Source organism: Amycolatopsis saalfeldensis, assembly GCF_900110575.1.
GTDB lineage: Bacteria > Actinomycetota > Actinomycetes > Mycobacteriales > Pseudonocardiaceae > Amycolatopsis > Amycolatopsis saalfeldensis.
In genome coordinates, this window is record NZ_FOEF01000024.1 from 1 (window position 1) to 54,371 (window position 54,371).

The following is a 54,371-nucleotide window of genomic DNA, read 5'->3' on the forward strand; positions in this document are numbered from 1 at the left end:
GGGCGGTGGTGCAGCTGGTGACCGGGGTCGGGCCGGGGGACGCACTTGTTAGGGCGCGGGTGGCTGATGGGGTCAGCCGGGCGGTGCTGCGGCTGTCCACCGGGGACGTAGTCGCTGGGGTGCGGGTGGTGCTCCGGCGGCCACTGGGGTCAGCCGGGGCCGGGGTCCTGCCCGCCCATCAAGGCCAGACCAAAGAGCGCCGCACCTGCCGAGGCCGAGTGGTCTTGCCCCGTTCCACGGCCGGCCCGAGCGCCGCCCCCACCGGTTCACGCCGGGCCCAGCCGGTCCCGCAGGAATTCGATGCCCGCCGTCGTCATCGCCGCGCGGGTGCGGTGGCCGTAGACGTGGCCGGTGTCCTCGAGCCAGGCGAACTCGGCGTCCGCGCCTGCCTGCCAGTAGGCCGCGACCAGTGCCTCGCTCTGGGCGATCGGGACGCCGTCGTCGCCGGTGCCGTGGGCGACCAGGAGCGGGGCGGCGGCCGCGGTCACGTGGGTGAGCGGGCTGGCGGCCGCGGCCAGCGCCGGGTGGGCGGCGGGGGCGGCGCCCAGCAGCCAAGCGTGCGGGTCCTCACCGGTCCGGTGGAACGGCGAGCCCGGCGGTGGGGGCGGCAGGCGCGCGAAGTCCGACGGCGGGCTCCAGGCGACCGCGGCCTGCACGGCGCTGCTCGGGCCGGTGACGCCGACGTCGCCCTCCAGGTCCGGGCGGTCCCCGGTGACGGCGAGCATCACCGCCAGGTGCCCGCCGGCCGCGTGGCCCCACGCGCTGAACCGCCCCGGGTCGAGCGCCAGGGTGCCCGCGTGGTGACGGAGCCAGCGCACCGCCGCCTTCACGTCGTGCAGCTGCGCCGGGTACACGGCCTCCCGGCTGTGTCTGAAGTGGACTTTCGCGACGGCGAATCCCGCTTCCACCAGTCGTTCCCCGAGATACCGGCCGAGCGGGGCGTGCTTGGGCGAGCCGACCGCGAACGCGCCGCCGTGCACGAACGCGACCACCGGCCAGCCCGGGCCCGGCGGCGGTCCGGCGGGCACGGCGAGGTCCAGCAGCAGCGGCCGGTAGCCGAGCAGCGGGGCGACCTCGGCGTCGCGGTACAGCAGGGCGGAGCCGGCCGGCTCCGCCTCGGGCGGGGCGGTCTGGGGCAAAACGCGCATCACCGGGCCGAGTGTCACGGATCGGGCACCCGGCCGGTAGCCGTACCAGGAAGCGGGACGCGCCAACGGCTTCCCACCGGCCGGACCGGGTTCGCCCGCAGCGTGACCGACCGGATACGCTGAGCGGCGTGCCCGAGATCCACTCCTTCGCCGCACCGCGCGCGGCGAACCGGAAGATCAGCTGGGACCTCGTCCGCGCCGGCTGTGTGACGCTGGTGCTGATCTACCACGCGACGTACATGAGCGTGGTCGTCCACCCGGAGCTGGGCGCCCGGGGCTTCACCTTCCCGTACCAGGTCGGGGCGAGCCTGCTGCTGGTGATCTCGGCGTACTTCGCGTGTGTCACGATCGGGCGCGGGCCGCTGGGCCGGTACTGGTGGGGCCGCGTCGCGCGGCTGCTGCCGCCGTTCCTCGCCGCCGTGGTGGTGATCTACGCCGCGCTGCGGCTGCTCTCGCCGGCCGGCTGGTTCCGCCCGGAGTGGCGCGACCTGGTGGGCAACCTGCTCATGCTGTGGAACTGGAAGCCCGCGGACTTCCCGTTCGTCGACGGCTCGCACTGGACGATTCCGTTGCAGCTCATGGCTTTCACGGTCGCCGCGCTGCTATACCGGAGCCGCTGGGGGCACGGCGCGCGGCTGCGGGTGCTGCTGTGGCTGGCGCTGCTCGTGCCGCTCGCGCAGTGGCCGTGGCGGATCAGCGGCCCGCCCGAGTGGTACCGCACGGCGGCCGACGGGCTCGGCTTCCACCGCTGGCACCTGTTCGTCGCCGGCGTCGCGATCCGGCTGTGGTGCACCAAGCGGATCTCCACCGCGCACTTCCTCGCGCTCGAAGTGGTCTGCCTGGCCGCGCACGCCCTGCACAGCGCGGTCTGGACGCCGGGCGGGCTGGTCGTGGACTGGGGTTCGACGATCGGCGTCGGGATCGGTTTCGCCGTGGTGTCGCTGGTCGCGGCCGGGCCGGACTGGGACCGCGTGGTGCCGCCGTGGCTGCGGCGCCCGGTGCAGTGGTTCGCCGGGATCTCCTACGGCGTGTTCCTGATGCACCAGGCGATCGGCTACCTGGTCCTGCACTGGTTCTCCGCGCTGGGCGCGGGCACCGTCGTGCAGACCGCCGCGATGCTCGTCGCCGGCGTGCTGCTCGGCTGGGCGCTGACCCGGCTGGTGGAGCGGCCCGCATACCGTTTCCTGATGGCGGGCTACGACTCGTTGTCCGCCTTCCGCGCCCGGCGCCGCGCCGCCCCGGCGCCGGACGGCACCGAGGCATTGTCGAGCGTCGGGGCCGGCTCCGAGCACCGGTAGCGCCTACAGCGCGAAGGCGATCGACCGCAGGATCAGCGCCGCGAAGAACACCACGGTGAATGCGAGGTCGATCGCCACCCCGCCCGCGCGCACCGGCCGCAGCACCCGCCGCACCGGCGCGATCACCGGCTCGGTCGTGCGGTGGCTCAGCCGCCTGGCCTGCCCGAGCCAGGCCGGGCCGGTCGTCACCAGGCGCGTCCAGTCCAGCACCATCCGCACCACGAGCACCAGGATGAACAGGGTCAGGACGTACCCGACCAGCGTTCCGATCAGGCTCATCGCACACACTCCTCGAAGTTGCCGTTCATCAGGTCCAACGCGTGCACGGCCCCCGGAGTGTCCCGTTTGCCGGGCTTCTCAGCGACTTTTCAGCCGCGCGGTCCTTTACCGTGGGGGCATGGGTGAACGTCGCAGCGCAGCGTGGTTCGGGGCGTCGGGCCGGGCGGGGATGATCCACCGGTCCTGGATGCGTTCGCAGGGCTTCGGCCCGGACGTGTTCGACGGCCGTCCGGTGATCGGGATCGCGACCAGCGCTTCGGAGCTGGCGCCGTGCAATGCGCATCTCGGGCGGGTCGCCGAAGCCGTGAAGCGCGGGGTCTGGCAGGCGGGCGGCTTCCCGCTGGCCTTCCCGACGATGGCGACCGGGGAGACGCTCATGCGCCCCACCGCGATGCTCTACCGCAACCTGATGGCGATGGAGGTCGAGGAGCTGATCCGCGCCAACCCGCTCGACGGTGTCGTGCTGCTCTCGGGCTGCGACAAGACCACGCCGGCGATGCTGATGGGCGCGGCGAGCGTCGACCTGCCCGCGGTGATGGTGACCGGCGGCCCGATGCTCAACGGCAAGTACCGCGGGCAGGACGTCGGCTCCGGCACGCACGTGTGGAAGTTCGAGGAGGAGCTGAAGGCCGGGCGGATGACGGAGGAGGAGTGCTTCTTCGCCGAGGGCTGCATGGCGCGCTCCAACGGGCACTGCATGACGATGGGCACCGCGTCCACCATGGCCTGCCTGGCCGAGGCGCTGGGCATGCAGCTGCCGGGCTCGGCCACCTGGCCCGCGGTGGACGCGCGCCGCTTCGAGACCGGCCAGGACGCCGGACGGCGGATCGTCGCCATGGTCGAAGAAGAGCTGACGCCGTCGAAGATCCTGACCCGGGAGGCGTTCGAGAACGCGATCCGGGTCAACGCGGCGATCGGCGGCTCGACCAACGCGATCATCCACCTGCTGGCCATCGCCGGGCGGCTGGGCGTGCCGCTGGCCATGGCCGATTTCGACGAGCTGGGCCGGGTCGTGCCGACGCTGCTGGACCTGATGCCCTCGGGCCGGTTCCTGATGGAGGACTTCTGTTACGCGGGCGGTCTGCCCGTGGTCATGCGGCAGCTCTCCGAAGCCGGGCTGCTCCACGACGGCGCGCTCACCGTGACCGGGAAACCCTTGGCGGACAACGTTTCCGGGGCCGAGTGCTGGAACAGCGAGGTGATCACGGCGGTGCGCGAGCCGTTCCAGCCCGCCGGCACCGGCACGGCGGTGCTGACCGGCAACCTCGCCCCGGACGGCGCGGTGGTCAAGCAGTCCGCCGCCTCGCCGGAGCTGCTCACGCACACCGGCCCGGCGCTGGTGTTCGAGACCGCCGAGGACTACCACCACGCCGTCGACGACCCGGACCTCGACGTCACCCCGGACACCGTGCTGGTGATCCGCGGCGCCGGCCCGAAGGGCTACCCGGGCATGCCGGAGGTGGCGAACGTGCCGCTGCCGGCCAAGCTGCTCAACCAGGGCGTCACGGACATGGTGCGGATCTGCGACGGCCGGATGTCCGGCACCGGCTACGGCACGGTGGTGCTGCACGTCAGCCCGGAGTCCGCGGTCGGCGGCCCGCTGGCGCTGGTGCGGACCGGCGACCTGATCACGCTGGACACCCCCGCGCGCACGTTGACCCTGCGGGTTTCCGACGAGGAGCTGGCCGCGCGGCGCGAGGCTTGGGAGCGGCCCGCCTCGCCGTACGTGAGCGGCTACACCTGGCTGTACACCGAGCACGTGACGCAGGCGCACCAAGGCGCGGACTTCGACTTCCTGCACGGCCGCCGCGGACCCGGCGTGCCGCGCGATTCCCACTGAAAGGCAGGCCATGAAGGTACTTTCCGCGCCCCGGCTGGTGAAGGCGCCGTCCGGCTGGTGGGTGGCCGACGAGTCCGGCGCCGGTCCGTTGCCGGCGGGCACCGCGCTCGGCTCCCTGCTGGCGCTGCCCGCCGACGAGCTGGACGCGCTCGTGGCCGACACGCCGCGGACGGGCCCCGCCCCGGAGTCCTTGCTGGCGCCCGTGGACGACGACACTGAGGTGTGGGCGGCGGGCGTGACGTACGAGGTGTCGCGCGAGGCGCGGATGGAGGAGAGCAGCACGTCCTCGGACCTCTACGCCCGGGTGTACGAGGCGGAGCGGCCGGAGCTGTTCTTCAAGAGCGTCGGCTGGCGTGTCACGGGCCCAGGGCGCCCGATCGGCGTGCGCGAGGACTCGACGTGGGACGTGCCGGAGCCGGAGCTGGGTGTCGTGTGCAACGCCGCGGGCGCGATCGTCGGCTACACGGTGGTCAACGACGTCAGCTCCCGAAGCATCGAAGGGGACAACCCGCTGTACCTGCCGCAGGCGAAGATGTACCACGCCTCGTGCGCGGCGGGCCCGTGGATCGTGCTCGCCTCCGGCGTCCCGGACCCGTATCGCCTGGCGATCTCGGTGGAGATCCACCGCGGTGGCGCGCCCCTGTGGTCGGGCGAGACGACCACCGCCCGTCTGCACCGCAAGCTGACCGACCTCACCGCCTACCTGTACCGCGCCGAGGTCTTCCCGCGCGGCGCCGTGCTCGCGACGGGCACGTCGGCCGTCCCCGGTCCCGAAGTGACCCTTCGTGCCGGCGACGAGGTCGTGATCACCATCGACGGGATCGGCACGCTGCGCAACGTGGTGCGAAAGGGGTTGTGACGCTTCAGCGGTAGTCGCCGAGCAGGCGCAGCACCCGGCGCATCTCGGCGATCGCGGCGCGGTCGTCCGGGAAACCGCACAGGCCGAGGGTGTCGAACGCCGCGTCGGGCCACGGCAGGGCCTGGGCGTCGGCCTCGCGAGCAGACCCACTCCCTGCCGCCGCCGAACTGCAGCCGTTCGGCGAGGCCGGTCGAGCGGTCGTACCGCGGGGCGTAGGAGTCCCACTGTCCCCGCAGCCAGTCCCGGTCGGCGTCCATGCGATGAGTCGACCACGTCCAGGGCGACCTTGAGCAAGTCGGTCTTGAAACGCGACCCAGCACGTGAGATGGTCAGTTGGAAAATCAGACCGACTGAGGAGTCCGTGTGCCCGACCTGCCGCCGAAGCTCGCTCGCCACCCGTCGGTCCGCGCCGTCCTGGAGCGCGGGACACCGCCGAAGCCCGGCCCGATCGACGCCGCTTGGCTGCGCGAGCTGGCGCTGAAGGCCGGGGCCGACGACGTCGCCGCGGTCTCGCTCGACCACCCCGGCCTGGCCGGGGAGCGGCCGCACGTGCTCGGCGCCCTGCCGGGCACCCGCAGCCTGATTTCGCTGGTGGTGCGCATGAACCGGGACAACGTGCGCACGCCCGCGCGCAGCGTCGCGAACCAGGAGTTCCACCGCAGCGGCGAGATCATCAACGAGGCCGCGCGCGCCATCACCCGCGCGCTGCAGGACGCGGGGCACCGGGCGCTGAACCCGTCGGCCACCTTTCCGATGGAGATGGACCGCTACCCGGGGCGGATCTGGGTGGTGGCGCACAAGACCGTCGCGGTCGCGGCGGGCCTCGGCGTGATGGGCCTGCACCGCAACGTGATCCACCCGAAGTTCGGCAACTTCGTCCTGCTGGCCACCCTCCTGGTCGACGCCGAGGTGGGCGAGTACGGCGAGGCGCTGGACTACAACCCGTGCGTGGAGTGCAAGCTGTGCGTCGCCGCGTGCCCGGTCGGCGCGATCGGCAAGGCGGGCGAGTTCGACTGGGCGGCCTGCGCCACGCACAACTACCGCGAGTTCATGGGCGGCTTCACCGACTGGGTCGAGACCGTCGCCGACAGCGCGGACGGGCAGGACTTCCGCGAGCGCGTCACCGACTCGGAGAACGCTTCGATGTGGCAGAGCCTTTCCTTCAAGGCCAACTACAAGGCGGCGTACTGCATGGCCGTCTGCCCGGCGGGGGAGGACGTGCTGGGCCCGTACCTGGAGGATCGCAAGGGCTTCCTGCGCGACGTGCTGCGGCCGTTGCAGGACAAGGAGGAGACGGTCTACGTCAGCCCGGACTCGCCCGCCGGGTCCCATGTGGAGCGGCGGTTCCCGAACAAGACCGTCAAGGAGGTCCGCGGCCGCCGGGCCTGAGCCCGGTTCACCCGGACGGGAGCGCGGTTCACGCGCCGGTACGCGGGCGGGCGTGGAACCCTTTGCGGGTCAACCGGAATGGCTCACCGGCGAGCCGCACCCACGAAAGGAATCGCGCGCGTGATCAAGACCAGCCTGGGCCGGGACGGCACCGGGGCGAGGAAGGTCACCTTCGTCCTCCCGCAGGACGCCCCGCCCGGACCCGTCAGCGTCGTCGGTGACTTCAACGGCTGGTCGCCCGGCCGGCACCTGCTGCGCAAGCGCTCCAACGGCACCCGCTCGGCGGCGGTGGAGGTCCGGCCCGGCGCGACGCTGCACTTCCGCTACCTCGCCGCCGGCGGCCACTGGCTGGACGACCCGGACGTGCCGGACCGCAGCGGCGGCAACTGCGTCTTCGTGGCCCGCTGACCGGGGTCAGTGCCCGGTGCGCTGGACCTCGATCCCGGGGTAGGGCGAGCGGGGATCGTCCAGCAGCGTTTCGGGGCCGCCGCGGGTCACGTGGTCGGCGAACGCCGTGAGGTAGGCGCCGGTGACGGTGAGCGCGGTGTCCCCGTCGATGGGGCCGAGCGCGAGCTGGGAACGCAGTGGCGCGGCGAAGTAGTAGGCGCCGTAGTCGCTGAAGTCGAAGTGCTCGGCGCCGTCGAGCTGGTAACACCAGGCGGGACCGGTGCCGGCGGACAGCAGGGCGCGTGCGGTGGCGAGACTGGACTTGTCGTCGGCGCTCTGCGGCCGGCAGGTGCCGGTGACGCAGGAGTTCCCCCCGGCGATCAGCAGCATCGGCTTGCCGAGACCGGAGTGGACGACCGCGCCGTACTGCGTGCCGTCCAGATCGGCGGCGCCGGCGCAGCGCGGGTCGGTGCGGCAGGCCTCGAGCGCGGCCGCGCCGCCGAAGGAATGCCCGAGGTAAACGGTCTTGGCGGCGTCGACGTGCCCGGCGAACCGGCCGGCGGTGTCCAGGGCCGCGAGCTGGGCGGCGGCGAAGCGGTCGTCGGCCGCCCAGACGCCGACCAGCCGGTCGCCGTCGGCCTGGGCCTGGCCGGCGTGCAGATCGGCGGAGTCGAAGGATTTCGGGTTGCCGGCTTCGGTGGCGGACCGGGTCTGTCCATTCAGGACAGTGAGATTCGCGCTGTAGGTGGGGGTGACCCCGGCGACCAGGTATCCGTTGCTCGCCAGGTTCTCCGCCAGCGCGGTGTACTGCGGCGCGGCGAAGCCGAGGCCCGTTCGAGCACGGCGAGGGGGAACCGGCCCGGCGCCACCGGCACGTCGGCGAACGCGTGGCTGTGCACCTGGTCGAACCCGGTCTCGGCCAGGCCGATCGGGCCGCTCAGGTGCAGGCCCGCCCACGGCCCCGGGGCGTAGGCCGCGGGTGACGCGCCGGGCGCGGCCGCCGGATACCAGAGCCAGACGGACAACTCCCGCGGCGTTCCGGGCCGGGGCGCGAGGGGGTCGGCCCGGCTGTGATCGGTCCACTCGACGGTCGTGCGCCCGACCGGATGAGCGCCGGTCGGGGCGGGCAGGGTGACCGGCCGGCCCGACCGGAACGCGACGTAGCCGACATAGCCGCCGGCCATCACGACCAGCACGACTGCCAGCACGAGCAGGGTCTTCAGCACCCGGTGCCGTCTCTGCGCCATGGCCGCGATAGTACACGGCGCGTACTACGCGGCACGGAGTATCGCGTCACGTACTATGGTCGGGTGCACAGCAACGACGCGCAGATGCTGGTCCTCACCGTGCTCGCGGAGGGCCCGTGCCACGGGTACGCGATCAACACCGGGATCGAGGCGCTGACCGGGAGCCGGCTGCGCCCGGGCAGCCTGTACGGGGCGCTCGCCCGGCTGGAGGGCCGCTCGTTGATCGAGCCCGCGACCGATGGCGCCGACGACCGCCACCGCACGGTCCGGATCACCGACGCCGGCCGGCGGGCCCTGCGCGGAGAGCTGGAGCAGATGGCCCGGGTCGCCCGGGCGGGTCTGCGCGCACTGGGGCCTTCGCCGGCATGAGGATGTCCGAGGTCCTGGTGCGGCTCTACCCGCCGGCGATCCGCCGGCGCTGGGGCGGCGACCTCGAACGCGAGGTGGCGCTCGCCGGGCCCCGGTCGTGGCCGGACACGGTCCTCGGCGCCGCGAAGCTGTGGCTGCACCCCGGCGACTGGCCGGAAACCGCGGCGGGCCAGACCTCCCGGGTCGTGGTGACCGCGCTCGCGGCCGTCACCGTGGCGTTGGCCTTGGTGCTGCGGGCCGCCGGTCCCATCGCGCTCACGGCCGCCGGCGATCCGGCCGCCGGCGCCTGGCTGCTCCCGATCGCGCTCGGCTGGGCGGCGGCCGCGCCACGTCCGGGGCCCTCGCCCGGCCGTCTGACGGCAGTGGTGGCGCGCGGTCTGGTGCCGCCGATCCTGGCGCTGAGCCTGTTGTACCTGCTCGCCCACGCCGGCCCGTTCGGCCTGCCGCACCCGCTCCTGCTCGGCTACTACTGGGCCACGCTCGTCTTCGCCGGCGTTCACCTGTGCCTGCTGGTGGAGCGAATCGGGCGCATCGCCGTCATGCCGAGCCGGCGACGGCTGCGTCTCGCCCTGCTGGCCACCGGCGCCGGATTGGCGTGCGCGGCGGGGCAGACCCTCGTGACAGCCGTCCGGGCGGCCGTCGATGCCGGGGCGCTGCTGCTGGCGTGCGGGCTCGCGCTGCTGGCCGCCGCCGTTCTCACCGTCGGCCGCGACCTGGGGCCGGCTCGGCGAAGCGCCTGACCGCGCGGCCGGTGGGCGGTGGTTTTGGAGCACTTGTTCCGTTACTCTCGGCCTCGTGCCCCGCCCCCGGATCCACGACCCCGACCGGCTGCTCGACGTCGCCGAGCAGCTGATCGCCGAACGCGGCCCCGAGGAGGTGACCGTGCGCGCCCTGGCGGTCGCGGCCGGGGTGCCGAACAGCACGATCTACCACAGCTTCGGTTCGCTGCCCGCTTTGCTCGCGCGCGCGTGGCTACGGGGGGCCGGGTATTTCCTGGACGTCCAGACCCAGCTGGTCGACCGCGCACTGGCCGGGGGCGGGGCAGCGCTTGCGGTGGACGGCGGTGCGGACTTGGCTGCTGGTGCCGAGGGTGTGAGTGGCGCGGACTTGCGCGCCGCCGCTGCAGATGCGGCCGCCGCCGTCGCGCCTGGGCAGGCCGGTGCTGGGGTTTTGCCTGCGGCCGCTGGGGCGGGGGGCGCGGCTGGTTTGTCTGGTGGCGCTGGGGACTCTCGCGCGGCCGCCGGGGTCGGGGGTGCGGGCGGGGCAGCGGCTGCGGTGGACGGTGGTGCGGACTTGGCTGCTGGTGCCGGGGGTGTGAGTGGCGCGGGCTTGCGCGCCGCCGCTGCAGATGCGGCCGCCGCCGTCGCGCCTGGGCAGGCCGGTGCTGGGGTTTTGCCCGGGGTTGCCCGGGCCGAGGGGGTGGCGGGTTTGTCCGGTGGTGCCAAGGATTTGCGCGCGGTCGCCGCGACCGGGGGTGGGGCGGGGCTGGGTGGCGTTGTCGAGGATCTGCCTGCGGTCGCCGGGGCGGGGGGTGCGGCTGGTTTGTCTGGCGGTGCGAAGGGTTTGCGCGCGGTCGCCGGGACCGGGGGTGGGATGGGCTCTCACGGTGTTGCGGATTCACCCGCCGTCGCCGCGGTGGTGGCGGCTGCGGATACGCCCGCTGTCGTCGCGGGGTGGCGGCCGGGGTCGGCGCGGTTGATGCTGACCGTTTCGCCCGATCGGATCCTCGGGCCGCAGTTGCCCGGGGACGTGCTCGAAGACCTGCGCGCCCTCGACAAGCGGCTCGTCCGCCTTCTCGTCCGGCTGGCGCGCGAGTTGTGGCAGCGCGGCGATGGCGCGGCCGTCGAGGTGGTCACCACCTGCGTTGTCGACCTGCCGACAGCCCTGCTGAAACGAGACCTCGCCGCGTACGGCGCCGCGGGGCCCGAAGCGCGCAAACGGCTGGCCGCCGCCGTGCGCGCCGTTCTCGCCTTGCCGCCGCCGGACCGTCCGCGGCGCGCATCCACCGCCGGAACCCGAACCGCCTGAACCCGAACCACCTGAACCCGAACCACCTGACCAGACCGTCTGAAAAGGACTCCGCCATGCCTGAGCTTTCCCGCACCGAAGCCGTTTTCGTCCTGAACCTCGGCGAGGACGAGAACCGGTTCTCCCCGGACTGGCTGGAGAAGGCCAATTCCCTGATCGACACCGTCGTGGCCGGGTCCGAGCCCGCCGCGCTCGTCACCGTCGGCGGCGGGAAGTTCTACTCCAACGGCCTCGACCTCGACTGGCTCCTGAGCCACGGCGACGAGGCCGGCCAGTACGTCACGGCCGTGCAGGAGCTGCTCGCGCGGGTGCTGGAGCTGCCGGTGCCCACCGTCGCCGCCGTCAACGGGCACGCCTTCGGCGCCGGCGCGATGCTCGCGATGGCCCACGACTTCCGCGTGATGCGCACCGACCGCGGCTACTTCTGCTTCCCCGAGGCCGACATCAACATCCCGTTCACCCCGGGCATGGCGGCGCTGCTGCAGGGCAAGCTGACGCCGTCGGCCGCGATCGCGTCGATGACCACGGGACGGCGCTTCGGCGGCCCGCAGGCCCGTGAGCTGGGGCTGGTCGACGCGACGGCGGACGAAGCCACGCTCGTCGAAGCGGCGGCCACCGTGGTCCGCGACCTCGCGGGCAAGGACCGCGGCACCCTCGGCGCGATCAAGGCCACCATGTTCGCGCCCGCGCTGACCGCCCTGCGGACCCCCGCGGCCTGACCGGTAGACTCGGCGCCACGGCGGTGGGGCTCGCCGTTCCGGGTCTCCCGGGCAACCGCGGTGCTCGCCGCCAACAGTCCCTACTCGAACCGGGACGAACCGTGCCCGAAGCGGAGTAGGAGAGACGCCTGTGCCCGACGCGGACCACCAGCCCGGCCTGACCGATCAGCGCGACCCGGTCGCACCGCCGGACCCGATCGATCCGCAGGACCTGACCGAGCCGATCGACCCGGACGTCGACCTCCGGGTGCGGTCCCATCGCGGCGAGCTCCGGCAGGGGCAAGCCCTGGTGCTCGCGGTGATCGCGCTCGGCGGCGGCCTCGGCGCGCTGGCCCGCTACGGCCTCGCCGCGGCGCTGCCGACCCTGCCCGGCCGGTTCCCGTGGGGCACCTTCCTGACCAATGCGGCCGGGTGCTTCCTCATCGGCGTGCTCATGGTCGTGCTCACCGAGGTCCGGTCCGCGCACCGGCTGACGCGGCCGTTCCTCGGAGTCGGTTTCCTGGGCGGGTTCACCACGTTTTCCACCTATGCGGTCGAAACGCGCGGGCTGCTGCAGCCGGGGTCCGTGCCGCTCGCGTTCGGCTACCTCGGCGCCACGGTGGTGGCCGCGCTGCTCGCCGTGCTGGCGGGGGTGGCGCTCACCCGGGCCGTCGGCGTCCGTCCGGAAAGGACGGTGCGGCCGTGACGCTGCTGCTGGTCTTCGCGGGCGCCGTGCTGGGCGCGCCGCTGCGGTACCTCACCGACCGCGCCGTGCAGGCGCGCCACGAGACCGAGTTCCCGTGGGGCACGTTCACGGTGAACCTGGTGGGCTGCCTCATCCTCGGCTCGCTGGCCGGCGCGGGCTCGGCCCTGCCCTCGGCCGTGCTCGCCTTCGCCGGCACGGGTTTCTGCGGCGCGCTGACGACGTACAGCACGTTCAGCTACGAGACGTTCCGCCTGGCCGAGCGCAAGGCGTACCTGGCCGCGGTGATGAACGTCGTCGTCAGCGTCGCCGCGGGCGTGGGCGGCGCGTTGTTCGCCTACACGACGGTGCACTCGCTGGTTTAGCGGCGCACCTTGTACTTCAGGTGCAGCACCCGGTCGCCCTGGACGACCACGTGGGGATCCTCCAGGAGGACCTGCCCGTCGATGTCGCCGAAGTAGCGTTTGCCGGCGCCGAACACCACCGGGACCACGTCCATCGCCACCTCGTCCACCAGCCCGGCGGCGAGGATCTGGCCGCCCACGTCGCCGGCGTTCACCGCGATGGCCCGCTCCCCGGCGAGCTCCTGGGCCTTGGCGATCGCGTCCGTGACGGTGCCGGCGAAGTGGTAGGACGCCTCGGGGTGCCAGCCCTCGGGCTTGGGCCGGTGGGAGACCACGACCACGTGCTCGCCCGTCGGCGGACGGCCCTCCCAGCCGTTCACCTGGTCGAACAGGCGGCGGCCCATCACGATCACGCCGATGGCGTCCCACATCGACCGGACGTAACCCGCCGACGCCCGGGAGACCCTGAAGCCGCTCCCGCCCCCGGAATGGTCGAACTCCGGGTCGTCGCTCCCGGTGATCGGGGTGTCCCCGCTGAAGTACCACTCGTGGAGCGGCCCGACGTCGTCCTTCTCGTCGGCGATGAAGCCGTCCACCGACACCACGTTGTGCATGATTACCGTGCCCACAGGCTCTCCTCGGGTCTCCTCGCGCGTTCGCCCCTGATCCTGGCCGCCCCGTGGCCGATGCGCTTGTAGGAAATCACTCGGCGGGCATCGGGCCGTGGTCCGGCGGGAACTCCCGCTCGGCGGGGAAACGGCGCCGCAGGGCCAGGTACGCCGTGGGGGTGTGGCCGGTGAAGTCCTTGAACTCCCGGCTGAAGTGGGCCAGGTCGAAGTAGCCCATCGTATGGGCGAGCGCCGACCAGTCGACCGGCCGCCGGGCGTCCACGGACAGGATCGCCCGGGAGAAACGGTAAATCCGCGCCATCCGCTTCGGGGTGACCCCGACATGCGCCTTGAACTGCGCGGCCAGGTGATTGCCGCTCACCCCGGCGACGGCGCTCAGCGCACCGACCGGGACCGTGCCGTGGGAGGTCGCGAGCTGCCCACCGGTGTGCCGGACCAGGTCGAGACCGCGTGACGGGGCCAGTCGTGAGCGCAGCTCCTCTTCCACCACCCGGAGCGTTTCGGCCGCCGAGGCGGTGTCGCCGATCCGGTTGCGGATCCGGTCCGCCGACCGCTTCCAGACGGCGTCGACCGGCACCCAGCGATCCCGCAGCTCGGTCGCCGGCAGGTCGGCGAACGGCGAAATCCCCCAAGGCTTGAAGTGCACCCCGGCCAGGTGCACCCGTTCGGGGTATTCGAACAGGAAACGCCGGGTCCACACCCCCATGAACCACCCGTCGGCCAGCTCGACGGGCGGCACCGAGGGGTCGGAATCCCACAGGCGGGCCGGTCCGCCCAGGTTGAGGTACAGGTGCGCCGACGGCATCGGCGGGACGTTCATCAGCCGCCGGCCGGGCACCCCGGTCAGGCAGTAGATGTCGTCGATGAACCGGTCGAGCGGCGGAGCGGGCACCCGGCTGACGTAGTCCATCGGCCCAGTGTGCCGCCGGGGCCCGCCCGGGTCACCCGTCTCGCGGTTGGTGCCGGTCGCCGGCCGGGGTGACGATGGGGGGATGAACGCGCCGCAGCCCGTTGTCCTCCCTGGCAGTGCCCGGTCCGAGCTGGCCGGCGCCGAGGTGCTCCGCCCGGTCGAGCCGGGCGGCACCGTGACCGCGACGGTGCTGCTCCGCCGCCGCGCCGAGCTCGACCCGGAGCTGGTCGTCGGCCCCGGCACCATCACGCCGGCGGAGCTGGCCGAGCGTTACGGCGCGGCCGACGAAGACCTCCAGCGCGTCCGGGAGGTGCTGACCGGCGCGGGCCTCACGATCACCGGCACGCACGCCGGCTCGCGGCGGGTTTCCGTCAGCGGCACGGCGCAGGCCATGGCGACGTTCTTCGGCACCGAGCTGAACCTGGTGCACTACCCCGGGGGCGGCGCCCCGGAGCACCGCGCCCGGTCCGGCGACCTGCACCTGCCCGCCGAGCTGGCGGGCGTCGTGGTCGGGGTGCTGGGGCTGGACGACCGCCCCCAGTCGCGGGCCCAGTTCCGGCTCCACGCGCAGCCCGCCGCAGCCCAGGGCTTCACCCCGGATCAGCTGGGCCGGCTCTACGCCTTCCCGGACGGCACCGACGGCACGGGCCAGACCGTCGCGATCATCGAGCTGGGCGGCGGCTTCAAGCCCGGGGACCTCACCGCCTACTTCGGCGGCCTCAAGATCACCCCGCCGCAGGTCACCGCCGTCGAGGTCGACGGCGCCAAGAACGCGCCCACCGGTGACCCCTCGTCGGCCGACGGCGAGGTGCTGCTGGACATCGAGGTGATCGGCGCGCTCGCCCCGCGGGCCGCCCAGCTGGTCTACTTCGCGCCGAACACCGACCAGGGCTTCCTCGACGCCGTGAGCACCGCCGTGCACGCCACCCCGACGCCGGCCGCGGTCAGCATCAGCTGGGGGCAGTCGGAGGACGCGTGGACCGGCCAGGCACGGACCGCGATGGACCAGGCCTTCGCCGACGCCGCCGCGCTCGGCGTGACAGTCTGCGTCGCCAGCGGCGACAACGGCAGCACCGACGGCCAGTCCGACAACGCGCAGCACGTCGACTTCCCGGCGTCCAGCCCGCACGCACTGGCCTGCGGCGGCACCCGGCTCGAGGCGTCGCCCACGGGCTCGATCGCGGCCGAAACGGTGTGGAACACCACCGGCGGCGGCTCGACCGGCGGTGGGGTCAGCGACGCGTTCCCGCCACCGGGCTTCCAGTCCACGGCGGGCGTGCCGGCGCGCTCCGGCGGCGGCACCGGCCGCGGCGTCCCCGACGTCGCGGGCAACGCCGACCCGGAAACCGGCTACCGGATCCTGGTCGACGGCCAGCAGTCGGTGATCGGCGGGACCAGCGCGGTCGCGCCGTTGTGGGCCGCGCTGCTCTGCCGTCTCGCCCAATCGGCCGGACGCGGGTTCGGGCTCGTCCACACGCAGCTCTACGGCGGCGTGAAGCCGGGCACCGTCCAGCCCGGTTTCCGCGACATCACCACCGGAACCAACGGCGCCTACTCGGCGTCCGGCGGCTGGGACGCTTGCACCGGCCTCGGCTCACCGGACGGCACGGCGTTGCTGCAGGCCCTTGGGGGGACGGCAAAGCAGTAGGGAGATTCGAACTTCCGGATCACCGGCCGGCGGGGCGAGCACTCACAGGCGCCTCAGCGTGTGCGCTGGGCGACGGCTTCTTGCGCCATCCGCCGGGTGTTGCTCTGCATCCGCGAGACGACCGGTGACACCGGTCCCGCTCCTGAAGCCACCGTGTGCCGGTTGCGGGACAACGGTTTCGTCGGCCCGCTGCTGACCTCCTGCACCTCTGGCTGAGACGGCCCGGCATTCCGTCCACGCCCAGCTCCTGCTTTGGCAAGACCTGCGCCGGGCTCGCACCAGTGACGCGCTCGCCAGCACTTGGCACGAGCACCGCAGCCATGCACTGCCGCTGCGCCAGGAGCTGACGAGGGGGAGCTCAAACGCGGCCCCGCACCAGGTCGATCAGCCGGCCGAGCACAACCTCTCCCGCGGCGCGGAGGCCATTGTGCTCGTATTCGTTGGTCAGCCAGGGGCGCAGGGTCGGGATGAGGCGGGCGGTCTGCTCCGAGAAGGCGCGGTCCACGTACGCGTCTTCGGCGTAAATGGCTGCGGCGCAAGGGATTTCGCAGTTCCGCAGTGCTTCTTCGTCGTACAGGCGGGGCCACTCGTGCTCGGCCAGGATCTCCGCTGCCTCGCGTAGGGGGGCCAAGCCGGGCAGGTCCGTGAGCAGCCACGGGTACACGTGCTCGCCGCTGAACAGCGTCACGTCCTCGTCGAACACGGGCGGGCGGGCGCGGGCGGCGGACCAGCGGGTGGCGCCGCCGTCGGCGTAACTGGCTTCGTGCACCAGGACGTACAGCGGGTTTCGCGCGGAGAACGGCAATGCGGCCGCTACGTCGTGCGCGAACGCGGGGGAGTCCGGGTCACGCTCCAGCAGGTAATGCAGCGTCTCGGCGCCGTCGCTCATGCCGAGCACGTTGCCCAGCAGGCGGAACAGGCGCGAGGTGAGCGGAGTGCCGTCGGGCAGCGTGAGCTCGCCGGCTTCGAGCCGCTTGTGCAGTGCCCGCACGCGCTCGCGGTCGGCCGGGTAACGCTCGTAGTACCGGCGGTTGCGCTCGAGGATCGTGGCGAAGGTGGCCCGGTAGATCTCGTCCGGGTCCGGCCGCAGCGGCGGCACCCCGCCGGTGAAAAACGCCTCCCGCAGCCCGCCGGGCGACTGCGAAAGGTAGGTCAGCACACAGAAACCGCCGAACGACTGGCCCAGCACGCTCCACCGGCCGACGCCCAGCGCGGCCCGGATCAGCTCCGCGTCCCGCACGATCGAGTCGGCCCGGAAATGGGTCAGGTACGCCGCCTGCTCGGCCGGCGTCCTGCCCGGCAGCGTGCCCACGGGCGTCGACCGGCCGGTGCCGCGCTGGTCGAGCAGCAGCACCCGGTACTCACGCAGGGCGCGCGCCAGCCAGGCCGGCGGCGAGCCGGCGGGCCGCGGCGCCTCCTGGCCCGGCCCGCCCTGCAGGAACACCAGGAACGGGCGGTCGAGCCCGTCCGGGGCGGCCGCCTCGCGGGCGAACACGGTGATCCGCTCGCCGTCGGGCCGGCTGTGGTCGAGGGGCACCCGGAACTCGTGCTCGGTCAGGACGAGGCCGGGGACGCGCACAGTGGAAGCCATGCCGCGATCCAACCACGGCCCGCGCCCGGCCGTCCCGGTCCCGCGGAAGGGTTACTCCCGGCCCATCGCGCGGCGGATCTCGGCCAGCTTGTCCTTCGCGGCCTTGTCGCGGTCGGCGATCTTCTTGTCCAGCGACGCCAGGTCTTCCTTGCCGCCGATGCCGGCGATCTCCTGCGCGCCCACGGAAGTCTCGTACCGCTTCTCGATGCGGTCGCGGACGGAGTCGAACGACGGGACGCCGCCCTCGCTGTAGTCCGGCTCCGGCAGCGCCACCGGTGCGGGGACGGGCGCGGTGGTCTCCCCGACGATCTCGGCGTCGAGGGGTTCCTGGTCGCCGGGCTTGTTCCTGCTCATCAGCTGCTCCGTCCTTCGCGGGCCGGGTGCCCCGTCCCCGACCCTAGCCGGGTTTCGGCGGGCGGGTCGGCGGCTTCGCGGCGCAGCAGGGCGGGCAGGCGCCGGTCGAGCAGCTTCACCAGCGCGGCGAAGACCAGCGCGACCACGACCACCAGCAACGCGTTGCGCAGGGCCGTGCCGAAGCCGATTTCGGTGACGTCCATGAACGGGTACGGGTACCAGTGCGTGAACGCGCCCTGCACGAAGATGTAGACCAGCCACGCCACCGGCCAGAGGAACGCCGCCGCGACCGTGCCCCAGCCGCCGGTCCCGGGCCTCGGGCCGAGCACCAGCCACGCGGCGACCGCGGCCCACGGCGAGATGTAGTGGAAGCCGATGGTCGCCGCCAGCGCCCAGCCGGTGACGTGGATGTCCGGCGCCAGCACGATCGCGTACACCAGGCCGGTGATGAGGATGCCCAGCAGCGCGTCGAGCCGCACCACCCGCCAGACGCGGCCGTCGAACGCGGGCCGCGCGGCCAGCACCAGGGCGGCGGCCAGCAGGATCAGGTTGCTCTGGATGGTGAAGTAGCTGAACAGCCGCCACAGCCGGACGCCGACGCCGGCCGCCGCGCCCGTGTCACCGGAGTTCGCGTCCGCGCCCCCCTGGAACACCAGCACGATCTGGATCACCAGCGACACGGCGATCACCGCGGCGATCAGCCCGTGCCACCAGCGCGACAACGTGAGGACGGCGGGGCGAGTGGTCACGGGGCTCCCTGCTCGGCGGGTCGGCGGACAGCGGGAGCTTAGCCCGAACGGCCCAATGCCGCCCGCGCGCGACGGCCGCCCGGGTCAGCCCGCGAACCCTTGCTCACGCAGGACCTTCTCGACCTTCTCGCGGTGGGCGGCCGCCCACTCGTCCAGCGTCTCGGCTTCCTCCTTGGCCTGCTTGGCGGAGGCGTCGGCGAGCACCTGGCCGGCGCGGGCGGCGGGGGTGACCACGATGCCCTCCTCGTCGGCGACCACGATGTCGCCGGTGTGCACCGTGACGCCGCCGCAGCGGACCGGCTCGTTCAGGGGCACGGCGGTGGTTTTGGTGCCGGGGATGGGGATCACGCCGCGGGCGAAGACGGGGAAGCCGAGCTCGCGGACTTCGGCGAGATCGCGGATCACGCCGTCGAGCACGAACGCGGCGATGCCACGGCGATGGGCGAGGGCGCAGACGTTGCCGCCGGCGAGCGCGTAGTCCACATCGCCGGCCTCGACGACGATGACCGAGCCGGGCTCGGCGCGGTGGATCGCCGCGTGCAGCATCAGGTTGTCGCCCGCCGGGCAGCGCACCGTGTACGCCGGGCCCGCGACCCGCGGCATCGGCGACCACAGCGGGCGGACGCCGAGGTCCATCACCTGCCCGCGGTCGAGCACGTCGGCGAGCGAGGTGGGGGAGAGGGACTGGAAGCCACGGGCGTCGGTCATGGCCCGGATCCTAAGGGCGGCGCCGGAGACACGGCTGTGCACCGGGGTCGCGGTCCCCGGGGCACGGCCGGATCGGGTCAGCGCACCAGCGGCGGGCCGAGCGGCAGGGCGGACCCGCCGGTCGCCGTCGAGGCCGTGCTGAAGAACAGGTAGACGCCGACGGCGGCGAACACCAGCACCACGATGCCGCCGACCTGCAGCGTGCCCGCCGAGCCGTTCACGGTGCCGGCCAGCACCAGTGCCAGCGCGACCTCGATCAGCGCGAACAGGATCGTGTACGTCACCGGCAGCCGCAGCGTGGCCAGCGTCAGCATGCCGACGACGACCAGCCACGAGATGAGGAACAGGCCCTGGGTGTCCACGGCCGCGGCCGTGGCGATCCCGAACCAGCTGTGCGTCAGGCCGAGCACGAGCAGCGCGTAGCTCAGCCAGAATCCGGAGAAGATGCCGAACACGCCGGCCACGGCGCTCTGGCCGACGGCGGCGGCCCAGCCGGCCGCGATCAGCAGGCCGATGCCCGTCGCGGCGATGATGACGGCGAGCGACGCGCCGACCGCGGAGGCGGGCACGTACCCGATCAGGACGAGGCCGAGCGCGACCGAACCCACCACGAAGCTGGGGAGTCCGATCATCATCGGGTCGGCGGCCGGCGCTGCGGCCGGTGCGGCCTCGGCGGTGGGCTGGGCCGGGACACGGGGGACGCTTTCGGTACTGGCATCGAGGGTGGTCATGCGGGCTCCCTGGTCGGGCATCCGGAGTGTGCCGGGTCGTCGCGGAGGCACAAAGCCCGGTATACCGCGCCCGAGAGCGGCCGGGAGTCTCATTTCGAGACGCGTGGAGGCGCGGGAACCGCTACGGTGCGCCGCGGGCGGGACCGGCGGCGCAGGCCGATCAGCGCGACGCCGCCGATGCTCACCGCCCCGCCGGCCAGCTCGGCCGGGCCGGGGACCTCGCCGAGCCAGGCGTAGGCGACCGCGAGCGCGACGACGGGCACGAGGTAGAGCGCGGCCGTCGCCGTGGTGACGGTGTTGCGGGCGACGCCGTAACCCCACAGCACAAACCCGAGCGCGGACGGGAGCAGGCCGAGGAACAGCACCGCCGCGTCCGCCGCGGGCGGTGCCGAGGCGAGGTCGCGGAAGGCGGCCGGGGCCAGGGGGAGCGAGAAGAGCGTGCCGGTCCACATCGCGTAACAGGCGACTTCGAGACCGGAATACCGGCGCAGCAGCGGTTTGCTGCAGAAGTGGTACGTCGCCTGCACCAGCGCGGCGGCCAGCAGCACCCACGCGGCGGTCGAGTAGCCGACGTCGCCTCCGGAGAGTGCGATCAGCGCTGAGCCGCCGAGCGCGACGAGGCTGCCGACGATCTTGCGCGGGCCCAGCCGTTCACCGAGGAACGCGGCCGCCAGCACCGCGCTGAACACCGGCGCGGTGGCCACCAGCAGGCTCGCCGTCCCGGCCGGCACCCGGACCTCGCCCCAGTTGAGCAGCAGCTGGTACGCCGTCATGCCGGTCAGCCCGCACACCGCGATCAGCGGCAGGTCCTTCGCGCGCGGCCGCCGCACGCCGAGGAACGGCGCCGCGGCCAGCAGCGCGGCCGAAGCCACGGCCAGCCGCAGGAACGAAAGACCGGAGGGGCCGTAGCCGTCGAGACCGGCCCGGATCGCCGGGAAGGCCGAGGCCCACAGCACCACGGTCGCGCCGAGGGCGAAGGTCGCTTTGGTCACGGGGCCGAGTCTGCGCGTTAGAATGCGGTAGATCCAGTTAGACTTTCAACGCTGAAAAGAAAGCTGTGCTTATGCTTGAAGTCCGCCGTCTCCGGCTGCTGCACGAGCTGGCGCAGCACGGCACGGTGACCGCGACCGCCGAGGCGCTGCGGCTCACCGGGCCCGCGGTGTCGCAGCAGCTCGCCGCGCTGGAGCGGGAGGCGGGCGTGCCACTGCTGGAGAAACGCGGCCGGCGGCTGGCGCTGACCGCCGCCGGCGAGCTGCTGGTGTCGCACGCCGACGTCATCCTCGGCGATCTCGATGCCGCGGAGTCGGCGCTGGCGGCCCTGCGCTCGGACGGTGTCGGCACCGTCCGGATCGTCGCCTTCCCTTCCGCGGCAAGGGCTCTCGTCGCTCCACTGTGGACGAAAGTACCCGGGGTGACGCTGCGGCTGCTGGAGCAGGAGCCGGAGCTCGCGATCGGCACGCTGCTGCGCCGGGAGGCGGATGTCGCGCTGGTGCACAGTTACACGCTCCTGCCGCGCGAGTCGCCCGCCCGCTGCGAGGAGCACCCGATCGCCGACGACCCCGTGCTGCTCGCGCTCCCCCCGGCGCTGGCGCGGGAGCGGGGGCTCGCGCCGGGGCAGAAGGCGCGGCTCGCGCGGTTCGCCGGGCAGCCGTGGCTGGTGCCGTCGAAGGAGTTTTCCTGTCACGCCATGATCGAACGCGCGTGCGGCGCGGCCGGGTTCGTGCCCGAGGTGGCGGCCGAGGCCACCGATTTCGCCGTGCTCACCGCGCTGGTGGCCGCCGGCGCCGGGGTGGCGCTGGTCCCGCGGATGGCGCTGCCGGACGCGCACGGCGACGTCAGCCTGCACCCGCTCGCGTCGCCGGTCACGCGCCGGGTCTACGCGCTGACCCGGCTGGGCACCGCCCGCCGGCCGGACGTGCGGGCGGTGCTCACCGGGCTCGTGGCCGGCTCAGGCGTGCGTTGAGGTGCAGGTCCAGTGGATCGGGCCGTAACCGCTGACGCTGCCGAAGATCGTGTTGTCGTCGCCGATCACGTAGACGTCGCTGTCGTCGGTGAAGCCCGCGGGCAACGGCAGGTCGGCCAGGTGCGTGGTGTCGCTCCAGACGGCGGGCGGGCCGGTGAGGGTGTCGCGGCTGCCGGCGATCAAGCCGTGCGCGTTGATGGCCTGGGCGGTGCCGCCGTCGGTGATCGGCCGGGCGTCGCCGGGCGCGTGCCAGACCACCGACTGTGATTCGGGCCAGGCGCCGATCTCGGTGCCGATCACGTGGCCGCCGCGGATTCCGGCCAGCAGCAAGGGATAACCGGGCCCGCCGAGCGGCACGATCCGGCCGCCCTGCCAGAGGTGGCCGGGGTTGTTGCTGCCGTCGTAGAGCAGCACGGTGCCGTCGTCGTCGAGGTCGATGCCCTGTCCCACGGCGGTGTCGATGACCTGCGGGGCGGCCGCGAGTGTGGACCACAGCAAGGTGACGGCGTGGCCGTCCTTCGCGGAGCGGCCGCTGGCGAGCACGTCGCCGCGCTCGTTGAGGGCGACCGCGTAGTCCGCCTCGTATCCGGCCGGCGGGGTCAGGTAGGTGAGCACGCCGGAGGCGCTGTAGAGGAACACGCCGCTGCGCGAGGTGCTGCGCTGGCCGCCGGACAGCAGCACCGTCCCGGCGGAGTTCTCGTCGACGATCTGCGGGAAGGTGAAGTCGTCGATCTCGGGCACGATCCGCGGCGACCCGCCGGTCCAGACCACCAGCCGGTAGCTGTCGGTGGCGGTGTTGAGCACGGTGCCGGAGTAGCCGCCGTGACTGTCGGTGCCGGTGATCCGGACGTCCTGCGGCGCGTACCCCTCCGGCGGCGCGATCTTCTCGAAGGTCCAGCTGCACGCGGCCGGCCCCGTCCCGGCCATCGCCGGCGCGGCCGGCACAGCGGCGCCCACGAGCAGCGCGGCGGCGAGTGTGGCCAGACGTCTTCTACTAGTCATGGTGGATCCCCCAGTGTCGCTTGGTGTGGGCGGAACACGCGCCGCCCGCGGAACGGGTTGCCCGCGGTGGTCGCGAGTCACCCGATTCGCCCAATCGGCAGGGAAACGGACTGGTGGCGCTGGTGGTGGTTCGCCTGGTTGGCCTGACGCGGCGGTGTTCGCGGCGATTCGCCGGGGCTTGTTCGAGCCGGTCTGCACGGTTCGCCGGAAGCGGGGCCTGTTCGTGCCGGTTCGCCCGGCTCGGCGGGAACGTGTTTGCCGCTGCGCCGCCGTGGGTATTAGTGCTCCGCCTTTCCCCAGAATGCCGGAGGCGAGCCGAAAATGGCCCAGAACCCTGCCTTCGCGGGCGAACCGGCCTCGTCGGCGATCCTGGCCGGGCCCGAGGCCTCGGCCGCGGTACCGGCGACCATCAACACCATGCTCGCCGGCGTTTCGCCGGAGGTGGTGCTCGACGTCGTCTCCCTGGTCGACGAACTGGTAGCCGACGCCGAGCGCGACGGCGCCAAGTTCGAAACCCTGGTCCTCTCCCGGGATTCGTCACGGTTCCGAGTGCAGGTCTCACGGCTCACCCCAGCCACCCGCCCCGAAACCGAACTATCCGCCGACGCCGCCTTCGGCCGCCTGCTGGTGGACGAGGTCGCCACCACCTGGGGCACCCGCGGCTCGACCACCTGGGCCGAAGTGCAACTCGCCGGCTGACCCTGAGCCCTGAGCGGCTTGCGCTCGGCTGGGGTGCGGGGCTTGCGCCTGGCTGTGCTGTTGGACTTGCGCTGGGTTGGGGCGCCGGATTTGCGCTCGGCTGGGGTGCGGGGGTGGTGCCTGGCTGTGCTGTTCGACTTGCGCTGGGCTGGGGCGCCAGATTTGCGCTCGGCTGGGGCGCGGGAGTTGTGCCGGATTTGCGCTCGGCTCGGGCGCGGGGGTGGTGCCGGATTTGCGCTCGGCTGGGGTGCGGGAGTTGTGCTCGGCGGGGCGTCTGGCTGGGCTGGGGGACTCCTGCTCGGCTGCGGTGCCGGACTGGGGGTACCGGACTGGCGCCCGGCTGCGGCGTTGCGCCGGCTTCCTGCCCGGCTGCGTTGCCGCGGCGGGCTCCTGACTCCTCGTGCCCCGGTGCCGGACTCCCGGCGTCGCGGGGCCCTTGTCGCGTCGCCGGGTCGGGTCTGTGCCGGAACCGCGGCGGCCGGCCGAGGGCGTGGGTGAAAGTGTCGTGGTTTTGTCAAGCCGTGCGGGGCTCCGTCCGGCCGGTCGGTGCGGCAGGGTGGAGAGCGGGGCCGTCGGCCGGTGAGGAGACGCATGATCCGGGCTCGGCGAGCGGCGACGGCGCCGGACCGCCGCGCGTCTTCGGGGCACGGGCAGTCGGCCCGGGCCCCGGGCGGTCCGGCGGGCAGCGAGGTGGGGGCGTCAGGCGGCGGGGCTGGGTTGCGAGCCCGCGGGTCGACAGGCGGCGGGGCTGGGGCAGCCGCCTGCGAGGTCGGGGCGGCAGGCGGCGGGGCTGGGTTGCGAGCCCGTGGGTCGGCAGGCGGCGGGGCTGGGCCGGCCGCCCGCGAGGTAAGGGCGGCAGGCGGCGGAGCTGGGGCGTCGGCCCGTGGAAGAACGGCAGGCAGCCGGGCCGGGCCGGCCGCCCGCGGGGCGGGAAGATCGGCCAGTGGGGCCGGAAAGTCAGCCTGCGGGCTGCCAGCCGAGTCCGTAGGACCGGGCCGGTTCCAGGTCGTGGAAACTTGTGTGGACCTCGCCCACCGTGTCGGGCCACAGGGGTTTGCGCGGGGCCAAGGGGTCTTCCGCGTCTTTCGAGAACTCGCCGTCGATGCGCCAGAGCCGGGCTGGGAGGCGGCGGCGGTCGAAGCGGACGTTGAGGTCGAAGCTTTCGCACGGGTATTCGGGCGTGCAGCAGTAGAACGGCGAGGGGAACTCGTCCACCCTGATGCGGAAGAAGAACTCGTGCTGGTCGCCCGTGTCGAGGGGGTGCGGGGGGCGCAGCCGGAACGCGACGCGGGTGGAGGAGACCATGCGCTCGGAGTGCACTTCGCCGCCGGCGACGACGTCGATGCCGAGGCCTTCGAGAGTGGGCAGCGGCTGGCCCGGTTGCAGCGGGCGGGCCAGCGAGACCGAGTGCTCGATCTCCTCCAGCCCGTCGACGTGGCTGATGATCCGCCGCGTTTCGAACACTTCCGCGCCGGTGCCGCCGAGGGTCAGGCGCACGGCCAGCGCCGACGTGTGCCATGGGTCCTTGCGGCCCGCGTGGGTCAGCCGGCCCGGGGCCGCGTACGCGGTTTCGGCGATCAGGTAGACGACGTCGTCGGCGCGCCGCTGCATGGTGCGGACGTTGCGGTCCGCGCCGGTGCCGAGCTGTGTCAGCCGGTCGGTGTAACGCTGGCCGGCCGGGGTGCCGAAGCCGAACACCAGCCGGGCGACTTCCCGCTGCGATTCCGGCAGCCGCTTGATCAGGCTCCGCACCGTTTCGGCCACCTTGTCGCGGACCGTGCCGGGGCTGTCGTCGTCCTGGATGCCGCAGACCTGGCGAAGCAGGGCGCCGACATGCAAGGGCAGGTTCGGCGCCTGGATGCCCAGCCCCTTGCGAAGGGCTTTCAGCTCCGCTGAAAGCTCGTCGATCTTCGTGCCGGCCGCCACCTGGTCCAAGCCGTCACCTCCGTCTGGTCGATGCTCGCCGAGTGTACCCACGCAGCTTCCCCGCGACGAGACCGCGGAGACCGTTTCCCGGCTGTTTCCTGAATCAGGAAACAATGCAGGTCATTGGCGGTAAGCACCGTTTCCTGATATGAGGAAACGGGAAACTCCTGTTTTTCGCGCAATTCCCGAGTGAGTCTTGGGTGGTCGAAATCCTTCGGCGAACCAAATCGGCTCATCCCCTGTCGTCACGGGGATTCGGGAAAGGAAAACCGGATGCACACGCACTTCATCGTCCTCATCGCCCAGTTGCTTTCGCTGCTCGGCTGACCAGTGCCAGGCCGGCGGTCCCGGGCCGCCGGCCGGCCTTCACTTCCGGCACCGGATGCGGGAGGATCACGGTATGGCTGACTTTGGCACAGAATTGAGGCGCCGTCGCATGTCGGCTGGAATTTCACTCACCGCTTTCGCGGCCGCTGTTCATTTCACCAAGGGATATCTGAGCAAGGTGGAGACGGGCAAGGCGCGCGTCAACCGTGAATTGGCCAAGGCGTGCGATCGTGCGCTTGATGCGCGCGGCGAGCTGCTCGCGGTGTTCGCCGACCGCGCGGTCGCGCGCCGCAGCGCCGGCGGCATCGTCGGGCTGCCGGACGGCGGCGGGCTCTTCATCGGCCGTGAGGCCGAGCTGGCGGAACTGACCGCGCGGCTGCGTGACCCGGGAACCGGGCGGGCCGGCGTGGTGCACGGCATGGCCGGCTCGGGCAAGACCGCGCTGGCCGTCGCCGCCGCGCGCGCCGCGCTGCCCGCGTTTCCCGACGGCTGCCTGTTCTTCGATTTCCACGGCCACACCCCCGGAGCCGAAGCGCTTTCCGCCGTCGAAGGCCTGCGCCGGCTGGTGAGCCTGCTCGGCATCGCGCCCGCGCAGGTGCCCTCGGACGAGGACGGCCTGGCGAACCTGGTGCGCGACCAGTTGCGCGAACGCCGGGTGCTGCTGGTGCTCGACAACGTGCGGACGGCGAACCAGGTCCGCGCCGTGATCCCCGGCGGCACCGCCTCGCGGGTGCTCGTGACCAGCCGCGGGCGGCTGCCCGCGCTCGACGACGCCTGGCACTTCCCCGTCGGCGTGCTGCCGAGGCAGGACGCGGTCGCCCTGCTGCGCTCGATCGCCGGCGAGCGGGACACCGGTGACGACGCCGTCGCGGGGGAGATCGCCGACTACTGCGGCCGCCTTCCGCTCGCCGTCCGCATCGCCGCCGCGCGGTTCGTGGCGGGCGGCTGGACCGCGGCGCGGTTGCGCGACCGGCTGGCCGGGGAGGACACCCGGCTCGGCGCGCTGGACGACGGGGAACGCAGCGTCGCCACGGCCTTCGCCGTTTCCTGCGCGGCCCTGCCCGAGGACCAGCGGCGGCTGTTCGGGCTGCTCGCGCTGCACCCGGCCGCCGCCGCGGAGAGCACGTCCGCCGACGCGCTGGCCGGCCTCGGCGCGGGGGAGGCGGACCGGTTGCTCGACCGGCTCCACGACGCGCACCTCGTGGTCCGCGACGAGGACGGTTACGTCGAAATGCACGACCTGATGCGGATGTTCGCCCTGCGCCGCGTGCTGCCGGAGATCGCGGAGGCCGACCGCGTGGCGGCGGTCGTGCGGCTGGTCGAGCACGTCGTGGGGACCGTCTTCGCCGCGGACGAGCTGACCGAGCCCCACCGCTTCCGGCCCGATACCGGCGCGGCGCGGCCATCCCGCCTGCCCTTCGCAGACGCCGATGGAGCGCTGGCCTGGCTCGGCGCCCAATGGCCGGTGCTGGCCGACCTCGTGGCGGTGGCCGCGGACCACGGGCTGGGGCGGCGCTGCTGGCAGCTGGCGTTCATGCTCCGCGGTTTCTTCTTCCGCGAGAAGCTGTTCGAGCCGTGGATCCGCACCCATCGGCGGGCGCTGGAGGCCGCGGACGAGCCCGGCGCGCAGGGCCTGATCCTGAACAACCTCGGCATGGCCTACGTCGAGTCCGGCGATGCCGCCGAGGCGATCCGCTGCCACCGGCTGGCCCAGGAGCGCTTCGCCGAGGCGGACGACGAGCGCGGGCTGGTCGACGCGTTGTCCAGCCTCGCCTGGGCCCGGCTGTACGCCGGCGAGCCGGAACCCGCGCTGGCCGACCTGAGGCAGGTGCTGGAGGTCTACCGCCGCACCGGCCGGACCCGCAACGTCGTGATCGCGCTGCGGGGCATCGCGTACGCGTGTTCGGAGCTGGGACGGCACGACGAAGCCGTTGCCTCGGCTGGGGAAGCGAACGACCTCGCCCAGCTCCCGGTGGACCAGGCGATGTCGGCGAACTGCTTGGCCTGGATGTGTTTCCGCGCCGGGCGAGCGGAGGCCGCCGAGCGCGGGTACCTGGCCGCGGCCGAGATCGCCGACCAGGCCGGCAGCGATTACGAGCGGGCGCGGGCGCTGCTGGGCCTAGGCAACGTCGCCGCGGGCCGGGGCGAGGGCGACGCTGCGGCCCGATGGTGGGCCGAGGCGGCGGGCTACCGCGTGAAACTCGACCCGGCGGTGCTGGGGGAGGCCCGGGTCCGGCAGGAGTCGCGCGGCTGAGCGCGTGCCGCTCTCCCCGATCCCGAGCACCTTCAGCGGCACTCCGGCGAACTGGGCGAACGGGGCAGCGTCGATCTCGCTCGGGGTGAGGTCGTGGATCCGGCCGTTCGGCGTGGACGGCCGGATGCCGGCTGAGCGTCGAGCGCGGCTTTCAGGACGGCGGCGTCGAGGTGGTCGGGATGGTCGTGCGTGACGAGCACGGCGGCGAGAACTGTTGCCCGGTAAAGGGGAAACAGGAAACGCCTTGTCCGGCCGCGGCGGCCGGGCCACCCTGGATATAGGGGAAATTCCCTTCTGTGCCAACGGAAACCGCGGTTGCGGGACTACCACGAGGAGTCCGTCCATGAGAATCATCTGCACTGTTTCGTCGCTCGTCCGGCTCGGCCTGTGGCTGGCCGGGATCGCGCTGCTGGCCGGGGTGGTGCTCGCCGCGCCGCCGTCTTCGGCGTCGGGGACCGCGCCGCCCGTTTCCCAGTCCCGCTCCCGGTAAGCGTCCACGATGTGGTCCGGCGTTGACCCCGGCCGCATTTTGGATCCAAACTGGGGGGACTTTCCCGGACCTGGAGGCGGCATGACGTTCTCGTTCCTCAGTCATCTGGAGTGCTCGCGGACCGGGGAGCGCTACGAAGCCGACGAGGTGGCCGGGACGTCCGCGGCCGGTGCGCCGCTGCTGGCGCGGTACGACCTGGAGCGGGTGCGCGAGACCGTGACGCCCGCCGAGATCGCCGCGCGGGAGCCGAATCTGTGGCGCTACCACGAAGTTCTGCCGGTGCGCCGCCCCGAGCACGTGGTGACGCTCGGGGAGGGGATGACGCCGCTGCTGCCGACGCCCGCGTACGGCAAGCAGGCCGGCGTGCCCCGGCTGCTGATGAAGGACGAGGGGCTGGTCCCGACCGGCTCGTTCAAGGCCCGTGGCGCCGCGGTCGGCGTCTCGCGGGCGCTGGAGCTGGGCGTGCGCGGCGTCGCGATGCCGACGAACGGCAACGCGGGCGCGGCCTGGGCGCTCTACGCCGCGCGGGCCGGAATGCGGAGCCTGATCGCGATGCCCGACGACGCGCCCGCGATCACCATGAAGGAGTGCCTGGCCAGCGGCGCCGAGCTGTACCGGGTGGACGGATTGATCGGCGACGCCGGCAAGCTCGTCCACGCCGCGGTCGCCGAACGGGGCGGCTACCAGGAAGTCTCCACGCTCAAGGAGCCCTACCGGCTCGAGGGCAAGAAGACCATGGGCTACGAGATCGCCGAGCAGCTCGGCTGGCGGATGCCGGACGTGCTGCTGTACCCGACCGGCGGCGGCGTCGGCCTGATCGGGATCCACAAGGCGTTGCTGGAGCTCAAAGAACTGGGCTGGCTCTCCGGTGAGCTGCCGCGCCTGGTCGCGGTCCAGGCCACGGGCTGCGCGCCGATCGTCGAGGCTTTTTCCCGTGGCGCCAGGGAAAGCGAGCCGTGGCCGGAGGCCAAGACGGTCGCCTTCGGCATCACCGTGCCCAAAGCGCTCGGCGATTTCCTGGTCTTGGACGCGATTTACGCGACGGGCGGCACCGCCGTCGCCGTCACCGACGAAGACCTGCTCGCCGCGCAGCGACGGCTCGCGGGGCTGGAGGGCGCGTTCATCTGCCCCGAGGGCGCGGCCTGTTTCGCCGCCGTCGACCAGCTGCGCGAGTCCGGCTGGCTGGACGGCGGCGAGGAGGTCGTGGTGCTCAACACCGGGGCCGGCATCAAGTACCCCGAGACGATCGACGTCGACGTGCCGCTGCTGGCCAAGGACGGCGCCATCCCGCCGGCCTGAGCGGCCAGGATTGGATCCGATCGCCGGGAGGAGGCGCGAGCAGATGGACGCTCCCGAAACGGGCAGCCTGGTCCGCGCGGCGTACGCGGCGGTCCGGGAGGCGGTGCTGACCCGCGAGCTGAGGCCTGGCGAGCGCGTCACCGTGCGGCCGTTGAGCGAACGGCTCGGCATCTCCCCGACCCCGCTGAAGGCCGCGCTGGCGATCCTGGAACGCGAGGGTTTCCTGGTTTCCCGGCCGCATTCGGGCTACTTCGTGGCCGAGCTGACCGTCGCGGACCTGCGTGACCTCTACGAACTGCGCTCCGCCGTGGACACCCTCGCCGCCCGCGACCTCGCCCGCAGCCGGCCGCCGGAGCTGCTGGCCCGGCTCGGCGAGCTGATCGACGGCCAGCGGGCCGCGCTGGAGGACGGCGACCTCACCCGCTACGCCGAGCTGGACCGGGAGTTCCACACGCTGATCTGGCAGGCCTCGCCGAACCGCCGCCTGCCGGCGATCGCGGACCTGCTCGGCGCGCAGCTGCAGCTCGGGCAGAACGTGACCGTCTCGGTGCCCGGCCGTCCCGAGGCCAGCCTCGGCGAGCACCGCGAGATCCTCGACGCCCTGTGCTCCGGCGACACCGCGGCCGCCGAGCAGGCCACCCGGCGGCACATCACGCAGGTGATCCGGGCGCTGGAAACCGCGCTGCCGCGCTGATCCGACGGCCGGGGCCGGAGGAGGGCAGCCGGACGGCGAGCGGGCGACCGGAGTGCGGAGTGCGGGTGGCCGGAGTGCGGCGAGTGGGCGAGCGGGTGGCCGGAGTGCGGCGATCGGAGAGGCCAGCGGAGCGGCCGGAGTGTGGGTGGCCGGAGTGCGGCGATCGGAGAGGCCAGCGGGGCGGCCGGAGTGCGGCCAGCGGGGCGGCCGGAGTGTGGCGGCAGGGGCGGCTGACGGTGCCCGGAGGGCGGCCGACCGGCGGAGATAGGCTGGTGGGGTTCCCCTGCCCTGCCTGACCGAGAGCCGCCCGGAGTGCCGACGCCCATGCTGGACCGAGCCGTCATCGATGCCCTGTTCCCCGCGGACCTGCCCGAGCCCGAGCACTGGGAGCGGCGTTACCCGGCGCGGCCGCTGGCCGAGGGCGCCAAGGTGACCCGGTTCGGCCCGTCCCCGACCGGGTTCGTGCACATCGGCGGCATCTACACGGCCACCATCGACCAGGACGTGGCGCGCCACTCCGGAGGCCGTTACCTGGTGCGGGTCGAGGACACCGACCAGTCCCGCGAGGTCGAGGGCGCGGTGGAGCAGTTCGAGCGCGGCTTCTCCTACTTCCGCCTGGCCGCGGACGAGGACATCACCCGCGGCGGCGACTACGGGCCGTACCAGCAGTCGGCGCGCGAGGAGATCTACCTCAGCTACGTCCGGCACCTGCTGCGCGAGGGCCGTGCGTACATCGACTTCGCCACGAAGGACGAGCTGGCCTCGATCACCTCCCGCCAGCAGGCCACCAAGCTGCCCACCGGCTACTACGGCTCGTGGGCGCTCTGGCGCGACGCCGAACCGGCCGACGTGCAGGCCAAGCTCGACGCCGGTGAGCCGTGGGTGGTGCGGTTCCGCGCGCCCGACGACACCGGCGCCCGGGTGCGGTTCACCGACGCCATCCGCGGCACGATCGAGGCCGAGGCCAACCGCAACGACGTGGTGATCCTCAAGAGCTCCGAGCAGAGCCCGCGGCTGCCGACCTACCACTTCGCGCACGCGGTCGACGACCACCTGATGCGCGTCAACCTGGTCATCCGCGGCGACGAGTGGATCTCGTCGGTGCCGGTGCACCAGCAGCTGTTCGACGCGCTCGGCTTCGAGCCGATCACCTACGCGCACATCGCCCCGCTGATGAAGCAGGAGGGCGGCAGCAAGCGCAAGCTGTCCAAGCGCAAGGACCCGGAGGCGTCGGTCGACTTCTACATCGAAGCCGGCTACCCGGCCGACGCCGTCCTCTACTACCTGCGCGGTCTGGCGAACGGCCGTCTCGCCGAGCTGCCGCTGGAGCAGGCGCTGGCCGAGCCGATCCGCCTGGAGGAGTGCGGCGTCGCCGGCCCGCTGGTGGACCTGGTCAAGCTCGACGACCTCGCCGCCGACCACATCGCCACGCTGTCCGGGCAGGACATCCTCGACGCCGTGCGCGCGTGGGCCGGGCAGTTCGACCCCGAGCTGCTCGCGGTGCTCGACGCCGAGCCGGAGCTGGCGCTGCGCGCGCTGGCCGTCGAGCGTGAAGGGGCGGAGAACCCCCGCAAGGACCTCAAGCGGTGGGGCGAGTTCCGTGCCGTGTATGGGTTCTTCTTCCCGCAGCTGCACGCCGCCGTGACCGGGCCGGACGACGAGCGGATCGCCGCGCTCGGGGTCGCCCCCGAGGTGGTGCGCGCGGTCGCCGCCGACTTCGTCGCGAACTACCGGCAGCTCGACGACGGCCAGGAGTGGTTCCAGCAGATCCGCGACGTCGCCGCCAAGCACGGTTTTGCCCGCAACGCCAAGGAGTTCAAGAAGGACCCGGACGCGTTCCCCGGCTCCATCCGGGAGGCGTCGCAGATCATCCGGCTCGCGATCACCGGCTCCACCCGCAGCCCCGACCTGCACTCCATCACCCAGGCCCTCGGCCAGGAGGAGACGCTGCGGCGGTTCGCGGCCTTGACCGCGTAAACCGGCGTCACGCCTCGCCGACGACGACCAGCGCTTCGGACAGCGGTTTGCGCCGCAGGTCCGGCACTTCGCAGTCGTCGGCGGGGTGGCCGACCGGGAACAGGATGAACGGCCGCTCGGTGGCCGGGCGGCCGAACAGCCCGGTCAGGAACGCCATCGGGCTGGGCGTGTGGGTCAGCGTCGCCAGGCCCATCGTGTGCAGGGCCGTGATGAACAGGCCGCAGGCGATGCCGACGCTCTCGGAGACGTAGTAGTTCTTGCGCAGCCCGCCGTCCGGGCGCGGGGTGCTCTTCTGCGCGAAGGCCACCACCAGCCACGGCGCGACCTCCAGGAATTCCTTGTCCTCATTGGTTTCCAGCGGGGCGAGTGCGTCGTGCCACTGCGGGGCGGAGCGCTCGCGGTAGAACCGGCGCTCCTCTTCCTCGGCGCCCGCCCGCACCTGCCGTTTGAGCGCGGGATCCCTGGTCGCGGCGAAGGTCCACGGCTGGTGGTGCGCCCCGCTCGGCGCCGTGTTGGCGACGCGCACCGCGGTCTGGATCGCGGCCAGCGGCAGGGGCTCGGGCGAGAACCACCGCACCGAACGGCGGGTCTCCAGGTGCTCGTGCAGCTCCCGGCCGCGCCGCAGCCCTTCGCCGTCCGAAAGGCGTTGGGGCGAGTAGGGGACGAAGGGGTGGCTGTGGGTTCGGGGCACGTCATCGACACTCGCACGCGCCCGGCGCATTGGTCCAGTTCGGAAAACTCGGCCGGCCCATAAGCTCGGCTCATGAGTCTTCCCCCGGTTTCGCTCCGGCAGCTCGAGTACCTGGTCGCCATCGCGGAGACCGGCGGGATGACCGCCGCGGCCGCGCGTTGCCATGTTTCGCAGTCCGCCGTCTCGCTGGGAGTCGCGGAGCTGGAACGGGTGCTGGACGCCGGGCTGGTGATCCGCGGCCCGCGCCGGGGCACCGCGCTGACGCCCGCGGGCCGGCAGGTCGTCGCCGAGGCGCGGGCGGTCCTGGGCGCCGTCACCGAGCTGACCGCGGGCGCCCGGCGCCTCGGCCGCGAGCCGGCCGGGCGGCTGCGCATCGGCTGTTACGCGCCGATCGCGGCCCTGCACCTGCCCGCCGCGATCGCGGGCTTCCGCGCCGAACAGCCCGGGGTGGCGGTGGAGTTCGTCGAGGGCACCTTGGCGGACCTCCAGGCGCAGCTGCTCGACGGCACGTGCGAGCTGGCCTTCCTGTACCGCCAGGATCTGCTGCCCGGCATCGAGGTGGCCGTGCTGCACGACCGGCCGCCCGCCGTCCTGCTGCCCGCCGGGCACCGGCTCGGCCGGCGGAAGTCCGTGGCACTGCGCGATCTCGTGGACGAGCCGCTGATCCTGCTCGACGTGCCGCCCAGCACCCGGTACTTCCAATCGGTGTTCGACGCGGCCGGGGTCGAGATGCGGGTGGCGCACCGCGCGGGCAGCTTCGAGCTGGCCCGCGCGATGGTCGCGCGTGGGCTGGGCTATTCGCTCGCCGTGCAGCGCCCGCCGGTCGACGTTTCGGTGGAAGGCCTGCCCGTGCACGTCCTCCCGATCCGCGACCGGGTACCGACCACGCCCGTGGTGCTGGGCTGGGCCGCGGGCGCCCGCCTGACCCGGCGCGCGGAGGCGTTCCTGGGCTGCTGCCGCACCCTGTTCGGCAGCGGGGTCAGTTCGCCGCCGCCGCCGGCACCGGGGCCGCCGCGGCCGGTGCGGGCGTCCGGCGCGGCACGAACGAAATGATGGCCAGCGCCACCAGCGCGGACGCCACGCCGATCGCCATCACCACGCGGAAACCGCTCTGTGACGGGAAAATCGCGCCGCCGGCGGTGATCGTCAGCTGGGCCAGCACCACCCCGGACACCGCGCTGGAGACCGACGTGCCGATGGACCGCATCAGGGTGTTGAGGCTGTTGGCGGCGGCGGTCTCGGAGACCGGGACCGCGCCCATCACCAGGGCCGGCATCGAGCCGTAGGCCAGCCCGATGCCCGCGCCGATGACGCTGGACACGAGCACCAGGTGCCAGGTTTCGGTCATCAGCACGATGTTCACGCCGTACCCGAGGGCCACGACAAAAGCGCCGAGCATCAACGTCGTCCGCGGGCCCTTGGCGCGGGAGATGCGCGCCGACAGCGGCGCCACCGCCATCATCACCAGCCCGGAAGGCGCCATCACCAGTCCCACGGCCAGCATCGACTGGCCCAGTCCGTAGCCGGTCGAAGCGGGCAGCTGCAACAACTGCGGGAGCACCAGCGACATCGCGAACATCGCGAAGCCGAACACCGCCGACGCCAGGTTGGTCAGCAGCACCTGCCGCCGCGCGCTGGTGCGCAGGTCGACCAGCGGCTGCCGGGCACGCAGCTCCCATCGGCCCCAGACCAGCAGCACCACCAGCGCGCCGGCGAACAGGCCGATCGTCAGCGGGCTGCCCCAGCCCCAGTCCGCGCCCTGCGAGATGCCCAGCAGCAGGCCCACCAGCGCGACCGACAGCCCGGCCGCGCCGGCCAGGTCGAACCGGCCCCCGGTGCGGACCCTCGACTCCGGCACGACCGCCGCCACCAGCGCCAGCGCGACGGCGCCGAGCCCGGCCGAGACCCAGAACAGCAGGTGCCAGTCCGCGCGTTCGGCCAGCAACGCCGCCGCGGGCAGGCCCAGCGCGCCGCCGACGCCGAGCGAGGCGCTCATCAGCGCGGTCGCCGAGCCCAGCCGTTCGGCCGGCAGCTCGTCGCGCATGATGCTGATGCCCAGCGGGATCACGCCCGCGGCGAGCCCTTGCAGGGCACGGCCGGCGACCATCGGGACCAGCGAGTCGCTCATCGCGCCGACCGCCGAGCCCGCCACCAGCAGGACCAAGCTGACCAGCAGCAGCCGCCGTTTGCCGTACATGTCGCCGAGCCGGCCCATGGTCGGCGTGGCGACGGCGCCCGCGAGCAGGGTCGCGGTGATCGCCCAGGTGGTGTCGGACGGCGCGGCGTGCAGCAGCCGTGGCAGCTGGGGGATCAGCGGGATCACCAGCGTCTGCATCAGCGACACCACGATCCCGGCGAAGGCCAGCACCGCGACGACCAGGTTCGGCCGGGACGGGGCGGCAGCGGGCTCGGGCATGGGAAGTCCTCCGGGAGACGAGGGGAACGAGCGTGACGAGGTCAACTTAAGTCAACTGCTTGACTTAAGCTAGCAGGGCCGGTTGACTGATCACGAACTCGAGGCCGGGATCGGGGAGGAGACACGGTGGGACGGACCGAGAAACCGCACCGCGCCGGACCGCGTGGACTGCCGGTGCGAGGGTGACCGTGCGCCTCGAAGTCGCGGAGCGCTCCGGGCCGACCCGTGAGCTGATCCTGGAGACCGCCGAGCGGCTGTTCGCCGAGCACGGGGTGTACGCGGTTTCGAACCGGCAGATCAGCGAAGCCGCCGGGCAGGCCAACAACGCCGCGGTCGGTTACCACTTCGGCGCGAAGGCCGACCTGGTGCGGGCGATCACGCTCAAGCACACCGGGCCGATCGACGCGCTGCGGGTCCGGATGGCCGACGCGCTGGACGGCTCGGCGTCCGCCCGCGATTGGCTGGCCTGCCTGGTCCGGCCGTTCACTGACCACCTGGCCACGCTGCCGCCGCCGACCTGGTTCGCGCGGTTCGGCGCGCAGGTGATGACCGACCCGGCGTTGCGCGTGATCATGGTCGAAGACGGCCTCGGCGCGCCCTCGATGCACCGGATCCTGTGTGGATTGAAGGGATGTCTGCCCGGCCTGCCGCCGGAGGCCTGGGCCGAACGCGCCGGCATGACGCGTCAGCTGATGGTGCACCTGTGGGCCGAGCGGGAGCGCTCGCTCGCCGAGGGAGCCCCGACCGTGCACGGGACCTGGAAAGACGCCGGCACCGGATTGATCAACGCATTGGTCGGCCTGTGGCTGGCCCCGTCGACACCCGCCCATGACACAGCCGCGTAAGAACCGAAGGAGAGAAGCAAAAATGAAGGTCACTGTCGACGAAGACCGGTGCTGCGGCGCGGGCACCTGTGTGCTGCTCGTCCCGGAGGTGTTCGACCAGCGGGAGGACGACGGCGTCGTGCTGCTGCTCGACGCGGCGCCGGCCGAGGGATTCCACGCCGCGGTCCGCGAGGCCGCGAACGTCTGCCCCGCGGCGGCGATCACCGTCGCCGAGACCGCGTGAGCCGTCCCGTCACCGTCCACAAAGGCCTTATCCGGCCCGCGAAAACCCTTGGGAGCAAACGATGACCAGCACGGTCGAGACGAGCCCGGCCGAGGTGCCGGACTTCCCGATGGAGCGGGCGGCGGGCCGTCCGTTCGACCCGCCGCCCGCCGCGCGGGCCAAGCAGGAGGAGTCCGCGCTCACGCGGGTCCGCCTCTGGGACGGCAGCACCCCGTGGCTGGTGACCCGGTACGCCGAGCAGCGGGCGCTGCTGTCCGACCCGCGGGTGAGCGCCGACATCGCCACGCCCGGCTACCCGAGCCCGGCGCCGCTGCCCAAGGACGGCGGCTCCCGGATCAGCTTCATCCTGATGGACGACCCGGAGCACAACCGCCTGCGCCGCATGGTGACCGCGCCGTTCTCCATGCGGCGGGTCGCGGCGATGCGCCCGGCCATCCAGCAGATCGTCGACGACCTGATCGACGAGCTGCTGGCCGGTCCCCGGCCGGTGGACCTGGTCGACGCCTTCGCGCTGCCGGTGCCTTCGCTGGTGATCTGCGAGCTGCTCGGCGTGCCCTACGGCGACCACGATTTCTTCCAGGACAACAGCAAGGTGATCATCCGGCGCGATGCCAGCCCGGAAGAGCGGATGGCGGGCCACGCGGCGCTCATCGGCTACCTCGACCGGCTGGTGGCCGAGAAGGAGGCGAATCCCGCCGACGACCTGCTGTCCGGGCTGGCCGTCCGGGTCACCGCGGGGGAGCTGACCCGCGCCGAGGCGGCGCAGATGGGCGTGCTGCTGCTCATCGCGGGCCACGAGACCACCGCGAACATGATCGCGCTCGGCACCCTCGCGCTGCTGGAGCACCCGGACCAGCTGGCGCTGCTGCGTGCCTCGGACGATCCCAAGCTGGTCGCCTCCGCCACCGAGGAGCTGTTGCGGTACCTCAACATCACGCACAACGGGCGGCGGCGCGCGGTGGTCGAGGACATCGAGGTCGGCGGCGAGGTCGTGCGGGCCGGCGAGGGCCTGATCCTGGCCAACGACATCGCCAACCGCGACACGAGCGTCTTCGACGACCCGGACCGCCTCGACATCACCCGCGACGCCCACCGTCACGTGGCCTTCGGTTTCGGCGTGCACCAGTGCCTCGGCCAGCAGCTCGCGCGGCTGGAGCTTCAGGTCGTGTACAGCACGCTCTACCGCCGGATCCCGACCTTGGCGCTGGCCGCGGATCTCGCCGACATCCCGTTCAAGCACGACGGGTCTGTGTACGGCGTGTACGAGCTGCCTGTCACCTGGTGACCTGACGGCCCGCTCCGTCTCTTGTGGACGGAGCGGGTCAAACCCGCGGTTCGCGACGCAGGGCCGTGGTGAGCGCGTGGGCCTCCTTCAGCAGCAGTTCGCCCAGCTGCGGGCGCCGGTCCGCGCGGAAGCGGGACTCGACGCCGGTCAGGGTCAGGGCCCACGCCGGCTCGCCGGCCGGGCCGAAAACCGCCGCGGCCATGCCCCAGCTGCCTTCGACGACGAGGCCGGGGTTGACGGCATAACCCAGCTCGCGGGTCCGGGCGATCCGGCCGCGCACCGCGTCGGCCGAGTGCGCCGGTCCCCAGCGGGCGGTGAGGTCGGTGCCGCTCAGGTAGGCGTCGATCTCGCGGTCCGGCAGCAGGGCCAGCACGACGAGACCGGCCGAGACCACACCGAGCGGGAACCGCGCGCCCTCGTAGAGCACGAAGGACCGGATCGGGAAGTCGCCGTCCTCACGCAGCAGGCAGACCGTCTCGTCGCCGCGGCGGGCGGAGAAGAACGCGCTTTCGCCGGTGTCCGAGGCGAGCCGGTGCACGCTCTCCCGCGCGCGCTGCGTCACGTCGTAGCGCGCCGCGGCCGCTTCGCCGAGCAGGTACAGCTCCGGGCCCAGGTGCCAGCGGCCGCTGCGGCGGTCCCGGTCGGCGAAGCCCTCGTCGAGCAGCGCCACGAGCAGCCGGTGGGCGGTGGGCCGGGCCAGACCGGTGGCCCGCGCGACGCCCGAGGTCGACACGCCGGCGTCCGCACTGGTCGAGAGCGCGCGCAGCACGGCCGCCGCCCGGCCGATCAGGTGCGGGGGCGGCCGATGGGGGGAGGACATACAGTGGATTCTATGTCCGCTCAGTGAACACCTGCGATTTTCGCGTCCGCCTGCCGAAAAGATGGACCCGGGACCGTTTCCCCTGCTTGAACTCGCGGCCGGAGCGGACTTGACTCGGGTCCGTTGACCGGTCAGTGGACGCTCGAAGAGACAAGGAGACACCGTGCCCCAATTGTTCGACGAAGCCCGCGAGGCGCTGGCGGGCGAGCTGCGCGACGGCAGCACGCTGGCGGTCGGCGGCTTCGGCCTGTGCGGCATCCCGTCCGATCTGATCGAGGCGGTCCGCGACTCCGGCGTGCGGGACCTGACGGTCGTCTCGAACAACATGGGCGTGGACGGCCTCGGCCTCGGCCTGCTGCTGGAGAACCGCCAGGTGCGCAAGGTGATCGCGTCCTACGTGGGCGAGAACAAGCTGTTCGCGCGCCAGTACCTCGACGGCGAGGTGGAGGTCGAGTTCGCGCCGCAGGGCACGCTCGCCGAGCGGATGCGGGCCGGCGGCGCCGGGATCGCGGCGTTCTACACCCGCACCGGCGTCGGCACGCCGGTCGCCGAGGGCAAGCCGCACGAGGAGTTCGACGGCCGGACGCACGTGCTGGAGCGCGCGATCGTCGCCGACGTCGCGCTGGTGCACGCCCACACCGCGGACCGCGCGGGCAACCTCGTCTACCGCTACACCGCGCGCAACTTCAACCCGCTCGTCGCCACCTGCGGCAAGGTCACCGTGGTCGAGACCGAGGTGCTGCTCGACGAGGGCCAGTACGTCGACCCGGACCTGGTGATCACCCCCGGCGTCTACGTGAACCGGCTGGTAGCGGCCCGCGCCCGGGCCAAGGAGATCGAGAAGCGGACGGTGCGCCCGCGCCCGGCCGCCGGAACGGAGGCGTGACGATGGGCTGGAGCCGTGACGAGATGGCGGCCGTCGCCGCGCGCGAACTGCGCGACGGGGACTACGTGAACCTGGGCATCGGGATCCCGACCCTGGTCGCCAACCACCTGCCGGACGGCGTCCGGGTCACCCTGCAGAGCGAGAACGGCATCCTCGGGCTCGGCCCGTTCCCCTTCGAGGGCGAGGAGGACGCGGACCTGATCAACGCCGGCAAGCAGACGGTCACCGTGCTGCCGGGCGGCAGCTACTTCGACTCCGCCACCTCGTTCGGGATGATCCGCGGCGGCCACGTGGACGTCGCCGTGCTCGGCGCCCTGCAGGTCGCGGCCAACGGCGACCTGGCCAACTGGACCGTGCCCGGCGCGCTGGTCAAGGGCATGGGCGGGGCGATGGACCTGGTCGCGGGCACGAAGCGGATCGTGGTGCTCACCGATCACGTGGCCAAGGACGGCAGCCCGAAGATCGTCGGATCCTGCACGCTGCCGCTGACCGGGGCCGGGGTGGTCGACCGGATCATCACCGACCTCGCCGTCCTCGACGTGACCCCGGACGGCCTGGTCCTGGCCGAGCTGGCGCCCGGCGTGACGTCCGGCGAGGTTCAGGAGAAGACCGGCGCCCCGATCACGATCCCGGAGTCCGCGAGCCGCTGACCCAGGTGCCGAGCTCGTCCTGAAGGTGCCGTGCGCGCGCCTCGACCTCGTCGACGAGCGCGAGGGCGACGGCGTGGACCGTGGCGCCGCTGTCGTGCGCCGCGGTCTGCAGGACGGCGAGCGCGCCGGCGGCGGTGTAGTCCCGCCGGGCCATCAGAATGCCTCTGGCCTGCTCGACCACCAGGTCCGGGCGCGGCTCGGCGGGCCGTTCGACGGCAGCGGCTTCGGCCAGCTCCATGACGCGGTCTCCTTCGTCTGTTCAGGGGTCCGCTGGGAGGTACCCGCGATCCCGCGAAGTGAAGCTGGGCCATTCGCGGGAGTCGCCGGGCGCGGCCGGCCGATCTACGGTGGGGTCCGACGGAAGGAGCCCGCGATGGCCGGTGGCGACCGGGTGCCGGACGGCATCGAGCCGATGCTGGCCACCCCCGACCGGGGCCGCCTGCCGGACGCGGAGAAATACGCCTACGAGTGGAAGTGGGACGGCTACCGGGCCGTCATGCGGATCGCGCCCGACGGCACCACGGTGCTCACCAGCCGCAACCGCATCGACTTCACCCCGCGTTATCCCGAGCTGGCGGGCGCTTTCGGCGCAGCGCTCGGCGGCCGGCCCGCGGTGCTCGACGGCGAGATCGTCGCACTGGACGAGTCCGGCCGGCCGGACTTCGGGCTGCTGCAGAACCACGGCACCAGCGGCCGCACGGTCGCCTACTTCGCCTTCGACGTCCTGCAGCTCGGCGCCGAGCTGCTGCTCGGCGAGACCTACGACGAGCGGCGGAAGGTCCTGGCCGGCCTCGAACCGCCGGACCCCCGGCTGATCGTGCTGACGCCGTCCTACTCCCACGCCGAGCTGGCGGCGGACGGGACCGGCCCGCAGGACCTGCTGGAGGTCGCCGCGGAGCGCGGCCTCGAAGGACTGGTGGCCAAGGACCGGCGGTCGAAGTACCACCCGGGCCGGCGCAGCCCGGACTGGCTGAAGCACCCGCTGATCCGGACGCTCGAGGTGGTCGTCGGCGGCTGGCGCCCCGGCCAGGGCAACCGCGAGGGCACGATCGGCGCGCTGCTGCTCGGCGCGCACGCGCGCGACTCCGGCGACCTGCTCTACATCGGCGACGTCGGCACCGGCTTCACCCGCGCAACCCTCGCCGACCTCCGGGCGAAGCTGACCCCGCTGGAGCGCAAGACGAGCCCCTTCGCGAACGACGTCCCGCGCGACCGCGCCCGCGACGCCCGCTGGGTGACGCCGAAGCTGGTCGGCGAGGTCGTCTACCGCCAGTTCACCCCGGGCGAGCGCCGCCTCCGCCACACCGCCTGGCGCGGCTGGCGGCCGGACAAGGCGCCGGCCGACGTCGAAGTTCCGTTGTCACAGTGAATGCCGGACCGAGGTGCCTGACGCGGCCGGACTGTCGGTGACCTGAACCGGCCGGCGCCGCTGCCCGGCCCGGCGGCGCGCGCTAGCTTGGCGGGCGGAGGCGATGCGAATGTTCTTCCGGCGTAAGAACACCGGCGGGTCCGGCCGGCGGCAGGCCGAGCTCGTGCTCCGCGGCTCGTGGACGTCTGAGCTCTACGGCCGCGGCCCGGTCCGGGTGCCCGCCCACCCCGATGTCGACGCGTTCCTGGCGCAGCGGCCCATGCCGTCGGTCCGCCCGGGGGACGACGGCTTCGCGAAGTACGTGAATGGCAACGACGACTTGATGCGGGCGATGTGGTGCTACGTGCTCCTGCACCACCCGGATTCCGCCGTGCGCGGTGCGTGCCTGCGTTCACCGCGGCTGGTGACCGGTTTCGCGCTGATCCCGGACCGCGTCGCGGACCTGCTCCTGGATGAGGAGGTGGCGCAGGACGCGGCGGCGACCGTCTGGCGGCTGTCGGAGACCGGACTGCGGATAGTGCTGAACGTCGTGCTGTCCCGCGGTCTCGTGGCGTCGGGTTTCACGGCGGAGCAGACCAAGAGCGCCCTCATCCTGTTGCGGCGCACCTGCCCGCCTGATCGCCTGGCCGCGCTCGAGGCCGGGCCGGCTGCGGAGCAGGAGGACACCTCGCTCGATGTCTTCGGCACCGCGTCGCGTCTGGTCGACCTCTCTGCGGCCGTCGAGCGCGAGTACGACGCCCTCGACGAACGGCAGCGTGACCTCCGGCGCGACTGGCAGTACCTGGACCGCCTGGCATCCTCGGGCGAGGCGCCGGAGGCGGCGCTGGCCGGTCCGGTCGCGATCCGGCGGATCGGCCACCGGCTCAACGGCACGGGCGGGATCGCGCTCATGCGTGAGGTCGCCGCGTGCGCGGGAGATCTGAGCGCCCAACGGATGGCGGAACGCGACCTCAACCGGCGGTGGGACCGGATCGGTGACTGGATGGCCTGAGGCCGGCCGGGGAACCGCTCAGACCGCCGGAGCGGGAGGCGCCGGGGGCCGCCCGGCCGCGAGCCGTTCCGCCTGGGTCACGACGGCGCCGCGCCATTCCGGCGGGACGAGGGCGAACACCCCGTCGTCCACGGCGCGCAGGGCTTCGTCGGCGACGAGCGCCGGGTCGGCCCCCTCGGCCGACATCCCGGTGGCGACCAGGGCCGGGCAGATCATGCTGATCCGCACCGCGCTGCCCTCCAGCGCCATGGCCGCGTGCTGGACGACGGCGGCGACGGCGTGCTTCGACGGGCCGTACGCGCCACCGCCGGGGAACACCGCGAGCCCGGCCAGCGACGCGGTGACCAGCACGTGCGCCGGCTCACCGGAGCCGAGCAGTCCGGGCACGAAGGCGCGGAGCCCGTTGACCACCCCCGCGACGTTGATCGCGAACACCCGGTCCCACTCGGCGGCCGGCACCTCCCACGGCGCGCCCAGCGACGGTCCCACCACGCCCGCGTTGAGGCAGACCAGACGGGCTTCGCCGGCCGCCGCGGCCAGTGCGGTCATCGCGTCCGGGTCCGCGACGTCGGCCGGAACCGCCCGCGCGCCCAGCGGGTTCGCGGCCGCGGCGAGGGCGTCCTCGTTGATGTCGGCCAGGATCAGCCCGGCGCCGCGGTCGTGCAGCGCCCGGGCCAGCGCCCGTCCGATCCCGCTCGCCGCGCCGGTCACCACTGCTGTCGTCAAGGAGTTCTCCCGGGGTCGGCGGTCCACGAGCTTCCAGTGTCGCAGCCGGAGGATCAGCCGGTGATCGGCACCGCGGCCGTGGCGGACCACGGCGAACCCGTCTTCCGAGTGCCGGATCGGCGCCTGCGTCATTCGGCGGTGCCCGCCGGCCGGATTTCCCGGTTTCGTTGGTAGCGCTGGTTTTCGCCTCGTGAAGGGCGGCTTGCCCGGTGACGGGAACAGGCTCGCCCGGCGGGCGGCTGCTCGAAGCCGTCGCCGGGATCGCGGACACTCTCGGCGACGGCTTCGAGGTCGCCGGCTTCCTGCGGGAGCTGGTGCGCCGGTGCGTCGAGATCCTCGACGTCGACGCCGCCGGCGTGCTGCTGCCCGGAGAACCCGGGTGGCCACCCGTGGTCGTGGGCACCGACGAGCGGGCGCGGCGGCTGGAAATGCTCGAGCTGCGCTCCGGCGAAGGCCCTTGTGTCACGGCTTTCCGCACCGGCGCCCCCGTCCGCCTGCGGACCGGGCCGGGGCCGGTGACGCGGTGGCCGGTCTTCGCAGCCGCGGCCGCGAAGGCCCGGTTCACCGCGGTCGACGCCGTGCCGATGCGGCTTCGCGGCGACGTCATCGGGGCACTCGGCCTGTTCCACGCCGGCGGCGGCCCGCTGCCGGCGGACCGGCGCCGGATCGCGCGCACCATCGCCGGCATCGCCACGATCGGGCTCCTTCAGCAGCGCGCCATCAGCCGCAAGGCGACGCTGGCGGCGCAGCTGGAGGACACGCTCAGCACGCGCGTGGTGGTGGAGCAGGCCAAGGGTTTCCTCGCCGAACGGCTCGGCGTCGACGTGGCCACCGCGTTCGCGATCATGCGCCGCTACGCGCGCAGCCGTGGCGTCGAACTCGGCACCGTCGCGCGTTCGGTGATCGAGGGGCGCAAGAGCGCGGAGGAGCTGTCCGGCCTGGGATGAGCGGGCCGGTCAGTGGTCCGCGTTCTCCGAGCGCAGCATCCACGCCTTCTCCTCGAGCCCCTGGATCACGGCGTGCAGGAGGTCGGCCGTGGTGGGGTCTTCGGCGTCCACGGCGTCGTGCACGGTACGGACGCCCTCGACGGCGTTGACCACCAGCTCGGTCATCGTGGTGAGCACCGTGGGCACCCGCTGCTCGCCCGCGGGGAGGTCGCCGATCTGCCGGCTCGCGTCGACGGTGCCGGGGCGGCCGTCCGGGGTGGCGTGCAGCGCGCGCATCCGCTCGGCCACGTCGTCGGCGAACCCGCTCACCGTGTCCACGACCTCGTCCAGCAGGAGGTGGACGCTGCGGAAGCCCGCGCCCGTGACGTTCCAGTGGGCGTTCTTCGCCTGCAGCTGCAGCGCGATCAGGTCCACGAGCACCTGCTGCAGCGCCGTGCTCAACGCCGCCGAGGCGACGAACCCGGTGGTGGCGGTCTGGGTCTTGGTCATGTCCTGCTCCTCTCGAGGGTCCTTCCGGTGCCCGCTGGTGGGTACGACCACCGTTGTAGTCCCTAGATTTGACTCAGTCAATTCTCGTAATGATTCAAGAGTGGCCGATTTTCGGGAAGTTCGCGCTGGTCAGGGGCATGGTGCCGGATCGCGGTGGCGAGGCCGGGTGTGAGCTGTTCCTCTCCACCTTTGACTGAGTCAAGTCTGGCGGTATCCTCGCGGCCATGGAGGACTCGGGCTCGCAGGACTTCGGCGCCCGGCTTCGGGAGCGGGGGCTGCGCAACACCCCGCACCGTCGCGCGGTGCTGGAGGCTGCCGGGCGGCGGCCGCATCTGACGGCGGCCGAGATCGCGGCGTCGCTGGACGACCGGGGTGACGGCGCGCGCGCCGGCGCCGGCCTGTCGCGCCAGGGGCTCTACAACGTGCTCGACGACCTCGTCGCGGCCGGGCTGCTGCGTTCGGTGGAGCCGGCGGGCTCGCCCGCGCGGTTCGAACTGGAGACCCACGACAATCACCACCACCTGGTCTGCCGCGAGTGCGGCCGGATGCAGGACGTGCCGTGCGCGGTCGGCGCCGCGCCGTGCCTCGATCCCCTTGAAGCGCCCGGTTTCCGGGTCGAGCAGGCCGAGGTGACGTGGTGGGGCGTGTGCGCGGAGTGCGCGGCCGCCTCCTGAGCGCTCTCTTGAACCTCCCCAAGTTTGTGTTACCTTAGGTAACAGTAAACCGGAGTAACGGTAAGTACGTCCGTCAGGGGAGCCAGCCATGACCAGCGTCGACACCCAGCATCGAGCCGGCGAGCCGCCGTCCGGCCGCGAGGAGATGGCCCGGCGCCTGCTCGACTCGTCGGCGACGCTGTCCTACGACCCGGCCACCGAGGTCGACTGGGAGACGCCGCTGGACGTCGGCTGCCACGGCGCGAGCCCCGAGTGGAGCACCCTCTACGGCACCGATTACTGGGCCGGGCTGACCGAGGAGCAGCGCCGGGAGCTGACCCGCCAGGAGGCGGCGTCGGTGGCGAGCACCGGGATCTGGTTCGAGATGATCCTGCAGCAGATGATCCTGCGGGACTTCTACGCGAAGGACCCGACCGACCCGGCGTTCCAGTGGGCGCTGACCGAGATCGCCGACGAATGCCGTCACTCCATCATGTTCGCGCGCGGCGCGGAGAAGCTGCGGGCGCCCGCGTACCGTCCGCGCCGTTTCGTGGTCGAAGCCGGGCGGGTGTTCAAGGCCGTCGCCTTCGGCGAAGCGGCGTACGCGGCGATCCTGGTCGCCGAAGAAGTCCTCGACGTGATGCAGCGGGACTGGATGCGGGACGAGCGGGTGGTGCCGTTCGTCCGCACGATCAACAACATCCACGTCGTCGAGGAATCGCGGCACATGAAGTTCGCCCGCGAGGAGACCCGCGAGCGGCTCAAGGGCGCGGGCTGGGTCCGCCGTCAGTTCACCGCACTGGTGGTGGCCATCGCCTCGTACGTGATCGTGGGCAGCATGGTGAACCGCGACGTCTACGCCAACGCCGGGCTGGACGCCAAGCGCGCGATCCCCGCGGCGAAGGCCAACGAGCACCACAAGGCGATGATGCGCTCCAGCTGCGCCGGGCTGATGGAGTTCCTCGGCTCGGCCGGACTGCTCACCAAGCCCGCGACCTGGTTCTACCAGCGCGCGAACCTGATCTGAGCCATGGCCTTCGCGATCACGCAGACCTGCTGCAACGACGCCTCGTGCGTCGCGGTGTGCCCGGTCAACTGCATCCACCCGACGCCGGACGAGCCCGACTTCGGCCGCACCGACCTGCTCTACGTCGACCCGCGCGCCTGCATTGACTGCGGCGCCTGCGCCGACGCGTGCCCGGTCGACGCGATCTTCCCGGTGGACAGCCTGACCGCGCCGCTGAAGGCCTACGCCGGGGTGAACGCCGCGTACTACGCTGATCGCGAGGCCGCTGAATCCACTGTGGACCCGGCGCCGAACTTCCACGCCTGGGGCCCGCCGGTGTTCAACCGCGACCTCCCGAGCGACTTCGCCCCGTTGGACGTCGCCGTGGTCGGCACCGGCCCGGCGGGCATGTACGCGGTCGAGGATCTGTTGCTGCACACCAATTCCCGGGTCACGCTGATCGACCGGCTGCCGGTCGCGGGCGGGCTCGTGCGTTACGGCGTGGCGCCCGACCACCCGTCGACGAAGAAGATCGGCGACACCTTCGCGCGCTTCCACAGCCACCCGCGGCTCCGGCTGCGCCTGGGCGTCGAGGTGGGCCGGGACGTCACCGTGGCGGAACTGGCCGCGCGGCACGACGCGGTGATCTACGCGGTCGGCGCCTCGGCCGCCCGCTCGCTCGGCATCGCCGGCGAGGACTTGCCTGGCAGCGTCGCCGCCACCACGGTGGTGCGCTGGTACAACGGCCATCCCGACGTCGCGGCCGATGTGCTCGATCTGTCGGACGAGCGGGTTGTGCTGGTGGGCAACGGAAACGTCGCGCTGGACGTGGCCAGGATCCTGACCGCCGACCCGGCCTCGCTGGCGGGCACCTCGATCTCGCCGTCCGCCTTGGCGCGGTTGAAGACGAGCAAGGTGCGGGAGGTCGTGCTGCTCGCGCGCCGCGGGCCGGAAGCCGCCGCGTACACCCGGCCCGAGCTGCTCGCGCTGACCGGGCAGGACGAGGTCGAGCTGGTGGTCGACGCGCACGACCCGCGCACCGGCGAGGCCATCGACGCCGCGGCGGCCGCCGACAAGGCGAGCCTGCTCCAGGGCGTGGCCAGGGAGACCGTCGACTGGTCGGCGCCGCCCGCGCACGGGAAGCGCCGCATCGTGTTCCGGTTCCACTCCGCACCACTGGAGATCCTCGGCGACGCGCAGGTCCGCGGGATCCGGGTCACCGCGGCCGTCGGCGATGAGGAGATCGCCGCCGGGCAGGTCGTCCGCGCCGTCGGCTACCGCGGGATTCCGTTGGCGGGCCTGCCTTTCGACGAAGCCACCGGCACCATCCCGAACTCCGCCGGCCGCGTCGAAGGACAGCCGGGCGCCTACGTCGTCGGCTGGATCAAGCGCGGCCCCAGCGGCGGGATCGGCGCCAACAAGGCCTGCGCCGCCGAAACCGTCGCCACACTCCTGGCCGACGCCGTCGACGGCCGGATCTCCCGTCGTCCGCCGGGTTTGCTTTCGCGGCTGCGCCGTCGCTGACGGTGCTAGCGACTACGACGCCGAGCCGGGCCCGCGCCGGCGAAGCAGACGGCGGCGAGGACCACCGCGCAGCCGATCAGCTGTAACACGCTGGGCTTCTCGCCGAGGAGCACGATGCCGAACAGCACCGCGCCGATCGGCTGCAGCAGCATCAGCGTCGCGCCGAGGGTGGCGGTCATCCTCGGCAGCGCGGCGGCGATGAGCAGCCAGCCGATGAGCTGGCCAACGACGGCGAGGCAGGCCAGCCAGCCGAGCGCGGGCCAGCCGGGCGCCAGGTCGAGCCGGTGGAACGGCAGGCCCAGCGCCACCGCGACGGTGCCGGCCGAGAGCGTCGCCAGCAGCAGCGTCCGCACCTGGGTGCCGGGGCTGCTGCTGAGCCGGATCAGCAGCAGGTACGCGGCGTAGCCGGCGCCGGCGACCAGCGCTGCGACCGCGCCGGTCAGCGGGTCCGCGCCGATCGCCGTGGTGCCGATGAAGCCGCCGGCCAGCACGATGCCGCCGAGCAGCACCGGTGCGGTGAGCAGGAACCGGCGTCCCGGGCGCTCGGCGAGGAACGCGAACGCCAGCGCCGGCACGATGATCACCTGGACGGCCAGCAGCACCGTCGCGATCCCGGCGCCGACCCGGGGGATCGCCTCGCCCCACAGCACGAAGTCCAGGCCGAGGCCGCCGCCGGCCAGCAGCGGCAGCACGATCTTGGGCCGCGCGCCGGCCCGCCGCCACTCCCACCGGGCGAGCACGGCCAGCAGCGGCAGCGAGAACAGGCAGCGCCAGAACGCGCTGGTGGCCCCGCTGGTCCCGGACTCCTTGATGAACACCGAGGACAACGCGATGCACAGCCCGCCGGCGGCGGCGAGCAGCCGCGGGTCGAACCGGTCGGTGAGCGCGGAAATCGGGCCGGTCGCGCGCGGGCGGGACGGCAGGCTGGTCGTGGTCACCCCTCCAGCCTGGGGGTCGTGACTGTCAAGGACAAGCGAATGTTCCTCAGCGAAATTCGGTAGCATCACTACCGTGTTCAGTGTGGATCGGATGCGTGCCCTGCACGCCGTCGCCCAGCACGGCTCGGTCGCCGCGGCGGCCGCGGCGCTGCACGTCACGCCCTCGGGCGTCTCGCAGCAGCTCGCGAAGCTCCAGCGCGAGGCCGGGCAGGAACTGCTGGAGCCACGCGGCCGCGGTGTCCGGCTGACCCGCGCCGGCCGGGTGCTGGCCGCGCACGCGGAGAAGGTGCTGGCCCAGCTCGCCCAGGCGCGCTCGGACCTGGAGCTGCTGCGCGAGGACGTGCTCGGGCCGTTGCGGATCGGCGCGATCCCGACCACGGTGCACGCGCTGCTGCCGCCGGCCCTGGCCACACTCGCCGCCCAGCACCCGCGCCTGGAGGTGACGCTGCGCGAAGGCGAGGCGGAGCAGACGATGCCGCAGGTGCTGGCGGGCGACCTGGACCTCGCTGTGCTGGAGAGCTGGGCGGACCGGCCGACCGTGCTGCCGCCGGGCACCGCCCAGATCACGCTGTTCTCCGACGTCGCGGACCTCGTGCTGCCCGCCGGGCACCGGCTCGCGCACCGCCGCGCGGTCGACCTGGCCGAGGTCGACGACGTGCCGTGGATCGGCTGGACCGCGGGCTCCGGCTGTTACGACTGGCTGGTGCAGGTCCTGCGCAAGCAGGGCCTCGACCCGCGGATCAGCTGCACCGTCGGCGGCTACCCGACGCAGCTCGCGCTGGTCGCGGGCAACGCCGGGGCCGCGCTCGTGCCGCGGCTGGCGCGCGAGTCCGTGCCCGAGGGCGCCCGCGTCCTCACCACCCGCCCCGCGCTGGTGCGCACGATCCTCGCGGTCTGCCGCGCGGGTGAAGAGGACCACGGCGGTGTCCGGGCGGCACTGGACGCCTTGCGCGCCGCCTCCGCCCGGTTCGAAGGCGCCGTATCACCGGGCCGGTGATTCGTCTTGTGGCGCAACGGTTGTCCCGGCTCCCCTCGCGACGGCGGAGCCGCCGCTGAGGCGGAACGCGTCCGCGACCCGGCACAGGTACTCGGTGTCGCTGTCGAGGTCGAGCCCGCCGAGGACCGGTTCCTCGGCCCGGGCCGGCAAAGCGGCTCGGGCGCGGGCGGTGATCGCCGCAGCGATCACCGCGGCCTCGACCACCGTTTCGGCGGCGGCGGCGCCCGCCCGTGCCGCGCCGGCGATGTCCGCGTCCCGGTAGGGCTGGAGGTCCAGCAGGCCGTCGCAGATCTCGATCACTCGCCGGTACAGTCGCATGCGCGTGTTCCAGAATCCGATCCGCAGCGTCAGCGTGATGGCCGGATTCGCCTCGGACAGGGCGTGCCACAGGGGCCGCAGCCGCGCGTACTGCCGGTATCGGCGCCACCAGCCGGCCGCCGCGGGAACGGCCACGCCGAGCAACACGAAAAGATGGGCGGCGTTGGGGGCCACGGCGCCGACCACGAACGAGGCCCCCGGTGCGTAGCCGAAGCCGAACCGGCCGGAGGCGACGAGCACGACCTTGTTCACGAGGTAGACCAGGGCCAGGCCCGTGCCGGCGACGACCAGGTGCAGCCCCGCGCTCATGGCCCGGTCCGCGGTGGTGCGCGCGTGGCGCAGGCAGAGGCGGATCACGTTGCCGAACGCCGGCGTCAGCGTGAGCACGTAGACGACCCAGTAGCCGAACACCCAGGGCGACTGCGGCCGCAAGTCCGGGGCCAACGCGTACAGCAGGCACATCAAGGCGAACATGCCCACGGTCCACCAGACGTTCCAGCGGCGGCGGGGAAGGCCGTTCAACTGGGTCATGAGGTCTTGTGCCGACCACGCCACGAGCACCAGGCACGCGTGCCCCGCGAGCCAGGGCAGGTCGGCCGAACCGCTGAGCCACGTGATCGCCTGCCGGCCGGCCGGAGTCAGCACGGTCAGGGAGAGCGCGAGGCCGAACAGCAACCGGCGGACTTCGACGACCCGCCCGCGCCAGCCGAACAGCAGCAGCCAGGCGATGCCCGGCGGGACGTAGCGGACCAGCAGCTCACCCATGGAAGCCGTCGAGGGTGTTGCGCAGGCGGTCGGCCAAGGTCGCGTCGGTGCGGGCGCGGTGGCGGATCAGCGTCGCCAGCGTCTCTGCCTCACGTTCCTCTGCCGTGGAGTAACCCGCCCGGCCCAGCACTCGTTCCACCATGACCGGGTCGAGGTCGGGCAGCAGTGCTTTCGCCTGCTCGGCCAGGCTGAGCGAGACCGGGTAGTGGTCGCACAGCACGTGCGCCAGCTCGTGCAGGACGATGTGCTCCCGATGCGGCGGAGTGGTCGCCTGCTCGTAGAAGATCAGGTCGGTGGAGCCGGTGGCGACTCACAATCCGCAGATGCCGGTCAGGCCCGCCATGGGCAGCAGCTTGAGCGGGCGGCCACGCCGGGCGGCGATCCGCTCGGCCAGCACGGACAGGTCGAACGGCACGGGAATCTCCAGCCCCCGCAGCCGCCCGGCGCACCGCCTGCGCAGGCTCACGAGCCGGCGTCCGGTTCGGGCAGCCCTTCCAGCTCCCGGACCCGCTCGACCATGTCGGCGATCGTCGCCAGGCTCTTCTCGGACAACCCGGTGGCGCGTAAGGCGATCTGCCGCACCGACGTGTGCCGCAACGAGGTCAGCAGGGCCAGCTCGGCGTCGATCCGCGCGGCTTCGGCGTCGTCGAAGAAGTAGGCGGGCGGCACTCCGAAGAACTCGGCCAGCGCCTCCAGGTGGCGTTTCGTCGGGTTGTCCCGTTGCCCTTTGCGCAGCTGCCACACGTAGCTCGCCGAGATCGTCGGCCCGCCGCGGGCCTTGATGGCCTCGGCGACCTCCTCGAAGGTGTACTCACCACCGTCGCTCGCGCGCACGGTGCGGAACAGATGATCGACCCGCTCGGCCAGCGCTCCCGTGTGCCCAGACATGGCCGGCAGCATACCTGCCGGCATCAACTCGGGTGAAGCGGAAGCGGATTTCAGGTTCGCACCAGTTGACAGGCGGCCCAGCCTTCAGTTTACTGATTCAGGCATCGCATCAACTGAGAAAAATGCGAATAGTGTCGCTACGAAATGCCGAGGGGAACAGACCATGAAGAAGAATGCGATCAGGGTGGGCCTGCTGGCGGCGGGCCTGACCGCCGCCAGTGTGCTGGTGCCGCTGCAAGCGCAGGCCGCCACCGGGAACCTGTGGCTCGCCGAGAACCAGAGCATGGGCGGCAAGAACTGCGGATGGGCCCAATCCCAGCCGGACCTGAGCAAGACCTTCTGCTCGTTCGGCGACAAGGCCAGCTCCGTCTGGAACGGCAGCGACAATGCCTGGGTGCTCTACGACGACGCCGGTTACGGCGACCGCAGGTACTGCATCAACGCCGGCGGCCGGATAGCGAACCTGCACGACAGCCGGTGGAATTTCGGGGACAAGATCTCCTCCATCAAGCGCCTGTCCGGCAACAGTTGCGCCGGGTACCCGACATTCTGAGTGGCCGGGAACCCCTCGGCGAGCCCTAGGTCCGTCCGGTCCGGGCGCGCACCGCGGTCCCGGCGCAGAGGACCACCGCGAGCCCGCCGAGCACGGTCGGCCAGGTCAGCGGTTCGTGCAGCAGCAGGGCGGCCCAGCTGATGGTCAGCACCGGCTGCACGAGCTGGACCTGGCTGACCCGTGCCATCGGGCCGATCGCCAGCCCGCGGTACCAGGCGAAGAAACCGAGGAACATGCTCACCACCGCCAGGTAGCCGAACGCCGCCCAGCCGGCCGGGGTGCCGCTCGGCGGCCGCTGGACGATCGAGACCGCGGTGAGCACGACCATCAGCGGCGCCGCGAGCACCAGCGCCCAGGACACGGTCTGCCAGGCGCCCAGCTCACGGGCCAGCAGACCGCCTTCCGCGTAGCCGATCGCGGCCGCCAGCACCGCGCCGAACAGCAGCAGGTCGGACCAGTGCAGCTCGCCGAACCCGCCGCCCTGCGCCGCGGCGAACCCGATGGCGACGATCGCGCCCACGGCCGCCATCACCCAGAACGAAACCGGCGGGCGTTCCCGTCCGCGCAGCACCGCCGTCACCGCGGTCGCGGCGGGCAGGAGCGCGATCACGACCGCGCTGTGGCCGGCCGACGCAGTGGTGAGCGCGAAGGACGTGAGGAGCGGGAAGCCGATCACCACCCCGCCGGCGACGACCGCGGTGCGGGCCCACTGGCGGCCGCGGGGCGGGCGCTGCCGGGTGAACGCCAGCGCGGCCGCGGCGAGTATCGCGGCGATCGCCGCGCGGGCAGACCCGGTGAACAGCGGTGACATCCCGCCACCCGCCACAGCCACGCGCGTGAACGGCACGGTGAAAGAGAAAGCCGCGACGCCCAGCAGTCCCCAGCCGAGCCCGGCCCGCGATAGCACTGTCGGCGCTTTCTGAGTAGCGCTACTATCCAGCTTCATGTCAGACGATAGCAGCTCACGTATCGTCGCGGGACTCCGAAGCTGGCTCGCGACGGCCCCGCCGGGTGCGCGGGTACCGTCCACGCGCGCACTGGTCGCCGAGTACGGCGCGAGCCCGGTCACCGTGCAGAAAGCGTTGCGCCGCTTGGCCGGACAGGGTGTGGTGGAGAGCCGCCCGGGCGTGGGCACGTTCGTCCGCGCCGCCCGGACCGCCCGCCCGAACGACTACGGCTGGCAGACCGCCGCGCTCGGCTCGCCGAACCACCGGATCCCGGACCAGCCGGCCGCGCTGCAGACCGTCTCGAACGACATGATCGCGCTGCACTCGGGCTATCCCGACCGCGAACTCCTGCCGGATCGCCTGGTGCGCGCGGCTTTCGCCCGCGCGGCCCGCTCCGAGTCGCCGGTCGACCGGCCCGCGACGGCCGGGTTGCCCGCCCTGCAAGCGTGGTTCGCGGCGGAGCTGGAGGCGGTCACCCCGGCCGGGACGTCACCGGTCACCCCCGGCGACGTGGTGGTCATCCCCGGCAGCCAGGGCGGGCTGAGCACCGCGTTCCGCGCGCTCGCCGGAGCGGGACGGCCGCTGCTGGTGGAGTCGCCGACCTACTGGGGCGCGATCCTGGCTGCCGCGCAGGCCGGCGTGGACCTCGTGCCCGTGCCCAGCGGGCCCGGCGGCCCCGACCCCGAAGCGCTGTCCCGGTTGTTCGAGCGGTCCGGCGCGCGGGCGTTCTACGCGCAGCCGAGTTTCGCCAGCCCGACCGGCGCGCTGTGGTCACCCGAGCTGACCGGCCGGGTGCTGGACGTGGTGCGCCACCACGGCGCGTTCCTGATCGAGGACGACGCGGCGCACGACTTCGGCATCACCGCCGACCCGCGCCCGGTCGCCGCGCTGGACGACGGCGGGC

At 72.9% G+C, this 54,371-nt stretch carries 59 protein-coding genes (1 of these 59 running past the window's edge); 34 read left to right on the forward strand and 25 right to left on the reverse strand.

Annotated elements, in window-relative coordinates; all coding sequences use genetic code 11:
• Positions 1 to 266 precede the first annotated feature (266 nt).
• A complete protein-coding gene (locus BMY97_RS37945; RefSeq protein WP_091627297.1) occupies positions 267 to 1,148 on the reverse strand; it encodes an alpha/beta hydrolase in 882 nt (293 codons plus the stop codon).
• 128 nt (positions 1,149 to 1,276) lie between these two features.
• On the opposite strand from BMY97_RS37945, the gene BMY97_RS37950 reads away from it, so the two are divergent.
• Positions 1,277 to 2,446: an acyltransferase family protein gene (locus BMY97_RS37950; protein ID WP_245787709.1), complete on the forward strand. Its 1,170-nt coding sequence runs from the start codon at positions 1,277 to 1,279 to the stop codon at positions 2,444 to 2,446.
• A 3-nt stretch (positions 2,447 to 2,449) separates the two neighbouring features.
• Here BMY97_RS37950 and BMY97_RS37955 read toward each other — a convergent pair whose 3' ends face one another.
• Positions 2,450 to 2,725 (reverse strand): YggT family protein, encoded by a 276-nt coding sequence (locus tag BMY97_RS37955; RefSeq protein ID WP_091627299.1) that lies wholly within the window; start codon positions 2,723 to 2,725, stop codon positions 2,450 to 2,452.
• Between the two features lie 118 nt (positions 2,726 to 2,843).
• On the opposite strand from BMY97_RS37955, the gene BMY97_RS37960 reads away from it, so the two are divergent.
• The 4 genes from BMY97_RS37960 to BMY97_RS37980 all read left to right on the forward strand — a co-directional run bounded on the left by BMY97_RS37960 (position 2,844) and on the right by BMY97_RS37980 (position 7,221).
• Complete coding sequence (locus BMY97_RS37960) at positions 2,844 to 4,565, forward strand: IlvD/Edd family dehydratase (protein WP_091627302.1); 1,722 nt, start codon at positions 2,844 to 2,846, stop codon at positions 4,563 to 4,565.
• A gap of 10 nt (positions 4,566 to 4,575) precedes the next feature.
• Positions 4,576 to 5,424 (forward strand): fumarylacetoacetate hydrolase family protein, encoded by an 849-nt coding sequence (locus BMY97_RS37965; protein WP_091627304.1) that lies wholly within the window; start codon positions 4,576 to 4,578, stop codon positions 5,422 to 5,424.
• A gap of 363 nt (positions 5,425 to 5,787) precedes the next feature.
• Positions 5,788 to 6,813, forward strand: coding sequence for a 4Fe-4S binding protein (locus BMY97_RS37975; RefSeq protein ID WP_091627307.1), 1,026 nt, complete (start codon positions 5,788 to 5,790; stop codon positions 6,811 to 6,813).
• A 120-nt stretch (positions 6,814 to 6,933) separates the two neighbouring features.
• The gene (locus tag BMY97_RS37980) at positions 6,934 to 7,221 is read left to right on the forward strand and encodes an isoamylase early set domain-containing protein (protein WP_091627310.1); all 288 of its coding nucleotides are present in this window, start codon (positions 6,934 to 6,936) and stop codon (positions 7,219 to 7,221) included.
• 6 nt (positions 7,222 to 7,227) lie between these two features.
• On the opposite strand, the gene BMY97_RS37985 is transcribed toward BMY97_RS37980, so the two are convergent.
• Positions 7,228 to 8,157: an alpha/beta hydrolase gene (locus BMY97_RS37985; RefSeq protein WP_245787710.1), complete on the reverse strand. Its 930-nt coding sequence runs from the start codon at positions 8,155 to 8,157 to the stop codon at positions 7,228 to 7,230.
• 353 nt (positions 8,158 to 8,510) lie between these two features.
• On the opposite strand from BMY97_RS37985, the gene BMY97_RS37990 reads away from it, so the two are divergent.
• The 6 genes from BMY97_RS37990 (at position 8,511) to crcB (ending at position 12,610) form a co-directional block, all read left to right on the forward strand.
• A complete protein-coding gene (locus tag BMY97_RS37990) occupies positions 8,511 to 8,816 on the forward strand; it encodes a PadR family transcriptional regulator (RefSeq protein WP_091627312.1) in 306 nt (101 codons plus the stop codon).
• Positions 8,813 to 9,556, forward strand: coding sequence for a hypothetical protein (locus tag BMY97_RS37995; protein WP_091627315.1), 744 nt, complete (start codon positions 8,813 to 8,815; stop codon positions 9,554 to 9,556). The genes BMY97_RS37990 and BMY97_RS37995 overlap by 4 nt, the downstream gene beginning before the upstream one ends.
• A 55-nt stretch (positions 9,557 to 9,611) precedes the next feature.
• A complete protein-coding gene (locus tag BMY97_RS49715; RefSeq protein WP_425425389.1) occupies positions 9,612 to 10,844 on the forward strand; it encodes a helix-turn-helix domain-containing protein in 1,233 nt (410 codons plus the stop codon).
• 56 nt (positions 10,845 to 10,900) lie between these two features.
• Entirely contained in the window at positions 10,901 to 11,563 is a 663-nt protein-coding gene (locus BMY97_RS38010; RefSeq protein ID WP_091627318.1) for an enoyl-CoA hydratase-related protein, read from the forward strand.
• Positions 11,564 to 11,693: 130 nt separating this feature from the next.
• Positions 11,694 to 12,248, forward strand: a complete 555-nt coding sequence (locus BMY97_RS38015; protein ID WP_342744077.1) for a fluoride efflux transporter FluC — start codon at positions 11,694 to 11,696, stop codon at positions 12,246 to 12,248.
• Positions 12,245 to 12,610, forward strand: a complete 366-nt coding sequence (gene crcB / locus BMY97_RS38020; protein ID WP_091627320.1) for a fluoride efflux transporter CrcB — start codon at positions 12,245 to 12,247, stop codon at positions 12,608 to 12,610. Before BMY97_RS38015 ends, crcB begins: the two co-directional genes overlap by 4 nt.
• Here crcB and BMY97_RS38025 read toward each other — a convergent pair.
• On the reverse strand, positions 12,607 to 13,218 hold the full coding sequence (locus BMY97_RS38025; RefSeq protein WP_091627323.1) for a dihydrofolate reductase family protein: 612 nt from the start codon (positions 13,216 to 13,218) through the stop codon (positions 12,607 to 12,609). The two genes, crcB and BMY97_RS38025, sit on opposite strands and share 4 nt — an antisense overlap.
• A gap of 73 nt (positions 13,219 to 13,291) precedes the next feature.
• Positions 13,292 to 14,128: a helix-turn-helix domain-containing protein gene (locus tag BMY97_RS38030; RefSeq protein WP_091627325.1), complete on the reverse strand. Its 837-nt coding sequence runs from the start codon at positions 14,126 to 14,128 to the stop codon at positions 13,292 to 13,294.
• Positions 14,129 to 14,210: 82 nt separating this feature from the next.
• Between BMY97_RS38030 and BMY97_RS38035 the strand changes: the two genes are divergently transcribed.
• Entirely contained in the window at positions 14,211 to 15,776 is a 1,566-nt protein-coding gene (locus BMY97_RS38035; protein WP_091627328.1) for a S53 family peptidase, read from the forward strand.
• 358 nt (positions 15,777 to 16,134) lie between these two features.
• Here BMY97_RS38035 and BMY97_RS38040 read toward each other — a convergent pair whose 3' ends face one another.
• From BMY97_RS38040 to BMY97_RS38065, 6 genes are all read right to left on the reverse strand, one after another.
• Positions 16,135 to 17,367: an alpha/beta fold hydrolase gene (locus BMY97_RS38040; protein WP_091627331.1), complete on the reverse strand. Its 1,233-nt coding sequence runs from the start codon at positions 17,365 to 17,367 to the stop codon at positions 16,135 to 16,137.
• Between the two features lie 51 nt (positions 17,368 to 17,418).
• Complete coding sequence (locus BMY97_RS38045) at positions 17,419 to 17,721, reverse strand: hypothetical protein (protein WP_091627334.1); 303 nt, start codon at positions 17,719 to 17,721, stop codon at positions 17,419 to 17,421.
• Positions 17,721 to 18,470, reverse strand: coding sequence for a Pr6Pr family membrane protein (locus BMY97_RS38050; RefSeq protein WP_177231733.1), 750 nt, complete (start codon positions 18,468 to 18,470; stop codon positions 17,721 to 17,723). Before BMY97_RS38050 ends, BMY97_RS38045 begins: the two co-directional genes overlap by 1 nt.
• 84 nt (positions 18,471 to 18,554) lie before the next feature.
• The gene (locus tag BMY97_RS38055) at positions 18,555 to 19,178 is read right to left on the reverse strand and encodes an RraA family protein (RefSeq protein ID WP_091627337.1); all 624 of its coding nucleotides are present in this window, start codon (positions 19,176 to 19,178) and stop codon (positions 18,555 to 18,557) included.
• Between the two features lie 77 nt (positions 19,179 to 19,255).
• A complete protein-coding gene (locus BMY97_RS38060) occupies positions 19,256 to 19,909 on the reverse strand; it encodes a GPR1/FUN34/YaaH family transporter (protein WP_091627339.1) in 654 nt (217 codons plus the stop codon).
• An 89-nt stretch (positions 19,910 to 19,998) separates the two neighbouring features.
• On the reverse strand, positions 19,999 to 20,901 hold the full coding sequence (locus BMY97_RS38065) for a DMT family transporter (protein ID WP_091627342.1): 903 nt from the start codon (positions 20,899 to 20,901) through the stop codon (positions 19,999 to 20,001).
• A 71-nt stretch (positions 20,902 to 20,972) separates the two neighbouring features.
• Here BMY97_RS38065 and BMY97_RS38070 point away from each other — a divergent pair, with 71 nt between their 5' ends.
• Positions 20,973 to 21,872 carry a LysR family transcriptional regulator gene (locus BMY97_RS38070; protein ID WP_091627344.1) on the forward strand — a complete coding sequence of 300 codons (900 nt, stop codon included), beginning with the start codon at positions 20,973 to 20,975 and terminating at the stop codon, positions 21,870 to 21,872.
• Here the strand turns inward: BMY97_RS38070 and BMY97_RS38075 are convergent.
• Positions 21,858 to 22,874: a hypothetical protein gene (locus BMY97_RS38075; RefSeq protein ID WP_091627347.1), complete on the reverse strand. Its 1,017-nt coding sequence runs from the start codon at positions 22,872 to 22,874 to the stop codon at positions 21,858 to 21,860. The two genes, BMY97_RS38070 and BMY97_RS38075, sit on opposite strands and share 15 nt — an antisense overlap.
• Positions 22,875 to 23,195: 321 nt before the next feature.
• Between BMY97_RS38075 and BMY97_RS38080 the strand changes: the two genes are divergently transcribed.
• A complete protein-coding gene (locus tag BMY97_RS38080; RefSeq protein ID WP_091627350.1) occupies positions 23,196 to 23,573 on the forward strand; it encodes a hypothetical protein in 378 nt (125 codons plus the stop codon).
• Positions 23,574 to 24,530: 957 nt separating this feature from the next.
• On the opposite strand, the gene BMY97_RS38085 is transcribed toward BMY97_RS38080, so the two are convergent.
• Positions 24,531 to 25,508, reverse strand: a complete 978-nt coding sequence (locus BMY97_RS38085; RefSeq protein ID WP_091627352.1) for a hypothetical protein — start codon at positions 25,506 to 25,508, stop codon at positions 24,531 to 24,533.
• Between the two features lie 391 nt (positions 25,509 to 25,899).
• Between BMY97_RS38085 and BMY97_RS38090 the strand changes: the two genes are divergently transcribed.
• The 5 genes from BMY97_RS38090 (at position 25,900) to BMY97_RS38105 (ending at position 32,540) form a co-directional block, all read left to right on the forward strand.
• Positions 25,900 to 28,080 carry a tetratricopeptide repeat protein gene (locus tag BMY97_RS38090; RefSeq protein WP_091627355.1) on the forward strand — a complete coding sequence of 727 codons (2,181 nt, stop codon included), beginning with the start codon at positions 25,900 to 25,902 and terminating at the stop codon, positions 28,078 to 28,080.
• A 343-nt stretch (positions 28,081 to 28,423) separates the two neighbouring features.
• Entirely contained in the window at positions 28,424 to 28,570 is a 147-nt protein-coding gene (locus tag BMY97_RS47410; protein ID WP_177231734.1) for a hypothetical protein, read from the forward strand.
• Between the two features lie 81 nt (positions 28,571 to 28,651).
• Entirely contained in the window at positions 28,652 to 29,869 is a 1,218-nt protein-coding gene (locus BMY97_RS38095) for a threonine synthase (RefSeq protein WP_091627358.1), read from the forward strand.
• 43 nt (positions 29,870 to 29,912) lie between these two features.
• Entirely contained in the window at positions 29,913 to 30,563 is a 651-nt protein-coding gene (locus BMY97_RS38100) for a GntR family transcriptional regulator (RefSeq protein ID WP_091627361.1), read from the forward strand.
• Positions 30,564 to 30,887: 324 nt separating this feature from the next.
• A complete protein-coding gene (locus BMY97_RS38105; protein WP_091627364.1) occupies positions 30,888 to 32,540 on the forward strand; it encodes a glutamate--tRNA ligase in 1,653 nt (550 codons plus the stop codon).
• 7 nt (positions 32,541 to 32,547) lie between these two features.
• Here BMY97_RS38105 and BMY97_RS38110 read toward each other — a convergent pair whose 3' ends face one another.
• Positions 32,548 to 33,231, reverse strand: a complete 684-nt coding sequence (locus tag BMY97_RS38110) for a nitroreductase family protein (RefSeq protein WP_245787712.1) — start codon at positions 33,229 to 33,231, stop codon at positions 32,548 to 32,550.
• Between the two features lie 72 nt (positions 33,232 to 33,303).
• Here BMY97_RS38110 and BMY97_RS38115 point away from each other — a divergent pair, with 72 nt between their 5' ends.
• A complete protein-coding gene (locus BMY97_RS38115; protein WP_091627369.1) occupies positions 33,304 to 34,284 on the forward strand; it encodes a LysR family transcriptional regulator in 981 nt (326 codons plus the stop codon).
• On the opposite strand, the gene BMY97_RS38120 is transcribed toward BMY97_RS38115, so the two are convergent.
• Positions 34,211 to 35,647, reverse strand: coding sequence for an MFS transporter (locus BMY97_RS38120; protein ID WP_091627371.1), 1,437 nt, complete (start codon positions 35,645 to 35,647; stop codon positions 34,211 to 34,213). The genes BMY97_RS38115 and BMY97_RS38120 overlap by 74 nt on opposite strands.
• 182 nt (positions 35,648 to 35,829) lie before the next feature.
• Here BMY97_RS38120 and BMY97_RS38125 point away from each other — a divergent pair, with 182 nt between their 5' ends.
• The 3 genes from BMY97_RS38125 to BMY97_RS38135 all read left to right on the forward strand — a co-directional run bounded on the left by BMY97_RS38125 (position 35,830) and on the right by BMY97_RS38135 (position 38,000).
• A complete protein-coding gene (locus tag BMY97_RS38125; protein WP_091627374.1) occupies positions 35,830 to 36,492 on the forward strand; it encodes a TetR/AcrR family transcriptional regulator in 663 nt (220 codons plus the stop codon).
• Between the two features lie 22 nt (positions 36,493 to 36,514).
• On the forward strand, positions 36,515 to 36,715 hold the full coding sequence (locus tag BMY97_RS38130) for a ferredoxin (protein ID WP_091627377.1): 201 nt from the start codon (positions 36,515 to 36,517) through the stop codon (positions 36,713 to 36,715).
• A 61-nt stretch (positions 36,716 to 36,776) separates the two neighbouring features.
• Positions 36,777 to 38,000, forward strand: coding sequence for a cytochrome P450 (locus tag BMY97_RS38135; protein ID WP_091627379.1), 1,224 nt, complete (start codon positions 36,777 to 36,779; stop codon positions 37,998 to 38,000).
• 37 nt (positions 38,001 to 38,037) lie between these two features.
• On the opposite strand, the gene BMY97_RS38140 is transcribed toward BMY97_RS38135, so the two are convergent.
• Positions 38,038 to 38,820 carry an IclR family transcriptional regulator gene (locus BMY97_RS38140; protein WP_091627382.1) on the reverse strand — a complete coding sequence of 261 codons (783 nt, stop codon included), beginning with the start codon at positions 38,818 to 38,820 and terminating at the stop codon, positions 38,038 to 38,040.
• A gap of 163 nt (positions 38,821 to 38,983) precedes the next feature.
• Here BMY97_RS38140 and BMY97_RS38145 point away from each other — a divergent pair, with 163 nt between their 5' ends.
• Both BMY97_RS38145 and BMY97_RS38150 read left to right on the forward strand, forming a co-directional pair.
• Positions 38,984 to 39,706 carry a CoA transferase subunit A gene (locus tag BMY97_RS38145; protein WP_091627385.1) on the forward strand — a complete coding sequence of 241 codons (723 nt, stop codon included), beginning with the start codon at positions 38,984 to 38,986 and terminating at the stop codon, positions 39,704 to 39,706.
• A gap of 2 nt (positions 39,707 to 39,708) precedes the next feature.
• On the forward strand, positions 39,709 to 40,356 hold the full coding sequence (locus BMY97_RS38150) for a CoA transferase subunit B (protein WP_091627388.1): 648 nt from the start codon (positions 39,709 to 39,711) through the stop codon (positions 40,354 to 40,356).
• On the opposite strand, the gene BMY97_RS38155 is transcribed toward BMY97_RS38150, so the two are convergent.
• Positions 40,328 to 40,594: an ANTAR domain-containing protein gene (locus tag BMY97_RS38155; RefSeq protein WP_091627391.1), complete on the reverse strand. Its 267-nt coding sequence runs from the start codon at positions 40,592 to 40,594 to the stop codon at positions 40,328 to 40,330. The genes BMY97_RS38150 and BMY97_RS38155 overlap by 29 nt on opposite strands.
• A gap of 135 nt (positions 40,595 to 40,729) precedes the next feature.
• On the opposite strand from BMY97_RS38155, the gene ligD reads away from it, so the two are divergent.
• Both ligD and BMY97_RS38165 read left to right on the forward strand, forming a co-directional pair.
• Complete coding sequence (gene ligD, locus BMY97_RS38160; protein ID WP_091627394.1) at positions 40,730 to 41,725, forward strand: non-homologous end-joining DNA ligase; 996 nt, start codon at positions 40,730 to 40,732, stop codon at positions 41,723 to 41,725.
• A gap of 103 nt (positions 41,726 to 41,828) precedes the next feature.
• Positions 41,829 to 42,716: a hypothetical protein gene (locus tag BMY97_RS38165; protein WP_143086389.1), complete on the forward strand. Its 888-nt coding sequence runs from the start codon at positions 41,829 to 41,831 to the stop codon at positions 42,714 to 42,716.
• A gap of 18 nt (positions 42,717 to 42,734) precedes the next feature.
• On the opposite strand, the gene BMY97_RS38170 is transcribed toward BMY97_RS38165, so the two are convergent.
• Positions 42,735 to 43,574, reverse strand: coding sequence for an SDR family NAD(P)-dependent oxidoreductase (locus BMY97_RS38170; protein WP_091627399.1), 840 nt, complete (start codon positions 43,572 to 43,574; stop codon positions 42,735 to 42,737).
• Between the two features lie 77 nt (positions 43,575 to 43,651).
• Here BMY97_RS38170 and BMY97_RS38175 point away from each other — a divergent pair, with 77 nt between their 5' ends.
• Positions 43,652 to 44,389 carry a GAF and ANTAR domain-containing protein gene (locus tag BMY97_RS38175; protein WP_091627402.1) on the forward strand — a complete coding sequence of 246 codons (738 nt, stop codon included), beginning with the start codon at positions 43,652 to 43,654 and terminating at the stop codon, positions 44,387 to 44,389.
• Between the two features lie 9 nt (positions 44,390 to 44,398).
• Here BMY97_RS38175 and BMY97_RS38180 read toward each other — a convergent pair whose 3' ends face one another.
• Positions 44,399 to 44,878 carry a Dps family protein gene (locus tag BMY97_RS38180; RefSeq protein WP_091627404.1) on the reverse strand — a complete coding sequence of 160 codons (480 nt, stop codon included), beginning with the start codon at positions 44,876 to 44,878 and terminating at the stop codon, positions 44,399 to 44,401.
• Between the two features lie 224 nt (positions 44,879 to 45,102).
• Between BMY97_RS38180 and BMY97_RS38185 the strand changes: the two genes are divergently transcribed.
• From BMY97_RS38185 to BMY97_RS38195, 3 genes are all read left to right on the forward strand, one after another.
• On the forward strand, positions 45,103 to 45,552 hold the full coding sequence (locus BMY97_RS38185) for a Fur family transcriptional regulator (protein ID WP_091627407.1): 450 nt from the start codon (positions 45,103 to 45,105) through the stop codon (positions 45,550 to 45,552).
• An 88-nt stretch (positions 45,553 to 45,640) separates the two neighbouring features.
• Positions 45,641 to 46,558 carry an AurF N-oxygenase family protein gene (locus BMY97_RS38190; RefSeq protein WP_091627410.1) on the forward strand — a complete coding sequence of 306 codons (918 nt, stop codon included), beginning with the start codon at positions 45,641 to 45,643 and terminating at the stop codon, positions 46,556 to 46,558.
• Between the two features lie 3 nt (positions 46,559 to 46,561).
• Positions 46,562 to 48,061 (forward strand): FAD-dependent oxidoreductase, encoded by a 1,500-nt coding sequence (locus BMY97_RS38195; RefSeq protein WP_091627413.1) that lies wholly within the window; start codon positions 46,562 to 46,564, stop codon positions 48,059 to 48,061.
• Positions 48,062 to 48,066: 5 nt separating this feature from the next.
• Here BMY97_RS38195 and BMY97_RS38200 read toward each other — a convergent pair whose 3' ends face one another.
• Positions 48,067 to 48,999, reverse strand: coding sequence for a DMT family transporter (locus BMY97_RS38200; protein ID WP_245787713.1), 933 nt, complete (start codon positions 48,997 to 48,999; stop codon positions 48,067 to 48,069).
• 91 nt (positions 49,000 to 49,090) lie between these two features.
• On the opposite strand from BMY97_RS38200, the gene BMY97_RS38205 reads away from it, so the two are divergent.
• Entirely contained in the window at positions 49,091 to 49,996 is a 906-nt protein-coding gene (locus BMY97_RS38205) for a LysR substrate-binding domain-containing protein (RefSeq protein WP_425425391.1), read from the forward strand.
• Here the strand turns inward: BMY97_RS38205 and BMY97_RS38210 are convergent.
• The 4 genes from BMY97_RS38210 to BMY97_RS38220 all read right to left on the reverse strand — a co-directional run bounded on the left by BMY97_RS38210 (position 49,982) and on the right by BMY97_RS38220 (position 51,967).
• Positions 49,982 to 51,079 (reverse strand): MAB_1171c family putative transporter, encoded by a 1,098-nt coding sequence (locus BMY97_RS38210; RefSeq protein ID WP_091627418.1) that lies wholly within the window; start codon positions 51,077 to 51,079, stop codon positions 49,982 to 49,984. The genes BMY97_RS38205 and BMY97_RS38210 overlap by 15 nt on opposite strands.
• Positions 51,072 to 51,299, reverse strand: a complete 228-nt coding sequence (locus BMY97_RS48815; RefSeq protein ID WP_245787714.1) for a hypothetical protein — start codon at positions 51,297 to 51,299, stop codon at positions 51,072 to 51,074. The genes BMY97_RS38210 and BMY97_RS48815 overlap by 8 nt, the downstream gene beginning before the upstream one ends.
• A gap of 90 nt (positions 51,300 to 51,389) precedes the next feature.
• Positions 51,390 to 51,545 (reverse strand): hypothetical protein, encoded by a 156-nt coding sequence (locus tag BMY97_RS48820; RefSeq protein WP_245787715.1) that lies wholly within the window; start codon positions 51,543 to 51,545, stop codon positions 51,390 to 51,392.
• On the reverse strand, positions 51,542 to 51,967 hold the full coding sequence (locus BMY97_RS38220) for a helix-turn-helix domain-containing protein (protein WP_091627421.1): 426 nt from the start codon (positions 51,965 to 51,967) through the stop codon (positions 51,542 to 51,544). Before BMY97_RS38220 ends, BMY97_RS48820 begins: the two co-directional genes overlap by 4 nt.
• A gap of 163 nt (positions 51,968 to 52,130) precedes the next feature.
• Between BMY97_RS38220 and BMY97_RS38225 the strand changes: the two genes are divergently transcribed.
• Positions 52,131 to 52,520, forward strand: a complete 390-nt coding sequence (locus BMY97_RS38225) for a peptidase inhibitor family I36 protein (RefSeq protein ID WP_177231735.1) — start codon at positions 52,131 to 52,133, stop codon at positions 52,518 to 52,520.
• Positions 52,521 to 52,545: 25 nt separating this feature from the next.
• Here the strand turns inward: BMY97_RS38225 and BMY97_RS38230 are convergent, their stop codons facing one another.
• Positions 52,546 to 53,466 carry a DMT family transporter gene (locus tag BMY97_RS38230; protein WP_091627427.1) on the reverse strand — a complete coding sequence of 307 codons (921 nt, stop codon included), beginning with the start codon at positions 53,464 to 53,466 and terminating at the stop codon, positions 52,546 to 52,548.
• Between BMY97_RS38230 and BMY97_RS38235 the strand changes: the two genes are divergently transcribed.
• On the forward strand, positions 53,465 to 54,371 hold the 5' portion of the coding sequence (locus BMY97_RS38235; RefSeq protein ID WP_091627429.1) for an aminotransferase-like domain-containing protein. 500 nt of this gene lie beyond the right edge of the window; only the first 907 of its 1,407 coding nucleotides appear in the window; it begins with the start codon at positions 53,465 to 53,467; the stop codon falls past the right edge of the window. The two genes, BMY97_RS38230 and BMY97_RS38235, sit on opposite strands and share 2 nt — an antisense overlap.

Coding starts and splice junctions, on each gene's coding strand:
- BMY97_RS37945 (WP_091627297.1), bottom strand. CDS start 1,148: ATGCGCGTTTTGCCCCAGACCGCCCCGCCCGAGGCGGAGCCGGCCGGC.
- BMY97_RS38100 (WP_091627361.1), top strand. CDS start 29,913: ATGGACGCTCCCGAAACGGGCAGCCTGGTCCGCGCGGCGTACGCGGCG.
- BMY97_RS38105 (WP_091627364.1), top strand. CDS start 30,888: ATGCTGGACCGAGCCGTCATCGATGCCCTGTTCCCCGCGGACCTGCCC.
- BMY97_RS37965 (WP_091627304.1), top strand. CDS start 4,576: ATGAAGGTACTTTCCGCGCCCCGGCTGGTGAAGGCGCCGTCCGGCTGG.
- BMY97_RS38130 (WP_091627377.1), top strand. CDS start 36,515: ATGAAGGTCACTGTCGACGAAGACCGGTGCTGCGGCGCGGGCACCTGT.
- BMY97_RS38035 (WP_091627328.1), top strand. CDS start 14,211: ATGAACGCGCCGCAGCCCGTTGTCCTCCCTGGCAGTGCCCGGTCCGAG.
- BMY97_RS38210 (WP_091627418.1), bottom strand. CDS start 51,079: ATGGGTGAGCTGCTGGTCCGCTACGTCCCGCCGGGCATCGCCTGGCTG.
- BMY97_RS38080 (WP_091627350.1), top strand. CDS start 23,196: ATGGCCCAGAACCCTGCCTTCGCGGGCGAACCGGCCTCGTCGGCGATC.
- BMY97_RS38195 (WP_091627413.1), top strand. CDS start 46,562: ATGGCCTTCGCGATCACGCAGACCTGCTGCAACGACGCCTCGTGCGTC.
- BMY97_RS38185 (WP_091627407.1), top strand. CDS start 45,103: ATGGAGGACTCGGGCTCGCAGGACTTCGGCGCCCGGCTTCGGGAGCGG.
- BMY97_RS38140 (WP_091627382.1), bottom strand. CDS start 38,820: ATGTCCTCCCCCCATCGGCCGCCCCCGCACCTGATCGGCCGGGCGGCG.
- BMY97_RS37955 (WP_091627299.1), bottom strand. CDS start 2,725: ATGAGCCTGATCGGAACGCTGGTCGGGTACGTCCTGACCCTGTTCATC.
- BMY97_RS38220 (WP_091627421.1), bottom strand. CDS start 51,967: ATGTCTGGGCACACGGGAGCGCTGGCCGAGCGGGTCGATCATCTGTTC.
- BMY97_RS37960 (WP_091627302.1), top strand. CDS start 2,844: ATGGGTGAACGTCGCAGCGCAGCGTGGTTCGGGGCGTCGGGCCGGGCG.
- BMY97_RS38205 (WP_425425391.1), top strand. CDS start 49,091: ATGCGTGCCCTGCACGCCGTCGCCCAGCACGGCTCGGTCGCCGCGGCG.
- BMY97_RS37995 (WP_091627315.1), top strand. CDS start 8,813: ATGAGGATGTCCGAGGTCCTGGTGCGGCTCTACCCGCCGGCGATCCGC.
- BMY97_RS38135 (WP_091627379.1), top strand. CDS start 36,777: ATGACCAGCACGGTCGAGACGAGCCCGGCCGAGGTGCCGGACTTCCCG.
- BMY97_RS38090 (WP_091627355.1), top strand. CDS start 25,900: ATGGCTGACTTTGGCACAGAATTGAGGCGCCGTCGCATGTCGGCTGGA.
- BMY97_RS38070 (WP_091627344.1), top strand. CDS start 20,973: ATGCTTGAAGTCCGCCGTCTCCGGCTGCTGCACGAGCTGGCGCAGCAC.
- BMY97_RS38055 (WP_091627337.1), bottom strand. CDS start 19,178: ATGACCGACGCCCGTGGCTTCCAGTCCCTCTCCCCCACCTCGCTCGCC.
- BMY97_RS38030 (WP_091627325.1), bottom strand. CDS start 14,128: ATGGACTACGTCAGCCGGGTGCCCGCTCCGCCGCTCGACCGGTTCATC.
- BMY97_RS38075 (WP_091627347.1), bottom strand. CDS start 22,874: ATGACTAGTAGAAGACGTCTGGCCACACTCGCCGCCGCGCTGCTCGTG.
- BMY97_RS47410 (WP_177231734.1), top strand. CDS start 28,424: ATGAGAATCATCTGCACTGTTTCGTCGCTCGTCCGGCTCGGCCTGTGG.
- BMY97_RS38010 (WP_091627318.1), top strand. CDS start 10,901: ATGCCTGAGCTTTCCCGCACCGAAGCCGTTTTCGTCCTGAACCTCGGC.
- BMY97_RS38120 (WP_091627371.1), bottom strand. CDS start 35,647: ATGCCCGAGCCCGCTGCCGCCCCGTCCCGGCCGAACCTGGTCGTCGCG.
- BMY97_RS38230 (WP_091627427.1), bottom strand. CDS start 53,466: ATGAAGCTGGATAGTAGCGCTACTCAGAAAGCGCCGACAGTGCTATCG.
- BMY97_RS38180 (WP_091627404.1), bottom strand. CDS start 44,878: ATGACCAAGACCCAGACCGCCACCACCGGGTTCGTCGCCTCGGCGGCG.
- BMY97_RS38225 (WP_177231735.1), top strand. CDS start 52,131: ATGAAGAAGAATGCGATCAGGGTGGGCCTGCTGGCGGCGGGCCTGACC.
- BMY97_RS38095 (WP_091627358.1), top strand. CDS start 28,652: ATGACGTTCTCGTTCCTCAGTCATCTGGAGTGCTCGCGGACCGGGGAG.
- BMY97_RS38165 (WP_143086389.1), top strand. CDS start 41,829: ATGCGAATGTTCTTCCGGCGTAAGAACACCGGCGGGTCCGGCCGGCGG.
- BMY97_RS38040 (WP_091627331.1), bottom strand. CDS start 17,367: ATGGCTTCCACTGTGCGCGTCCCCGGCCTCGTCCTGACCGAGCACGAG.
- BMY97_RS38190 (WP_091627410.1), top strand. CDS start 45,641: ATGACCAGCGTCGACACCCAGCATCGAGCCGGCGAGCCGCCGTCCGGC.
- BMY97_RS38115 (WP_091627369.1), top strand. CDS start 33,304: ATGAGTCTTCCCCCGGTTTCGCTCCGGCAGCTCGAGTACCTGGTCGCC.
- BMY97_RS38170 (WP_091627399.1), bottom strand. CDS start 43,574: ATGACGCAGGCGCCGATCCGGCACTCGGAAGACGGGTTCGCCGTGGTC.
- BMY97_RS38060 (WP_091627339.1), bottom strand. CDS start 19,909: ATGACCACCCTCGATGCCAGTACCGAAAGCGTCCCCCGTGTCCCGGCC.
- BMY97_RS38150 (WP_091627388.1), top strand. CDS start 39,709: ATGGGCTGGAGCCGTGACGAGATGGCGGCCGTCGCCGCGCGCGAACTG.
- BMY97_RS38045 (WP_091627334.1), bottom strand. CDS start 17,721: ATGAGCAGGAACAAGCCCGGCGACCAGGAACCCCTCGACGCCGAGATC.
- BMY97_RS38155 (WP_091627391.1), bottom strand. CDS start 40,594: ATGGAGCTGGCCGAAGCCGCTGCCGTCGAACGGCCCGCCGAGCCGCGC.
- ligD (WP_091627394.1), top strand. CDS start 40,730: ATGGCCGGTGGCGACCGGGTGCCGGACGGCATCGAGCCGATGCTGGCC.